Origin of the sequence: Sphingomonas sp. CCH21-G11 (assembly GCF_001555965.1) — a bacterium.
Taxonomy (GTDB): Bacteria; Pseudomonadota; Alphaproteobacteria; order Sphingomonadales; family Sphingomonadaceae; genus Sphingomonas.
In genome coordinates this window covers 57,374-102,531 of record NZ_LSHX01000019.1, presented here as the reverse complement: position 1 = coordinate 102,531, position 45,158 = coordinate 57,374, and the positions used below count along the sequence as shown (strand labels likewise).

Sequence of the window (45,158 nt, the reverse complement as noted above, 5' to 3'; positions counted from 1 at the left end):
GGCGGCTGCGCGCCGAGGCGCGGTCGCTGGAGGCGATGACGCGCGACGGCGATGAGGAGCTGCGCGCGATGGCGGCCGACGAGCTGCATGCCAACCGCGTCGCGCTGGAAACGGCGGAGCGGCACCTGGCACTCGCGCTGCTGCCGCGCGACGCCGCCGACGAACGCCCCGCGATGCTGGAAATCCGCGCCGGTACCGGCGGCGACGAGGCCGCGCTGTTCGCCGGCGACCTGTTCCGCATGTACCAGCGTTACGCCGACGCCCGCGCCTGGCGGGTCGAGCTGATCTCCGCCAGCGCGTCCGAGGCCGGCGGCTACAAGGAAATCGTCGCATCGGTCACCGGCCAGGGCGTGTTCGCCCGGCTGAAGTTCGAAAGCGGCGTTCACCGCGTCCAGCGCGTGCCGGTCACCGAAAGCGGCGGGCGCATCCACACCAGTGCCGCGACCGTCGCGGTGCTGCCCGAGGCGGAGGATGTCGACGTCCAGATCGACGACAAGGACCTGCGCATCGACGTCTACCGGTCGTCGGGGCCGGGCGGGCAGTCGGTCAACACGACCGATTCGGCGGTGCGCATCACCCATCTGCCGACCGGGCTGGTCGTGATCCAGCAGGACGAGAAGTCGCAGCACAAGAACAAGGCAAAGGCGCTCAAGGTCCTGCGCACCCGCCTGTACGAGGCGGAGCGCGAGCGGCTGGCGAGCGCGCGGGCGGGGGCGCGCAAGTCGATGGTCGGATCGGGCGACCGGTCGGAACGCATCCGCACCTATAATTTCCCCCAGGGCCGCGTGACCGATCACCGTATCAACCTGACGCTGCACCGCCTGCCCGAAATCCTGCAGGGCGAGATGGACGAGCTGCTCGACGCGCTGATCGCCGAGGACGAGGCCGAGCGGCTGGCGCAGCTCGACGCGGCGTGATCCGCGCGGCGCTGAACGCGGCGACGGCGCGGCTGGCATCGGTCAGCGACACGCCCCGGCTCGATGCCGAACTGCTGATGGCCCACGCGCTGGGCTGCGCGCGGCAGGATGTGCTGCTGCGCCATCTCGACGCGCCCGAACCCGCGGGCTTTGCCGGGTTGGTCGAGCGTCGACTGGCGCACGAGCCGGTCGCCTATCTGACCGGATCGCGCGATTTCTGGACGATCACGCTGGCCGTCGGGCCGGGCGTGCTGATCCCGCGCCCGGACAGCGAAACGCTGATCGATGCGGCGGTGGCGCATTTCGGCGCTGTGCCACCCGCACGCGTCCTCGATCTGGGCACCGGACCCGGGACGCTGCTGCTCGCCGCACTTGCCCAATGGCCCGATGCGGTCGGATTCGGTCGCGACACGTCGGACGTCGCATTGGACTATGCGCGCCGTAACGCGGCGATGCTGGGGATGTCTGGCCGCGCCCGCTTCGGCTGGGGCGACTGGGCGGAGGGCATTGACGACCGGTTCGACCTCGTGCTCGCCAACCCGCCCTATATCGGGGTGGACGAGCCGCTGCCCGATCAGGTCCGCGCGCACGAGCCGCCCGAGGCGCTGTTCGCCGGACCGGACGGGCTCGATGCCTATCGGCGGATCGTCCCCGAACTGCCGCGCCTGATCGCGCCCGGCGGGATGGCCGCGCTCGAGATCGGACATCGCCAGGCGGACGCGGTGACCGCGATGGTGCGCGCGACGGGACTGGCGGCCGCGCTGCGCCACGACCTGGCCGGGCGACCGCGCGCGGTGATCGTGCGTTGAAACGGTTGCGGCCAATACCATATTTCACTTGGCGATCGGTGCGCGCCCGGCTAGAGCAGGGGCGGGGCTAACGAGTTTCGACCACGCCGGCTGTCGGCGGTTGAACGAAATGATCGCCGCTCCACCCCACGTCATGACAGTCGCTGCAGTCCGGCGGCCATGGCTAGCGGATCGCGTCGGCTCGCCGCCGCGTCTCGTGACGAACCACGCAATCCTGGATCGAGTGGATCAGCGAACAGGCTTTAGGACAGGACCAGATTATCTTGATGAACAATCGTCAGGCCGGCCGCCGTCGCGGTCGTGGCGGGCAACGCTCGCAGGGTGGCGGGAACCCCAATCGTCCCGATAACGGCAACCGCATCGACAATCGTGCCCGGGGCAACGCCGCGCAGTTGCTGGAAAAATACAAGAATCTGGCGCGCGATGCACAGATGCAGGGCGACCGGGTCAACGCCGAATATTATCTCCAGTTCGCCGATCACTATTTCCGCGTGCTCAACGAATCGCGCTCGCGCTTCGAGGAAAATCGTCGTGGCCGCGAGGAGCGCGACGACAATTCGTCCTTCGACGATGAGGATGACGACATCGAATTCGACGGCGACGGCCAGGACGAGGAGCGCGAATCGTCGCGGCAGCCCGCGCGCGCGCAACGCGCCGAACGCCAGCCGCGTGAGGAGCGCCAGCCGCGCGAGGACCGTCCGGTGCGCGAGGATCGCCCCGCCCGCTTCAACGGCAATGGCGCAGGTCACGGCGTCGATGAGGGCGCACGGACCGAAGCTCCCGCCGCCGGTGATGCCGAAGCGCCACGCCGCGGCCGTCGCCCCCGCCGCGAAATGCCGGCGGTCGAGATGAGCGATGCGGCACCGGCGGGGATCGAAGCCGACCGGCTGCCGCCCTCGCTCGGCGCGGAGCCCGTCGATGCGCGCGCCGACGATGCGGACGAGGCCAAGCCGCGTCGCCGCCGCCGCACGCGCACTGCGGAGGAAGACGCGGTCGCCTGAACCCTGGTCCCGCGTGGATTCAATCGCGTGACGGCCGGTGCCCCTTGGGCATCGGCCGTCGTCGTTCCAGCCGCGCGCCAGTCATGTTGCCGCAATGATTTCCGTGGCATGTGGCAATCCGACCCGCCATCCTGGCGGCGGGCGCAAAAGGAGGATGGCGATGCGGCAGCGGGTTTCGACGGTGATCTGGACGGTTGCCGGATGCATCGCCGCGGCGGGCGCGGCGGCCGCGCAGCAGCTTCCCGGCAATGGCGCACCGATCGACAAGGGCGCGCAGGGTGACGTTGCGGTCACCATCTACAACAATGATCTCGCGCTGATTCAGGACCGGCGACAGCTCAACCTGCCGCGCGGCGTCTCTGCCCAGGAGTTCGCCGATGTCTCCGCCGCGATCCGCCCGGAAACCGTGACCTTCGCCGCCGACGGCGTCAGCATCGTCGAACAGAATTTCGATTACGACCTGCTCAGCCCGCAGCGCCTGCTGCAAAAGGCGGTCGGGCAGGACGTGACGCTGGTGCGCACCAATCCCGCGACGGGCGCGGAAACCAGCGAAACCGCGCGCGTGCTCGCCAATAATGGCGGCATCGTCGTTCAGATCGGCCGCCGGATCGAAGTGCTGAATCCCGGCCAGCAGCGCATCGTCTTCCCCGCGCTGCCCGCCGGCCTGCGTGCGCGCCCGACCCTGTCGGTGACGCTCGACGCCGACAGCGCGGGCACGCGGCCCGGCACGCTGACCTATCTCTCGCGCGGTTTTGGCTGGAAGGCCGATTATGTCGCACTGTTCGATGAACAGGCGGGCAAGATCGACGTCCAGGGCTGGGTGACGCTGACCAACAACAGCGGCACCAGCTTTGTCGATGCCAGGACACTGCTCGTCGCCGGCGCGGTCGGCGAGGCGCAACCGGTGCGGCGCTATTCGCGCCCGCCATCCCCGCCGCCGCCGCCGCCCGGCAACCGGCCGGGCACCGAAACCGCTGATCGCGAGCGGCTGGGCGACTTCTACGTCTATCCGATCGCCGGGCGCACGACGATCGCGCAGGCGCAGCAGAAACAGGTCAGCTTCCTCGACGTCGCCGGCGCGCCCGCGGCCAAGGCCTATTATTTCCGCAACGACTGGCTGGGCAGCAGCGACGACGCGCGCAGCGTCGACACGGTGCTGCGCTTTTCGACCTCGCGCCAGGGGGGACTGGGCGATGCGCTGCCCGCCGGCACGGTCCGCGTCTATATGCGCGACCAGCGCGGCGCGCCGCAGTTCATCGGCGAGAACGGCATCGGCCACACCCCGATGGGATCGGCGCTGGCGCTCAAGACCGGCGAGGCGTTCGACGTGAAGGTCAAGCCCACGGTCGAGACGCGCGAGCGGATCGGGCGCGACCGCTGGCGCACAACGATGCGCTACACGCTGACCAATGCGCGCGCGCAGGCGTCGGTGGTCGAGCTCGAACAGGCGGGGCTCGACAGCTATTGGGACGACAGCCGCATCCTGAGCGAAAGCCAGAAGAGCGAACGCGTCGATGCCGACCGCGTGCGCTGGCGCGTCGAGGTGCCCGCCAATGGCGAGGCGAGCGTGACCGCGACCTTCGACACGCGCTTCTGACCGGCCGGCGGTGATGCTGCGTATCCTGGCGATGGCGGCGCTGGTCGCCACCGTGCTGCCCGCGGCGGCGCAGCAGGTGATGACCTCGCCCGCGCCGGATGGCGTGCAGGTGACCGTCTATCGTGCGCCCGACCGTGGCGCTGACCAGCCGATCGACGCAAACTGGCTGGCCGGTTACGCGCTGATCACCGAACGCCGCACGATCGACCTGCCCGCCGGGCGCGCAGTGGTGCGTTTCGAAGGGGTGGCGGGCGGCATGTTCGCCGAAAGCGCGATCCTGACCGGGTTGCCTGGCGGGGTGCGCGAAAAGAATCTCGATGCCGACCTGTTGTCGCCGCGCAGCCTCTATGCCCGCGCGCTCGGCCGGCCGGTGACGATCCGGCGCACGCATCTGAAATCGGGCCGGGTGGTCGAGGAGCCGGCGATCATCCGGTCGGGGCCCGACGGCGCGGCGATCGTCCAGACGCGCGATGGCTTTTTCGCCGCGGACTGCGGGCCGACCGACGACGACATCGTCTATGACGGCGTGCCGCCGGGCCTGTCCGCGCGCCCGACACTGTCGGTGGAACTCGACTCGCCCGTGGCACAGCGCGTGACGATCGGCCTGTCCTATCTCGCCTGGGGGTTCGACTGGCAGGCGGATTATGTCGCGACCCTCGCCCCCGATGGCCGCAGCCTCGACCTCACCGCCTGGGTGACGCTGGCGAGCGGCGATCCGACCAGCTTCGTCGCCGCCGAGACCGGCGTGGTCGCGGGTCGGGTGAACCGCGAGGATCGTCGCCCCTATCGCGAAGCCGCCGCGCCCCTGCAGATCACCTGCGGCGTGGCGCCGCCGCCCCCGCCTCCACCGCCGTCGCCGCCTCTGCCGCTGCCAGTCGCGGCGCCGCCGATCGCCGATTATGCACAGGAAATCGTCGTCACGGCCAACCGGGTGAGCCGCAAGGTGGTTCAGGAGGAGCTGGGCGACCTCAAATTCTATCGGGTGCCCTTCGCCACGACCGTCGCCGCCAACGCGCAGAAGCAGGTCGCGCTGCTGGAAAAGTCGGCGGTGCCGGTCGAACGCTATGTCGCGATCGACGTGTTCGGCGGTGGCGCATCCGCACCGATGACGATGCTGCGCGTGCAGAATCGCACCGACCGGGGACTTGGCGTCGCGCTGCCCGCGGGCCAGGTCGCGGTGTTCGCGACCGACGGCACGCGCCGGCTGCTGCTGGGGGAGGGCAGCGTGGAGGACAAGGCGGTGGGCGAACCCGTCGAGATCGGCGTCGCCCCGGCGACGCAGGTGACACAGGAGGTCGAGGCGGTGAGGTCGGACGGCGACTGGACCGACCATCGCCTGACCCTGCGCAATGCGACGCCCGATCCGGTCCGGGTCGAAGCCCGTTTTCGGATTGGGGACAGCAATCTGTCCCGGACGTCGGCCCGGCTCGGGCGCAAGGATGGCGATGCCATCTGGATCGTCGAGGTACCCGGCAACGCGACTCGCGCGCTCAGCTATCGCGTCACCGCACGCTGACCATCAGACCGCACGTCGGCATTCGGGGGCACGCTTACCCCATTTCCCCGTCACCCCGGGCTTGACCCGGGGCCCCGCTGCTTCTCGCGTCAGAGCAGGCAGGGAGACCCCGGATCAAGTCCGGGGTGACGCGGAATGCGAGACGAGCAATGATGCGTCGCTTGTTGGATCAACTTCCCAGCATCGCCAGCCGCGCGGGCAGCTCGGCCAGGATCGCGCGCCGCGCCGCCGGGTCGGACCGTACCCAGCCCGCGATCTCGGTCAGCGTGCGGCCACAGCCGGCGCACCATCCGGTCGCGTCGTCGATGCGGCAGACGTTGATACAGGGACTTGCGATGAAATCCCGGGAGTCCGGCTGGGGGACCATGCCGACGTTCAGCGCGCGAGCGTCACGTCCAGGAACGCCGGCACCGGGCCGTTCCAGCCTTCGTCGGGTCCGTCGACCCGATTGGCCTCGCGGCGGATGTCGCGACGTGGCGACTTGTCGGCGGCGCGTTCGGCCTCGGGCGCGCTGAACGGTGCCGGGCGACGGGACGGCGCGGGCGGTGCCGGCGCGGCCACCACCGCTTCGGATGCGGTTTCGCGCGGCTCGACCGCCTTGTCCTTGCCCCGTCCCTTGCCGCCGCGCGTCCGGCGCTTGGCCGGCTTGTCTTCGGCATCTTCGACCGCGGGCGCTGGCGCATCGCCGGTATCGCGCCCGGTCAGCGCGCTGAACTTGACGCGCTCGATCTGCTGGCCGGTCAGCTTCTCTATATTGGCGATGTTCTCGGCATCGTCGCTGGTGACGAAAGTATAGGCGGTGCCGGTCGCGCCCGCGCGGCCGGTGCGGCCGATGCGATGGACATAATCGTCGGGATGCCACGGCGCGTCATAGTTGAAGACGTGACTCACGCCCTTGATGTCGAGCCCACGCGCGGCGACGTCGGAGGCGACCAGGATGTTGACGTCACCTTTCTTGAACCGGTCGAGCTCGGCGAGCCGTGCCGACTGGTCCATGTCGCCGTGGATTTCCGCCGATCGGAACCCCTGGCGCTGCAACGCCTTGTTGAGCTCGCGCACCATCGTCTTGCGGTTGCAGAAGATGATCGCGGTGCGGACGTCCTCCTCGCGGAGCAGGTGGCGCAGCACGTCCTTCTTCTGGTCGGCCTTCACCGGCACGACGCGCTGGGCGATGTTGAGGTTGGTCGATGCCGGGCGCGACACCTCGATCGTCTTGGGGTTGTCGAGGAATTTGTCGGCCAGCTTCTTGATCGGCGGCGGCATCGTCGCGGAAAACAGCAGCGTCTGGCGCTGCTTGGGCAGCTTGGTGCAGATTTCCTCGATATCGGGGATGAACCCCATGTCGAGCATCCGGTCGGCCTCGTCGATCACCAGCAGCGAACATCCGGTCAGCAGGATGTTGCCGCGCCCGAACAGGTCCATCAGCCGCCCCGGCGTGGCGATCAGCACGTCGACGCCCTTTTCCAGCGCCTTGACCTGATCGCCCATCGACACGCCGCCGATCAGCAGCGCCATCGAAAGCTTGTGATACTTGCCGTACTTCTCGAAATTCTCGGCGACCTGCGCGGCAAGTTCGCGCGTCGGCTCGAGGATCAGCGAGCGCGGCATCCGCGCGCGGCTGCGGCCATGCGCGAGGATGTCGATCATCGGCAGCACGAAGCTGGCGGTCTTGCCGGTGCCGGTCTGGGCGATGCCGATCAGGTCGCGCATCATCAGCACGGACGGGATCGCGCTCGCCTGAATCGGGGTCGGCTCGCTATAGCCGGATTCGGTTACAGCCCGCAGCAGTTCGTCGGAGAGGCCGAGATCGGCAAAGGTCATGGAGTTTCCGGGGAACGGGCGTCCGGTATTGGGCCTGCGTTCAGCCCCCGGCGCTCGCGGATTTGGCCGCATTTGTCAAGCGCGCGGCCTCCGACGAACCCGGTCGGCGGGCGCAGTTTCAGCGTCCCGGCACCAGCGCGCGCAGCGCGGTGATGCGACACTGGCCGCCCGAACGCGACCGGATCGTGTCGCGCTGGGCACAGATCTGTCCGTCGCTCGTGCCCTTCAGATAGACGCCCGAGTAGAAATCGAGCGCCGGGCATTCGCTTTCCAGCCGCGCGCGCAGCCGGCTGCCGCCGGTCAGCAACAGGTCGATGCTGCCGCTCTGTGAAATCGTTGCCGCCGCCAGCCGCGCGAGCGGCACGCATTTGGCCGACCGCTGCTCGACCCAGTTCATCGGCGGCAGCGCGGTCGATCCCGCCATTGCCGCCGGCGTCACCGGTGCGCGGGGCACGCGAATGATGATCCGCTGCTGCACGCGCATCGTGCGCGTCACCACCCGACCGGTGTCGTTACGGGGCGGATCGGCAGGGGGCGCGACCTGCGCGGGCACCGGGCTGGGACAGGCGGCGGCGGCGAGCAGCGTCAGATATGTCAAAGGCCGTGCCATCTTCACCCTATTGTGGTTGGCGAATTTAACCCGCGATGAACTGGCCGCAAGCGACGTTGCATGATAGCGCCGTCCCGCAATGGACGCGACCCTGCCCGATACGGCGGCGACGCCGGCCCAGCGCGCGCTGATCGCCGACGTGCGGGCCATGCTCGGCGCACGCGCGGTGACCACCGATCCCGGCGAGATCGCGCCGTGGACGACCGACTGGCGCGGCCGCTGGCACGGGCGCGCCGCGGCGCTGCTCAGTCCCGCCGACACGAACGAGGTCGCGGCGATCGTCCGGCTGGCTGCGCACCACCGGGTCGCGCTGGTGCCCCAGGGCGGCAATACGTCGATGGTCGGGGGGGCAACGCCGCCGTCCGACGGATCGGCCCTGATCGTGTCGCTGCGCCGGATGGACCGGATCCGCCAGATCTCCGGCGAGGCGGGGCTGGCGGTCGCGGAGGCCGGCGTCGTCCTGGCGACGCTGCACGACGCCGCCGGCGGGGTCGGTCGCCGCTTTCCGTTGACGCTGGGCGCGCGGGGCAGCGCGACGATCGGCGGGCTCGTCTCGACCAATGCCGGCGGCACCCAGGTGCTGCGCCACGGCACGATGCGCCAGCTGGTGGCGGGGGTGGAGGCCGTGCTGCCCGACGGCCAGGTGCATGACGGCCTCGCCGCGCTCAGAAAGGACAATCGCGGCTACGACCTCAACCAGTTGCTGATCGGTGCGGAGGGAACGCTGGGCATCGTGACCGCCGCCACGCTCCGCCTGGTGCCGGCGATCGGCGCGCGCGCGGTCGCCTGGGCGGGACTGGCATCGCCGGCTGCCGCGCTGCAACTGCTGCGCCGGATCGAGCGCGCGGGCGACGCGGTCGAGAGCTTCGAGATCATTCCCGGCGACTCGCTCGACCGGGTGCTCGCGCATCTGCCCGGCGCGCGCGCGCCGCTGGCGGGTCGCCACCCCTGGCACGTGCTGATCGAGGCGGTCGCCCCCGTCGGCGCGTCGCCCGACGGCCCGGCCGCGCTGCTCGAACCAATGCTCGCCGCCGCGATCGCCGAGGGCATGGTGGACGACGCCGTCATCGCGGCGAGCGAGGCGCAGGCGGACGCGTTCTGGCGGCTGCGCGATTCGCTGTCCGACGCCGAACGCCGCGCCGGCCCGGCCGTCCAGCACGACATCGCGGTCGCGGTCGATGCGATGCCCGGTTTCATGATCGACGCCGCGCGCGCGGCGGAGGCGCGCTTTCCCGGCACGCATGCGACCGCCTTTGGTCATCTGGGCGACGGCAATGTCCATTTCCACGTCCGCGCCCCGGCCGGCGTCGATGCCACCGCCTGGTATCGCGACGACGCGCCGGTCATCACCGCCTTCGTCCATGATCTGGTGACGGCGGCGGGCGGCACGATTTCCGCCGAGCACGGCATCGGCCAGATGAAGCGCGACGAACTCGCCCGGCTGGCCCCGCCCGGGCGCATCGCGGCGCTGACCGCGATCAAGCGGGCGCTCGACCCGCTCGGCCTGTTCAATCCGGGCAAGCTCGTCGCGCTTGCGCCCGGCGATGCGACGCCATAGACGCGCTGCAAATTTCCCCAAATCAGGAGACGATGATGGCCAGCGCGCCGCAGCAGCAGCTTCCCTTGTTCTACAACCAGCTCGAACCGCTTTCGAGCCAGTCGCACGCCGATTACCGCGTGCGCGCGGCGCGGCTGGCGCCGTTCCTGGTCAATGCGCACGCGGTGCCGGTCACGGTCGAGGAATTCCCGATGGTCCAGCGCCGGATGCCGATCGTGTTCTCGATCGGTGACGACGGCGTTCCGCTCGGCCTGATGGGCCTCAACGAGGGGGTCAACGTCTTTTTCGACGAGACCGGCAAGCTGCTCGACGACGGGCTGTACATCCCGGCCTATATCCGCCGTTATCCCTATCTCCTCGCCCGGCTGCGCCCCGACAGCGACGAATTGTCGCTGTGCTTCGATCCGACGTCGGACACGATCGGATCGTTCGACGACGGCGAGCCGCTGTTCGTCGATGGCGAGCCGAGCGAGCTGACCAAGGGCATCCTGCAGTTCAACGAGCAGTTCGAACAGGCCGGCCAGCGCACCGCGCTGTTCATGAAGGAGCTGCGCGACCTCAAGCTGCTGATCGACGGCGAAATCTCGATCCAGCCGGACGGCGCACCCCAGCCGTTCATCTATCGCGGCTTCCAGATGGTCGACGAAAAGAAGCTGGCCGAGCTGCGCGGCGACCAGCTGCGCAAGATCGTCCAGAACGGGATGCTGCCGCTCATCCATGCCCATCTGTTCTCGATGGGGCTGATGCGCGACCTGTTCGAGCGCCAGGCGCGGCAGGGCAAAGTGCCCGGAATTACCGTAAACGCCTGAGCCGGAATGTGATTTGCGGGAAGGCGCAGCCCGGCGGGTTGTTGCCTTCTTGCGATTTTCGACAGCCCGCCGCTTGAAAGCGCGGGACGTCTTCCTTATGTAGATCAGGCACGGCGCGCCCGCGTTCCCCCCTTTCGCGGGCCCGTGCGGCACATCCTCGGATGTGTCTCCTCCCTGAACCTTGGCCACCTCGTGCTTCGTGCACGAGGTGGTTTTTTATGTGCGTCGCGCCCGCTACTCGGCGGCGGCGGGCAGGACGGTGATCGCGTCGCCGATCGCGTCGATCAGCCGGCGGACCAGCCGCGCGCTGGCCGCGACACCCTCGGGGTCGGGGCGGTCGAGCGCGGGATCGAGATACAGCCGCCGGTCGAGCTCGATCTGGATCGCGTGGATGCCGCGTGCGGGATCGCCGTGCCGGTCCAGGATGTGCCCGCCGGCATAGGGCGCGTTGAGCGCCGCGCGCATGCCATGGCCGGCCGCCGCACCCTCCACCTGCGCGACGATGCGCGCGCCCGCGGACGTGCCGAACCGGTCGCCGATGACCAGCCGGGTCAGGTGATGCGGGGGCGCGAGCGGCGGCATGGAATGGAGGTCGATCAGCACCGCGACGCCGAACCGCGCCCGCGCCGTGGCCAGCAGCCGCGTCAGCATCGCGTGATAGGGCCGATGGTCGCGCGCGATCCGGTCGCGGACATCGTCGGCCTCGATCGGCCATTTCCAGATGTCGCCGACCGGGCTCACCCGGCGCGGGATCAGCCCCAGCCCGCTCTTCGCCTTGGCGGACAGCATTGCGAGCGCGCTCGCGCCGCCGGCCTCGACGCGGGGATCACGGTCGCGCTCGGCACGGTTCAGGTCGATCCACGCGCGCGGCCTGCGCTGGATCAGCATCGTTTCCGTACCGCGCGCGGCGCGCGCGACGGCGTCGACATGCCGGTCCTCCAGCGCGCGGATGGCGTCGACGGGCACGCGCAGCGCCGCGGTCAGCGCCGGGGGGTAATCGCGCCCGGCATGGGGCACCGACACGATGACCGGGGTCGCCGGCTCCGCCGGACCGATGATATCGAACGAGGGAATCGCCGCTGGACTGGCCACTGGTCCGGAATAGGGACTGGTCCGTCGACCGACAATCGGGCGCGTCTGGAAAATCTTTACCGGTTGCCGCATAGACGGTGCGGTCGCGGAGGTTGACGATGATCCGAATCTTGCTGGCGGAAGACGATACCGCCATGCGCGAATATCTGACGCGGGCGCTCGAACGCTCGGGCTATGCGGTGACCGCGGTCGACCGCGGCACCGCCGCGCTGCCGCTGATCGAAAGCGAGCCGTTCGACCTGCTGCTCACCGACATCGTCATGCCCGAAATGGACGGGATCGAACTCGCCCAGCGCGCGTCGGAAATCGTGCCGGCGATGCGCGTCATGTTCATCACCGGCTTTGCCGCGGTAACGCTGCGCGCGAGCCAGACGCTGCCGCAGGCGCGCGTCCTGTCCAAGCCGTTCCACCTGCGCGACCTGGTGATGGAGGTCGACCGGATGTTCGAACGCGAGAGCATTCCGTCGCGCAACTAGGGGCTGTTTCAGCCAGGCTGAGCCAGGCGCTTTACCGGCACCGATTTCGCAAAGCTGAAAACGAGTCTGGCGCACGACCGCGGCGTGGCGGCGCCGTCGCACCGAATCGCGCCAAGCGTCTTGCCAGCGCGCACGCGGCCCGTTATGGGCCTCACTCCCCGGCGGGCGTGTAGCTCAGTGGTAGAGCACTGTGTTGACATCGCAGGGGTCGCAAGTTCAATCCTTGCCACGCCCACCATCGAAAACCCCGCTTTCTCGGCAAGAGACGGCGGGGTTTTTGATATCCGGCGCTGATGTGCGTGATTTCCGGGGCGGCCGGGCGGCCGGGCGTCAGGGCGCGGCACGGCCGGTCGCGTCGGCGCTGTCCGCGATCTGGTCGAGCACCCAGCCCTGAGCGACATAATCCCCCCGCATCGGCCCTTCCCAGCCGATGTTCATCCAATAAGCGCCGCTCCGCACCGTCGCCGCGGTGCCGGCATCCGCGCCGAGCCGGCTGAGCCGGTAGAGCCGGTCCGGTACGAGGCCAGCAGCGCGCACGTTCGCCAGCGGCTCCAGCCTGGAACTGCGATGGAGATAGGCGAGCACGACCATCTGTTTGCCGTCCGCGCTGCGATAGGCGACGGCGGACCGCGTGCTTTCGGGGGCGGGGCGCTCCAGGCGGAACAGGTCGCCGTGCTGGATGGTGACGCGCACGCCCTTATAGGCGGCGACCCACTTCGCCGCCTCGGCCGCTTCGGCTTCCGTCCATTTGCGCAGGTCGACGCCGATGCCGAGCGCGCCCTGCATCGCGGACAGGAACCGGAACGCCAGGCTGGTGCGGCGGTCGTTGGCCCAGTGCGGACTTTCGGTCACCCAGGCGGTCATGATCTGGGGGGCATAGGCCTGGGTAAAGCCGTCCTGGATGAACAGGCGGTCGAACGGGTCGGTATTGTCTGACGGCCACACCCCGTCGGCAAAGCGCAGGATGCCCAGGTCGACCCGCCCGCCGCCGCCCGCACAGCTTTCGATCTCGAGCTTGGGGTGCCGCCGCTTCAGCTCGGCCAGGATCCAGTAGAGGCCGTGAACATAGTCGACATACAGCCGCTGCTGGTCTTCGGGCGGGGCGCCGATCCAGCCCGGCTCGGACCAGTGGCGATTATGGTCCCATTTGAGGAACGCGATGTCGTGCCGACTGACCAGCGCGTCGATCGCATCGAGCAGGTGCTGGCGCACATCCGCGCGCGCCAGGTTGAGGATCAGCTGGTTGCGCGATTCGGTGCGCGGCCGTCCGGGCATGGCGATGACCCAGTCGGGATGCGCGCGATACAGGTCGCTGTCGGGGTTGACCATTTCAGGTTCGACCCACAGGCCGAAATCCATCCCCAGCGCCCGGACCCGCGCGATCAGCGGGTCGAGGCCGGCCGGAAACTTGGCCGGGTTGACGACCCAGTCGCCCAGCCCCGCCTTGTCGCTGTTGCGCGCGCCGAACCAGCCATCGTCCATCACGAACCGCTCGACGCCCAGCCGGGCGGCGCGCTCGGCGAGCGCAACCTGCTGGTCGGCGGACACTGCGAACTGGGTGGCTTCCCAGCTGTTGTAGAGGACCGGGCGGGGCCGCGCGTCCGGCCCGCCGGGCAGGACATGGCGGCGCTGGAACCGGTGCAGCAGCCGCGAGGCGCCGCCCATGCCGTCCGCCGAATAGCCGCCATGAAAGTCGGGCGAGGCCAGGGTCTCGCCGGGCTGGAGCCGGTACCCGAAATCGAACGGGTTGAATCCGCCGACGACGCGCACATCGCCCATCGCGTTGCGGTCCACGCTGATGCGCCACGACCCGCTCCACGCCAGCGCGCCGAACCATACGGGCCCGCCGCTCTCGCTCGCCGACCCCGCGCGGTCGATCGCGAACCAGGGATTGGCCTGGTTGCTCGTCACCCCCCGGCGGCTTTCCAGCACGGTCGTGCCGCCGCTCACCGCGCGCAGCTGACGCTGCCATTCGGCACCCCAGCGGCCCGACAGCGAATGGAGCCGGTAATCGTCGCCCTGCGGCAGCGTCCAGGCGGCGGCGGCGAACTGGTCGACACGCAGCGGCGTCCGCCCCGCGTTGCGCAGGCTGGCGGATCGGGTCACGATGCCCGTGTCCTCATCGATCCGGTAGGACAGGCTGACACTGACCGGGCGATCGATGTCGCGCAGTTCGACGATCAGCCGGCCGCCCTCCACCCGGTGCGCGTGATAGCGCAGGACCAGATCGCGCACCCCGTCGGGCCAGGCGATCTTCACCGCCGGTTCGGTGTACAGACGCCCGCCCCAGGCGGGAAACTCGAGCGGCGCGATCGAGCTGACCGGATCGAGCCCGGACAGGTTGGTCAGCGCCCGGGGCGCGAGCCGGTCGTCGCGGCGCAGCGCCGGTCCCCAATAGATGTGCTGGACCGCGCCATCGCCCGTCACCCCGAAGGCATAGGTGACCCCGCCGCCATCGAGGCGAAAGCTGCGCCCGTCATCGCCGACGCTGATCCGGGCCGACGCCGTCGCCGGCCAAAAAGCCGATGCAAATGCCGCGACCAGCAGTACCGCCACATGGCCGCCAATCCGGCGCGCAACCCCTTGCACCCGCTCCCCCCAAATGCGTCGGACCATGCGTCGAACTACCCCCTGGCTGCCATGTTCAGAACGGCACGCCAGCATCGGGGACATTGTCTTCCTGGGTCAATGTCGCGCCGGGCGGGCGCACCTCAAAGCCGGCGCGCCCGTTGCTGATCGTGACCGACGCCGGGTCGATGGCGAGCACGCGGAAACCCGCGCCGATCGGATCGCCGCGCCCGGCGTCGCGCGTCGTGCCGCCGTTCAGGCGATAGCGGATGCGGCCGGGGTCGCCGGCCTGCGTGATGGCGACAAGCTCGAAGGCCAGGCGTTCGTCGCCCGGCAGCACGACGCGCGCATCGACGGCCAGCGGCGGCTCGGTCAGCGGCAGGGAAGGGGGCTCGACCGCGGCCGGCGGCTGCACCACGGCGTCCGGCACGACCCGCGGCGGGGGTGGCGGCACGGCCGGGCCGGTAATCACCCGGCCCGGCGCGTCGTCGCCCCAGTCGTTTCCTGTCCAGACCGCAGCGCCGACCAGCCCGGAGAAGACGACGCCGGCCAGGATCCAGCGCCACCGCGGTTGGCCGCGTCGTGGGCGACCGGCCATGGCGTCGTGGTGTCGGCTCAGGGGGTCTGCGGCCGGTCAGCCGCGGGCAGCGTGTTGTTCCGGCCCCAGTCGGCCACGCCCGGACCGAACAGCGGCCAAGGCTTGCTCCCCAGATAAGCCGGCTTGCCCGGCGCATAGAGCGATGCCGGGAAGGTGCCGTTGGGATCGATTTCGACATCGGGCGTCACGACGGTTTCGCCTAGCCGGTTGGCGCCAACCTTCTTCACGATATTGGCACCGTTGTACGGACCCTGCGATCCGGTGGAGGTGTAATCGATCTTGGTGTCGATCTGGTCGTTGCCGACAATGGTGATCCCGAAATGCGTGAAGTTGCCGGAGGATGCCGGCCCCTGGAGCGCGATGCCGTTTGCACCGTTGATCCCGGGCCGGCGCAGCTGGTTGCGGTACATGGTGTTGTAGAGGCCCTGCGTCTCCAGCATCCCGGTGTCCGACCGCCCGTCAAAGATCAGCACCGCGCCCTGGTTGCCCTCATACAGGTTGTTGTGCGCGGTATAGCCATGCATGTCGAGGTCGCCCGAGGTGCCGAAATAGCCCGGCTCCGCGCTGTTATATGCCACGACGCAGAAATTGGTGCCGATGTGCAGGATGATGTGGTGGCGCAGGTTCCACAGCTTGTTGTTCGACACCTCGCAGATCGACACGGCGCCGACGTTGATGCCATAGGCCTTGCCCCCGTCCCCATAGCCGGCGACCGGATCCACCGAATTGTGAACGTCGTTGTCGGTGACGAGCGCGTTGTAGACGGAGCCAAGCGAAATCCCGCCGGACACAAGGTTCTTGACCTCCGTGCCCCGGACATGCGCGTTCCAGGCGTAGCGGATGAACAGATTATGAGTTCCCGCGGCGGCATTGCGGGTCCGCGTGATCGTGAAATTCTCGAACGCCACATTCTGGATCATATTCACTTTGACGAAACGCGGCTGGCCGGGAACGGTCGCGGTGCCGTTGTAATTGAGCCCAAGCCGGCTGGCGAAGGTGACGCGGCGCGTCGCCGGGTCGATCGCGGTAACGCGCAGGAACTGTTGCCAGTTGTGGCCGCTAAAGCCGTTCGACCGCGAATTGTCATAGACGCGCAGGATGTCGTTCACCGCGATGCCCGACACGTCGGCGGCGATCATATAGTCGTCGCCGCGCATCGGCACGTTGGTGATGGTACCGATTTCGGTCGAAAAGCCGCCGCCCAACAGCGTGAACTGGGCATTGGCACTGCTGGGCGCGGAGATGACGAAGGTCGTCAGCCCCTTGCCCGCACCGCGGATGACGATGTTCGACCGGCTGATCGTCACCGACTTTTTCAGCTCATACTGGCCGGCGGGGAAATAGATCACCATCGGGTTGGGGCTGGAGGCGGCAATGGCCATGATCCGGTCGGCGACGTCGCTGCCGTCGTTGGGGACGATGACATTCGCCGCACCGACCAGCGATGCGTTGGTGACGTCACGCACTGTCCAATAGGTGCTGCTGAAGGTCGAACGCGGGTTCCAGCCGCCAAAGGTGGGCAGATAGTCGGTCGGCACCTCGCCATAGCTGATCTGGGCGTTCGCGCCGCCGGACCAGCTCATGCCCAGTCCGGCCAGCAACAGGCACAGCATTGCCGCGATCCGTTTCATCATCCTCGCCTCCTGTCGGCGGCGGAATGCCGCTCTATTTGAACGGATCGTTATGACAGTTCCGATTTGAGATCAATCTCAGAAGTTCATTCCGGGCATCGCATCACAAACTAAAGGCAAATCCCAGAAAGTAGCGGCGATCGTCGAGGATCGTCGTGACCCGCCGTGCCGCGATGCCGTCGTAACGGATTTCAGGCCGTTTCAGCAGGTTCTGGGCATCGAAGGTCAGCCGGAGGCCGCGGCGCAGGTCGAGCTGGAACGATCCATCGAGCTGGTTCTGGTCATCGATATAGCGGCTGCCGCCGGCGGCCATCGACTGGACGTTGAGGAGGTAGCCGCTGCGCTGGGTATAGGCGAGGCGCGCGGTGACCGGGCCCTTTTCATAATAGCCGATCAGGCTGAAGCTGTGCTTGGACAAGAGCGGCAGCGGCAGGGTGCGCTGGGTCAGCGGGTCGACGATCGGCGTCCGGCTGCTGGCATAGGTATAATTGGCCTGCACGCCCAGCCCGTCGAACGGCGCGGGCAGAAAGCTCAGCTGGTGCTGATAGTTGAACTCGACGCCGCGTACCCGCCCGTCCGAGCCGTTCTGGGGCCGGGTGATCAGGAACGTGTTGCCGGTGCCGTTGGCGTTGATGAACCCGTCGATCGTCTCGACCGTCGAAACCAGCGAGGTGAAGGACTTGACGCTCTTGGTAAAGGCGGTGACCGCGAGCAGGTTGGCGCGCCCGAAATACCATTCGAGCGACACGTCCGCCTGGTCGGCCTGATACGGGTTGAGCAGCGGATTGCCCCCCGTCCCGGTCAGGTTGACGATGTTGATGTTGACCCCGGGCGCCAGGTCGCTGAGCGGCGGCGTGGCGAGCACGCGCGCGCCCGCGACGCGGAGCAGGAGGTTATCGCGCAACTCGAAGATCAGCGTCGCGCTCGGCAGGAACTCGTCATAGCTGCGGTCGTACCGGATCGGCAGGAAGCCGCCCTGGTTGGCGGTGAAGCCCAGCGCCTCGCGGTTGGTGCTGATCCAGCGGACGCCTGCATTGCCGCGAATGTCGATGCCGAACAGCGTGCCGTCCAGGTCGACGCGGCCATACAGGGCATGGGTGCGCTGCTGGACATTGTTGCTCTGGCCCACCGAACGCTGCGGCGTATAGCCGAACCCGGCGCGCAGCGCCGCCAGGTCGACCGACCCGCCCAGGAAGTTGTTCGGGAACAGCCCGCTCAGCCCCTCGAGCAGGTTGGTGTCGCCGAGCCCGGTGTAGCGAAGTCCGGGAATCTCGTTGGCGGTGACGATGCCGTCGCGATTGGTGTCGGCGATGGCGACCGCGCCGGCGAGCGTCAGCGGCGCATCAAATCGCTCGGTGTTGAAGCCGCGATCCTCATAGCGATAGCCGACCGCCACCGCCTTGAGCAGCCCTGCGCCGATATCGCGCACCAGGTCCACGCGCGCCGCCTTGGCATCGTTGTCGATGGTGTTGAAGCCGTCGACCAGGCCCGACAGCTGGTAGTTGGTCGGATCGTTGACGTCGAAATTGCCGGTCAGCGCATAGGAAGGCACGTCGGTCGGCGACAGCAGGTCATAGGTCACGTCGACGGTCCGCCCGGCGCGCGGGACGACGATCGGCGTCGCGCTGTTGCCGGTGACCGGCGACGTGCCCGAGCTCAGCGAAACGTCCGCCGAGATGCGCCAGTTGTCGGGCGTCCAGGTGACGTTGCCGCCCAGTACGTAGAGTTCGGAGCGGTCCTGTTCGTAATAGATCAGCGGCCGCTGGGTGATGCCGGCGAACCGGCCGGAAGTGACCGTGTTGCCCGTCCCCACGCGGGCACCGACGTCGTTATCGTTCAGCAGCGTCTGGAACCGCTGCGCGCCAGCGAACGCGTCGAACTGGTTGTACGTGCCCTCGATGTTCACCTCGAGCGTTTCGACGGGGCGATACTGCACCGCGCCGCCGATCGTCAGGCGATCGGCACGGCGCGGCAGGCGGATCATCGCGAACCGGGCCGGGCGGTACAGCCCGGGATCGTTGACGCCGTCGCCATTGCCGTCGACGCCGCCGGTCAGCACATAGTTGGACAGCTCCTGCGTCTGCTGCTCGTTGTAGATCTTCTGGAACGCGACGTTGAACAGCACGCCGACCCGGTCGTCGAACAGCCGGGTCGACGCCAGCGCCGACCCGCGAAAGCCGTATTTCTCGGCGATGTCGGCATATTGCCCCTGGGCGCGCAGCGCGAAGGTGCCGGCGGGCAGGTCGAGCGGCCTTTTAGTGCGCAAATTGACGGTGCCGCCCAGGCCACCCTCGATCTGGTCGGCGGTCGGCGATTTGAACACGTCGATCGCGGCGATGATGTCGGGGCTCAGCACGTCGAGCGCGGCCGAGCTGTCCGGCGTCGGCCCGACAAAGGGCCGGTCGTTGACGAGGACGGTGTTGAGCGAGATGCCGCGAATGGTGAAATTCTGGCCCTCGCCGTTGCGGCGGGTGATCTGCACGCCGGGAATGCGGCTCAGCGTTTCGACGACATTCTGGTCGGGCAGCTTGCCGATATCCTGGGCGGAAATCGAATCGACGATCGCGACGGCATTGCGTTTGGTCTCGATCGCCTCGGCGATCGAGCGGCGCAGCCCGACCACGACGATCTCGTCCTGCGTTTCCGGCTGGGCCGCCGGCTCGGCCGGGGGCGCATCCTGCGCCAGCGCGGGCATCTGCCACAGCGCCGAGCTCGCCATCAGGCCCATGGCAACACGAACCGAACCTCTCATCATCAACCCTCTCCCCGACGATTATGCTTATAACCTATCTGATATGTTAAAGCCTGTCGTCGGTCAATGCTTGCCCTGTCGGATTCTTATCTCATATGTGAGATGGGCGACCGATGACGTGGGCGAGGCCAAAAATGCTTGAAATGGAACGGATCAATCCGGACAAAGCGCTTCTGTCCGACATTGTCGCCCAGCGCCTGACCCAGCAGATCATCGCGGGCGCGATGATGCCGGGCGACACCCTGCCTTCGGAAGGCGACATCTGTCGCGCGATGGGGGTCAGCAAGCCCGTGGTTCGCGAAGCGGTGCGCAAGCTCGCGGCGCTCGGCATCGTCGAGATCCGCCAGGGCAAGGCCAGCACGATCGGCGAGCTGGCACCCGAACCCGTGCGTCAGATGCTGCGCTTTGCGATGCACATTAATCCCGACGGGCTGAACGAGGCGGTCGACCTGCGCCGCGCGATCGAAACCCATGCCGCGGTGCGCGCAGCGGAGTACATCACCGATGAGGAGATCGACCGGCTCAAGCAGGTGCTGGCGCAGATGGAGGGTGCGCTGGCCGACCATGACCGGTGGGTGGCGCTCGACCTCGAATTTCATCAGCTGATCGCGCGCGCGTCGCACAATTCGCTGATCGCGTTCATGATCAACGCGCTGTCGGATTCGATGCGCGAGGTGATCTCGACGCTGCATGCCCAGATCAAGGTGCGCGACGACCGGACGATCGAACGTCACCGCGCCGTCGCAACCGCGATCGCCGCGCGCGACCCGGCGGCGGCCGAAGCGGCGATGCGCGATCATTTCGCCGCCACCCGCCCCGTGATCGAGGCGATCATGGCGGAACGATCGGGGCGCTAGAGGCGTCCGTATTTCTGGTATACCGCCTCGGTATCCGGATTTTCCGCGAATTCGGTCCGCGCCGAATTCTCCAGTCCCGCCAGACGTTCGGCAGCTTCCAGCACTGCGACCGTCAGGGCCTTCGGGATCGCAAGGACGCCGTCCTGATCGGCGAACATGAAATCGCCCGGATGCACGGTCACCGTCGCGCTCATCGCCCCGCGCAGCGTGATCGGCACCTGCCATCGATAATAGGACCACCGCTTCTTCGCCTCGACCGGCGAACGATAGCGCGCGAAGACGGGGAACCCCATTTCGCGGAGCAGGCGGACATCGCGGACGCCGCCGTCGACGATCGCGCCCACCGCGCCGTGCTTCACGCCAAGCGTCGCGTTCATCTCGCCATAATGGGCGACCCGGACGTCGAAGCCGCAGTCGCGCACGTCGACGCACGGGTAACGCATCTCGCTGAACAGCCGGATGCGGCGCTGGCTCAGCTCTTCGTCGCCCATCGGGTCGGACACGCCCTGGATGGTGAAGGCGGGGCCGACGACCACCGATCCGGGCTCGATCGGCACCAGGTCGGTCGCTAGCACCTGGTTGGGATACCCCATTTCGTCGAGCACATCATAGATCGCGCCACCGTAAAGCCGGGTATAGCGGACACGCAGGTCCTCGACCGCCGCTACATCCATCGATTGCCCGTCATCCCGCACGCCTGTCATTTTCACTCCCCTCGCGCATATTACCAATCACATATCGGATATGTTATTGGTATTCAAGCCGGAGCAGGCGGTGAAGGATGCAGGATGCCGAGCGGATGGGCTCAGCGTGCGCGACCGACCGTCGACCAGCGCCGAATGACGGCTTCCGCGGGTTTGCCCTGCACGGTGAAACCCGTGTCGCCGCCGGGTTGGGCGTAATGCGGGCGCTGCTGCTGCTCGTCCCATTTCCACAGCTGGCAACCCGCCCACCACGGCTCGTTCCAGAAGGTGCGGAACATGCCCTCCAGATAATTGGCCTGGACCATGCCGTCATAGGGGGCGGCGTTGCGATACTGGCCCGTCGACTTCATCCCGCCCTTGACCGACCGGATGCCGGCCTCCGACCAGAACAGCGGCTTGCCGATCGCGGTCGCGATTTCGCGATACTGCGCCCGCAGCGGGGACAGGACGCGGACCACGTCGTCCGGCGTCGGCGATTCGGGCTCGGGCAGGTCGGGGTAGAAGCTCAGGCCGACATAATCGACCTCGCGCATCCATGCCTGCACCGCCGGATCCTTCATCGAATCCTGATGCGCCGCGACGCACAGCGGCCCGCGATAGACGTCGCGCACCTTGGCCACGGTCTGCCGCCACAGGTCGGTCTGCGGATAGGTGCCGACCAGCTCGGCACCGACCGCGAACGCCTCGACATCCAGCATCGTCGCCATGCGCGCATAGTAGAGCATCGCCTCGTTCATGCTGGCGAACCAGGTCGGCCAGTAGTTGTTGGTCCGCCCCAGGATCTGCTGGTCGTCGAGGGGCGGGAAATTGATCCGCCCGCGCCAGCTGCTGTCCTGGATGTCGAGCAGCGGCTTGAGCAGCACCTTGATCCCGCGCTTGTGGAAACGGTCGATCACCGCGGCGAGCTCAAGGTCGTCGGCGGTGTAGGTGAAATCGCGGTACATCCGCAGGCTGCCGATCGTGTCCTGCATCAGCATGACGATCAGCGATACCCACTTGACCCCGATATCGGCCATCGCATCGACATCGGCCGCGCCCTTGGCGCGGAAATAGCCCTGCTTGGCGAGATAGCCATAGTTCATGCCGTGAAAGAACAGCCCATGGTCATCGCCGGGGGCGGCGCGCGCCGTCCCGGCGATGATCCCCGGAACGACCGGCAAGGCCACTGCACCCGTCAAAATGTCTCGCCGGTTCATTTCCGCTTACTCCTTCGTCGTTCAGTAACTGGGGTTGGCGTCACGCCGCGCCTTCTGGTCGAGATACAGCGACTGCGGCTCGAGCGTGGCGCCCTGGTTGATCAGCTCGGCAAAGTCCGCCGGGGCGAGGAACGCCGCGCCGTTCAGGTTGAGGCTGGCCGTATTGCCCCGCGTCCCGATGACATAGCCGAACCCGAACTGGTGAGAACGCACGAACACGTTCGTCCCCAAATCGTCCTTGATCAGGTTCCAGAAGACATTCTGGGTTCCCGTCACGCCCCCGCCGTTGCTGGTGGTGCCGCGGTTCTGGCTTTCCCAGCCCGGACCGACGATGCGCATGCCGTCGACCAGATTGGCGTGCGCCAGGCTGCCGTGATAGTCCGAAACCGAAACCGGGTTGATCGACGCGCCGCCCAGGAGCACGTTGCCCGATGCGGTCAAGTCAGACATCTGGAAATTGTGCCGCCCGCCCTCGGCATAGGCGTTGCGGATCAAATTCTCCTGCGCCGACACAAAGAACAGATAGCCGTTGCCGCTGCCCAGCCGGTTCTGCGGAAACGAAATCGAGCAGTCGAGCACCGAAATGCCGCGCGCCGACCGCGTGATCGCGATGCCCAGCGACTGGATGTGATAGGTTGCGTTCGCCTGCGGCTTGAACGTGCGGACATTGCGGATCCACCCGTCCATCACCCCGGTCACCCGGATCATCACCGCGTTGCTCGTTTCATAGGCGGCGGTGCCGCGGGTGTTGATGTCCGCATCGGTCAGGCCGGGCTGGGTGTTCTCGCGCATCGCGAGATACAGGTTCTCGATCCCGACATTGGTCGATACCGTGCCCGTCCGGTAGATGCGCGGGTTGTTGCCGGTCGTCGCATCGGGATTGAGGATGTAGCGCACCGGGATGTCGAGGCGCAGCTGGTTGCCGGGCAGGATCGCCTCGATCCGCCGCATCGCCACCTGGCCCTGCGCCCAGTTCGCCGATCCCCAGCAACCATTGGCGTTGCAGCCGTTCTGGTTTGGCCCCATGCCGTGCAGATCGCGGAACGCCGGGGTCAAATCGGTCCGCACGATGATCGACTGGCCGACCGCCAGCCCCGCGGTCGATGCGACGGTGATCGTGCGCGTCGGATCGTTGGTCGCGCTGGTGACCGCGACGGGCGTCGTCGCCTGGTCGGTGAACCAGATGTCGCGATTGTCGGTCGGCCCCATATCGATCATGCGCTTGGCGCGCATCACCGGATCGTCGTTGAAGACGTAGGCCTGGGGCGTGCCGGATGCGTTGGTCTGGCCGCGCAGGATCACGTTGCTGCACGGCAGCCGCAGCGCATAGGGCGCGGTGCCGACCGGGCGGATGCGATAGCCGCCGCCGGGCAGGAACACGACGCCCCCGCCCGCCGCGCAGACCGCATTGATCGCGTTCTGGATCGGGGTTGTGGCGTCGGCAGCATTGGGGTTGCTGTTCGCGCTATAGCTATTGTCGGCCCCGAACTGGGTGACGACGTTCACCTGATGGCCGTTGTTGAAGCTGGTCGGGATCGGCGCGTCGCCCATCGCATAGCCGGCGTATGAGAAGTCCTGAAGGAAACGGCCGGACGAATCCTTGTTCCCGCCCTCATAGAGCGGAAGCCAGTTGGCGGGATAGAGCACGCTGCGAACGGTGCTGGCCGACTGGGCGGCGACCGTCGACAGGGCCGAAAGCCCGTCTCCGGTCGCCGGCAGCCGCACGGCACCCGCGGAGGTTGTCGCTGTTCCGAGCCACCCACTGCTACTCGCCAGCGCCGCGCCGGCCAGCGCCAGCCCGCCTAACACCAACGCCACATATCGTCTTGCCATCTCGCCTCTCCCAGTGCCCGCACGTGCTTTGTGCACGCCGGTATCAGACTTAAGATATCCGATAGGTGACGGCTTGCCAATGGCAGGGGTTCAGTAGTTCGGATTGGCGTCACGCTTTGCCTTCTGGTCGAGGTAGAGCGAGGTGGGGGCCAGGTTGACGCCGTTGTTGAGCGCCTCCACCCAGTCCGAAGGTGCCGAGATCGTCGGCCCCCCCACATCGACCGACGCGGTGTTGCCCCGCGTGCCGATGATGTAGCCCCACGCGAACTGCTCCGACTGGATGAAGATACCGCTGGCGGTGTCGCCCTTGATCACGTTCCAGAACACATTCTGGGTGCCGGTGATGCCCGCGCCGTTGCTCGTCGAGCCGCGGTTGATCGTCTGCCAGCTGTTGCCGATCGTGGTCACGCCGTCGATCAGGTTGGCGTGCGACAAGGCGACGTGGAAGTCGTTGGTGCCCTCCGAATTGATCGTGCTGCCGCCCAGGATGACGTTGCCCGACGCGCTCATGTCGGTGATCTGGAAATTGTGCCGGCCGCCTTCGGTCACGCTGTCGCGGATCAGGTGATCCTGACCGGCAACGACCATCAGATAGCCGTTGCCGCCGCCCAGGCGGTTCTGCGGGAAAGACATCGAGCTGTTGAGCACCGAGATGCCCCGCGTCGATGCAGACAGCGCGATGCCGATCGAGGACAGGTGGAAATTCTGGGTGTTCACCGCGGGCCGGAAACTGTGGACGTTGCGGACCCAGCTGTCCTTGGCCCCGGCGAAGCGGATCGCCTGCGCGCCGCTCGTCTCGTACGCGGCGGTGCCGGGCGTGTTGATCACCGAATCGGTCAGGCCCGGATTGGGATTTTCCCGCATTCCGATCGCGATGTTCTCGATCCCGACATTATAGGTCGCCGGCGTCGTGCGATAGGCGCGCGGGTTGTTGCCCGTGCTGGGATCGGGATTGAGCAGGTAGCGGATCGGCGCGTCGAGGCGGATGCGGTTGCCCGACAGGATCGCCTGTACCGTGCGGTAATAGAGCAGGCCCTGGCCCGATCCGTCCCACCAGCAGCCATTGGCGGTGCAACCGTTGATGCCCGCGGTCATGCCATGCTGCGCCTTGAACGCCTCGGTCGTGTCGGTGCGGATGACGATCGGCGCGCCGACCTGAAAGGCGCTGGTGCTGCCGACGGTGATGATCCGCGTCGGATCGGTCACCGCCTGGGTCACCGGCGTCGGGGTGGACACCTGCGACGTGTACCAGATGAACCGGTCGTCGACCGTGCCGACGAAGATGACCCGCCGCGCGCGCATATTGGCCAGGTCGTTGAACAGGAACGTCGCCGGCCTGCCCTGGGCATCGACCGCGCCGCGCAGGATCAGGTTGTTGCAATTCAGGTTCAGCGCGGCGGTGTTCGTCCCCTGCGGCCGGATGCGATAGGTGCCCGCCGGCAGGAAGACGGTGCCGCCGCCCTGGGTGCAGATCGCGTTGATCGCGGCCTGGATCGCGTTGGTGGCGTCGGCCGAATTGGGGTTGGTCGTCGCGTTATATGTGTTGTCAGCGCCATATTGCGTGACCGCGTTGACCATGCGGTTGTTGCCGAAGCCCGTCGGGATCGGCTTGTCGCCATTGGCGTAGCCCGCATAGGAAAAGTCCTGGAGGAAGCGGCCGGCCGCGTCCTTGCTGCCGCCTTCGCCCACCGGCAGCCAGCTGTCGGGATAGAGCGCCGACCGGATGAGCGAAGTGACCTGGTTTGCGAAGGTCGGCAGGGCCAGCCGAGCGGCGGCCTGCGGCTGCGGACTGGTGAGCGTGCCCGACGGTGCGCTCGCCGTAAACGCGAGCGCACCGAGCGCCAGGAGGCAGGTCCCGCCGACAACGGCGCCGAGCGAATGCGCGTGCTTCATCGTGAACTCCTGTAAAAAAAGAGCCCGCCGAAGCGGGCTCCAAGTGGGAGAGAGGTCAGAAGTTGAAGGATGCGCCGAAATAGAAGCGCCGGTCGTCGCGCCATGCCGTCGCCAGCCTGTTCTCGGTGCCGATGAACAGGGTGCGGGTCGATCGGGTCAGGTTGATCGCGTCGACCGTCAGCGTGAAGTTGGGCGAGATCTTGTACGAGGCCGAGGCGTCGAGCTGGCCGTAATCGTTCTGGAACACGCTGCCCCCCTGCGATGCCGATTGCTGCACGGACAGGAACTTGCTGCGATAATTATAGGCGACCCGCAGGTTGACCCCGTCGCGTTCGTAATAGCCGACGAGATTGTAGCTGTGCTTCGACAGGTTGGGCAACGACAGCCGTTCGCCGCTGAACTCGTCGATATTGGGGGTCGAGCCGTTGGCGTAGGTGTAGCTGAGGTTGAGCCCGAGCCCGTCGAGCGGCGCGGGCAGGAAGGTGAAGGCGTGGAAATAGTTGAACTCCACGCCCTCGATCTTGCCGTCGCTGCCGTTGGCGGGCCGGCTGATGATGTAGAGCGAGTTGGTCGTGCCCGGCGCGATGATCTCCGGATGATCCTCCTCGACCTGGATGGTGCGGGTAAAGGCGGACACGTCCTTCTTGAACAGCGCGACCGACAACAGGCTGGCCTTGGCGAAATACCATTCCGCCGACAGGTCGTACTGCGTCGCGGCATAGGGATCGAGCAGCGGGTTGCCCGCGCTGCCGGTGTTCGATGTCGGGTTGAACGAAATGCCCACGCCGGTCAGCGACAGCGGCGGGCGGGCGATCACCTTCGCGGCGGCAAGGCGGACCTGGAAGTCAGGCGTGAACCGGGCCGACAGGTTGGCCGAGGGGAGCCAGTTGTTGAAGGTCGCGCCCTGCTCCACCGGCAGGGTGGTCGTCGCGTTGACCAGGCTGAACCCCCGCGACAACCGCTCGCTGCGGACATAGCGGACGCCGGCATTGCCGTTGAGCTCGATCCCCGCGATCTCGCCGCCGAACGTCGTCATCGCGAAGCCGGCATAGGTATCCTGCTCGACGTCGAACAGCGTCTGCTGCTCGAGCGCCAGGTCCTGGGCGGTGCGGTTGCGGCCGAAGCGCGCGACGAAGGCGTTGATGTCGAAGCTGCCGACCAGGATCGTGCGGGGAAAAGCGCCGTCATATCCCTCGAACAGCGTGTTGGACTGGCCGTTATAGGCGAGGCCCGCAATTTCGTTGCCGCGCAGCGTGTCGCCCGGCGTCGGGTCGCCCGCCGCCAGCTCCGCCGGGGTATGCGTCCGGCCGACGACGCGCTGCTCGAGCGTCTGGCGCTCGTAGCGTCCGCCGACCTTGAACGATTTGATGAAGCCCCAGTCGACTTCATAGGTGGCGTCGAAATCGACATCGCGCCCGCGGTTGGTCGTCAGGTAATTATTGTCGACGACGGTGAAGCCCTCGAAGTTGCGCGGGTTGGTAACGTCAAAGTTCGACGAGATGTTGTAGTTGGGCATCGGCGCGTCGGCGGTCGACCAGTCATAGGTGACGCTCGCGGTCTGGCCCGCGGCCTGGCGCAGCACGACGACGAAGTCGTTGCCGGCATAATAGTTGGCGCTGCCCGACGTGCCGTCGTTCGCGCCATCGGCGTCGCCGAGCGAGATGCTGCCGTTGACGTTCAGCGTCAGCGGACCAGATTCGAAATTGACGTTCAGCTGGTGCGCGTTGGTTTCGGTCAGGCTGGGGCCGCTGAAGATGATCGGGCGGATCGTCACGCCGTTCACCGTCGCCTGGTCGATCGTGCCGTCGGCGAGCGCGACGACATTGGTCAGGTTATTGGTGAACAGGATCTGGTTGGCGTTGCGCGTGCGGTCGGTTTCCGACCGCGAATAGAAGCCGTCATAGGTGAAGGTCAGCGAATCGATCGGCCGGAACTGGACGGTGCCGTTGAGGCCGAACCGCTCCATCTGGTAGCGCAGATCATAGGTCTCGATCCGGTTCGGGCGGAACAGCCGCGGTGCGCTCGCGCCCGGACCGGTGGCGGTCAGGCCGTTGACCTGGGAATAGCCGCGGGTGAACAGCCCATAGGTGCGGCCGTTGAACACCGACCCGGTGGTGCTGACCAGCACGCCCAGCCGCCCGTCGAGCAGCTGGCCACCGACCGCCAGCGCGCCCTTGGCACCGAACCGCTCCGACTGGTCGCCATAGGATCCGTTGATCCGCCCGGCGAACAGCATGTCCTTCAGGTCGAGCGGGCGGCGGGTCTTGAGATTGATCGCCGCACCCAGCCAGCCCTCGATGATATCCGCCGACGGTGATTTGATCACGTCGACCGACGCCAGGATTTCTGACGGAAAGTCGTTCAGATTGGGGTCGCCGTTCGACGACGCGCCGATGAAGTTGCGGCCGTTCAGGAGCGTGCGGTTCAGGTCGATGCCGCGCACGTTGATCCGCGATCCCTCGCCCTCCAGCCGGGTGATCTGGACGCCCGGAATGCGGCTCAGCGTTTCGGACACGTTCTGGTCGGGCAGCTTGCCGATATCCTGCGCCGAGATGCTGTCCAGGATGTTGGCGGCGTTGCGCTTGGTGTTCAGCGCATCGGCGATGCTGGCGCGGATGCCGGTGACGACGATGTCGTCGGATTCCGCGGGCGGTGCCTCATTGGTCTGGTCGGGTGTATCCTGCGCGGCTGCCGATGCCGACCAGAACAGGCTTGCCGTCGACATCGCCAGCATGCTGGGCGCGAGTCGAATCAGGCGCGTACGGACCGTTCGCATATTTTCCTCCCCTATCGCGGCGGTCCGGCTTACGCCGAATCTCACCGATCGTTCCAATATGGGTGGAAGTCATATGCGGTTCTGTTTTGGACCTCAAGCCCTTATTCATTCCTATTTGAACATGGCCGACAAAGTTCAGATTGCTCCGAGTGATTTCGACAGATTCTGGGACGCGGCGATCAGCAAGGGCATGATTCGCCGCTCCTGCGCCATGCTGTCGGGCTGCGCGAAATAGGTCACGCTGATTGCGGCGATCGCCGTGCCGTCGAACCCGAATACCGGGGCTGCCAGCGCGTGGACGGCCACATTCCATTCGCCGCGATCGCGGCTGATGCCCTCCGCCCGGATGTCCGCGAGCGCCGCGCGGATGACCGCGGGATCGGCCATGGTCGCTGCGGTGAAGCGCTCCAGCTCGCCCGAAAGGACACGCTCGACCAGTGCCGGCGGCGCAAAGGCGAGCAGCAGCTTCGAGGCCGCACCTGCATGCATGGCAAAGGTGCTGCCGACCCGCGACGTCGGCGCCATATCGCGGCTGCTTTGCACGACGTCGACGACCTCGGCGCGATCATCGCTCACGACGCTGAGCTTGCACGTCTCGCCCGTCTGCGCGGCGAGTTCGGCAAGCACCGGATGCGCCGCCTTCAGCAAGTCCGCCCGGCTCATGTCGCGCCGGACGCCCTGGGCCAGCGTGATCAGCCGAAAACCGAGGCGAAACCGCCCGTCCGCGAGCTTGCCGACGATGCCGCGGGCGGCAAGCGTGTTGAGAATGCGGTATACGGTCGATCGCGGGACGCCCGTCGCGTCACAGATCGCGCCGATGCTTTCCCCCTCTTCGGACCCGTGCAACAGGTCCAGAATATCCAGCATCTTGTCGATGACCGGAATGCGGTGGACGGACTTTCCCCGGTCTTGATCGCTTCCATCCGCGTTCATGGTCTCGTTCAGCATGCTCAGGCCCTTCGCTGATCGCGGCATATTCAGCATCTGAACCCGACAAGCAAGCCGCTGCCCCGTCACCATTATAACTCGATTGACATCAGTTCATTACTGGAACATCAAGCGCACAAATCCATTGGTGAACATTTCTCTGCGGAGGGGATATGAGTGAGCAGTTGCGCCGCGAAGCGGCGATGATGGACATCGACGCGCTGATCGAACAGCGCGAAGGGGTGTCCGCCGATCCGCTCTCGGTCGACCAGACCGAACTGCTGGCTCGGTATGAGAAACTTTACACCGGCCTGGTCAGCGACGTGCTGCGCGAAATGCTCATGCTCGACCAGGCGTTGCCCGGCGCGCTCATTCCCTTGCGGCCCGAAAAGACCGTCGCCGGCATCGCGTTCACCGTCAAGAGCGCGCCCAACGTCAAGATTACCGGCGAGATGGAAACCCGCACCGAAATGCTGTCGGCGCTGACCCCGGACGCGTTCATCCTGTGGGATTCGTCGGGCGACGAGCGCGCGACGCTGTGGGGCGGGGTGATGACTGCGACCGCCAGCGGCCTGGGCGTCCGGGCCGCCTGCGTCGACGGGGGCATCCGGGACACGCACCAGGTGCTGCAAAAGGATTTTCCGGTCTTCTACCGCTATCGCAGCCCCAACGGGTCGCTCGGCCGGTGCCAGATCACCCATTATCAGATCCCGATCAAGATCGGCGACGTGCTGATCAAGCCGGGCGATGTCGTGCTGGGCGATATCGATGGCGTCGTCGTGGTGCCCCGTGCCCAGGCGGTGGCCGTGCTGGAACGCTCGGAGGCACTGCGCCGGTCGGAGGAGCAGATTTTCGACTGGGTCGAGAACGGCGATAGCGTCGAACAGATTACCGCACGCGGCGGCTATTTCTGATGCGGCGGCCCCGGGGCTCCCCCCGGGGCGTCGTCCGGCGGCATTGCTCCCCCCGCCGGTGGAGGCGGGGTCATGGCAGCGATACGAGCCAGTTGGCGTCTTCTCCGGGCGCGAGTGCGCGCGCATCGACCCATCCGCCGGCGTTCGTCTCCACCTCGATCCGGTAGTCGCCGTGGAACAGCCGCATGTCGGCCTGACCGGCGGCATCGGTCGTGGCGCGCACGTCGCTTTTCCATTCGGTGTTGATCAGCCGGTCGAGCGCCAGATAGGCGGGCTTCGGCCGCAGGCTGTCCTTTTCGAGCAGCCCGCCGTTCCAGCGGTCCTCGCCGGCATAGGCGGTGCCGTCTGCCAGGTTCCACCACGTGATCGCCTCGACCTTCGGATGCGAGAACCACAGGCGATACAGATTGCGCGTCCACGCCGCCTGCATTTCGGCCCCGCCGAACTGCGGCAGGGTGGGAATGGTGATCTCCGTGACATGCAGCGGCCGCTCGAGCCGCGCATAGAGGTCGAGCGCGGCAAAGAGCTGGCGCGGCGTGCGCAGCTTCCCCGCCAGGCTGTCGGCAACCTCGGCTTCGGCGAAGTAATGCATCTGCAGCCCGACCGCGTCGACCCGCTTGCCGCGCGCAATCAGGCTGCGCAGCAACAGATAATAGGGCGTGCCATCGCCACCGATCTCGTCCCATGCCTCGGGCGTCGCTTCGTTGACCAGCAGCGTCGTATCGTCGGGAAATGCCGTGTCGGCCGCATCGAGCGCGATCGCCGGATAGTCGGGCGGCATCGCATCGGCCGGAAAGCGCCGGCTGCTGTGCAGCACCTCGTTGACGACGTCCCACACGCCGATCCGGCTGCCGAAGCGATCGGCGAGCATCCGTGCGCGCCGTTCGATCAGCGCAATCCGCTCGGCGTCGTCGCGCGGCCAATAGGCCGGGATCGACAGGTCGGGCTGGTTCCACACCAGGACGTGCCCCTTGGTGCGCAGGCCCCAGCGTTCGGCGAACGCCAGCACCCGCTCGGCCGGCGGGCGGCGATACAGGGGGGCGCTTGTCTCGTCGATGCGGTACGCTCCCGGCGTCGGTTCGAAATCGCGCCAGTAAAAGGGCACCGTGACGATGTTGAACAGCCGGGCAAAGGCCGCTTCCCACGCTGCATTGCGCGCAGGGTCGGCAAAGCCGCCGACCATGAAGCCGTTCGCCCCGAAGTTGAAGTGGTGGCGCGTCTGCCTGACCCGGACCCGCCCCTGGACAGGTCTCCCGGCACGATCGCGCAACTGCAGCCGGATGTTGCCCATCCGGTTGGCCCGGATGCCGTCGGCGATCCGTCGCTCGACCTCAGGGTCGCTCCACAGGCGCGTCCAGGCTTCGGGTGATGTGCTTTCCGGCGCGGCCGCGATGCCGGGCGCGACCAGCCCCCCGCCGGCCAGTCCCCCGCCCATCAGCGCCATCATCGCGCGCCTGTCCATCGCGATCGCCTCGATTGTCATCCTGCCCAACTCCAGTGCTTGTTCCGCACCAACATATCGGATATGTGATACTAGCGCCATGCTTTCGTATATGAATAGTTGACGCTCAAATTCTCTTTTGACAAGCTAAGAGCATAATTCATGAGGAGAGGGTATTGAGCGGGGGTGCAGAATGCCGGGCCGCCCTGGTTACCGGGGGGACCCAGGGCATTGGCCTGGCAATCGCCGCGGCGCTGGTTGGCGCGGGGTGGCGGGTCGCGATTCACGGCCTTGACGATCCCGCCGCGTGCGACGCCGCCGCAGCGCGCTTGCCCGGCGTCCCGATCCTCGCCGCCGATCTCGCCGATCCGGGCGCGGCCATCGGGCTGCTCAACCAGACGCGTGCGGTGCTGGGCGATCCCGACTTGCTGGTACATTGCGCCTCGGCCGAAATGCGCCGGCCGCTGGTCGCGTTCGACCGTGTCGAGGCGGAGCGCCAGATGGCGATCAACCTCTGGGCGGGCGTCGAGCTGATGACCGGAGTGTTGCCGGCCATGGCTGCGCGCGGCTGGGGCCGGATCATCGCGATCGGCAGCGTCCAGCAGGTGAAGCCGCATCCCGACATGCTGGCCTATGCCGCCAGCAAGGCCGCGCTCGCCAATGCCGTCCGCAACATCGCGCGGCAGGTCGCGGGCGACGGGATCACCGCCAACATCATCGCGCCGGGTGCGACGCTGACGCCGCGAACCGCGTCGGTGCTCGCCGATCGCCCATATGCCGACCGTGTCCTTGCCGCCATTCCGGCGGGGCGGTTCGGCACGCCCGACGACATGACCGGCGCCGCGTTGATGCTCGCCGGCGACGCCGGGGCCTATATCAACGGCCAGACGATCTTCGTCGACGGCCTGATGAGCTTCTGACCGACAGGAACCTTGTATGAAGATCACCGACATCCGCGTCCGTTGCGTGGCGATTCCGATGAATTGCATGCTCCGCCACAACACCGGCGTCCACCCCGGTTACCTGATGCGGACCATCCTCGAAATCTTCACCGACGAGGGCGTGGTGGGCCTGGGCGAGGTCGGCGGCGGCGACCAGCGCGGCGCGCTGACCAAGCTTGCGCCGCGCATCATCGGCATGGATCCGTTCCAGCTGGAAACGATCAAGCTCAAGGTGCTGCGCAACATCTATTACATGTCGAACGCCCGGCTTTATGCGGCGATCGAGATGGCCTGCCTCGACATTCAGGGCAAGGTGCTGGGGCGGCCGCTGTCCGACCTGCTCGGCGGATCGGTCCGCGACGCCGTTCCCTTCATCGCCTATCTGTTCTGGCGCTATGACCGGCCGGGCGGCGGCGACGACACGCGTGCCGAGGACCTTGCCGATCACTGCGAGGAACTGGCCGAGACGCTGGGCGTGCGCGCGATGAAGCTCAAGGCCGGCGTGATGGACCCGGGCGAGGAAGCGCGCGTGCTCGAGCTGTGCCGCGAACGGCTCGGCCCCGATTTTGGCCTGCGGATCGACCCGAACGGCGTCTGGTCGGTGGCGACCGCGACGCGCATCGGCCAACGGCTCGAACCCCTTGGCATCGAGTATTTCGAGGACCCCGCCTGGGGGCTGGAGGGCAATGCCGCGGTGCGAAAGGCAGTGCGCATGCCGATCGCGACCAACATGTATCCCGCGAAGTTCGACGATCTCGGTCCCGCAATCCGCCTCGGCGCGGTCGATATCGTGCTGACCGACATTCATTATTGGGAGGGACCGCGCGGCGTGAAGGAGCTGGCGGCGGTGTGCCGGACCTTCAACCTCGGCGTCGCGATGCATTCGGGCGCGGAGTTCGGCATCGAGCTGGCGGCGATGATCCATACCGCGTCGACCATCCCCGAAATGCGCTTCGCCGGCGATGCGCATTATCATTACCTGACCGACGACATCATCGAGGGCGGGCCGATGCGGTATGCGGACGGCGCGATCCGCGTGCCCACCGGTCCAGGCCTGGGCGTCACGCTCGATGAGGACAAGATGGCGCATTACGAGCGCTATTACGAACAGGTCGGCGACTATTACGCCCGCTTCCACGTCGATCCGAAGCGGCCGGACTGGATGCCGATGGTCGGCGCGCTCTGATCATGATGCCGCGGGGGCAGGGCATGGTCGCCTTGGCGTTTGCGCTGGTGGCCACGCTGTTCTTCATCTGGGGCTTCGCGACGTCGACGGTCGACACGCTCATCCCGTCGGTCCGGTCGATCTTCGATCTGACCTATCTCGAGGCGGTCACCACCCAGTTCGCCTTCTTCATCGCCTATGCGCTGATCTCGCTGCCGGCGGCGGCGCTGCTGGCGCGCATCGGCTACGCCGCGGCGATCGCGGTGGCGCTGTCGGCGATGCTCGCGGGCTGCGTCGGCATGGCCCTGGCCAGCCGTGGCGACAGCTATCCCGCGGTGCTGGCGGCGCTGTTCGTGATCGCCAGCGGCGTCACCCTGCTCCAGGTCGCGGCCAATCCCCTGGTCGCCGGGCTCGGTGCGCCCGAACGGTCGCATTTCCGGCTGACGCTGGTTCAGGCGTTCAACTCGATGGGCTCGATCGCCGGGCCCTATATCGGCGCGCTCATCCTGCTCGAAGGCGGCATGTTCGCGGCGGGCGGCGACACCGGGGGCGGCCGCGCCGCGTCGCTGGCCAAGATCGAGACGCTGTTCGGCGCGCTCGGGATCGTCGTCGCCGGCCTGATCCTCGGCGCCTGGCTGAGCCGGCGGATCATCGACGGTGCCGCCGCATCGCCCCGGGGGTCGGCCCCCCCGACCGCGGCGATCGGCGACCGCTGGTCGCTGGCGGGCTCGGCCGCGATCTTCCTCTATGTCGGCGCGGAAATCTCGATCCTCAGCCTGCTCATCAATTTCCTGTCCGAACCCGTGATCCTGGGCATCAGCCATGAAGCGGCGGGCAAGCTGCTCGCGCTCTACGGGATCGGGCGGATGACGGGCCGCTTCGTCGGCAGCGCGGTGATGACGCGCGTGCCGGTCGGCGCGCTGTTGACGGCAACCGCCGGGACCGCCGCGGCGCTGTGCCTCATCCCGTTGACGCTCGAGGGGGCATGGGTCGGCTATCTGACGCTGACCATCGGCCTGTTCACCTCGATCACCTTTCCCGCCGTGTTCACCCTGGCGCTGGAACGCGCGACGGCACCGCGCGCGGCGGTGTCGGGCCTGCTGGTCATGGGGATCACCGGCGGCGCGTTCCTGCCGCTGATTGCCGGCATGCTCGCCGATCGCGGCGGCATCGCGAGCGCGTTCGTGGTGCCTGTGATCGGTTTTGCCGGCGTCGCCTTCTTTGCCTGGCGCGCGCACCGCTGGCGGGGGCTGTCCCGATGATCGAGGTCGTCTCGGGCGAGGTGCGCAGCCTGCTGGGCGAGGGCGCCTGGTGGTCCGCGCGTGACGACGCCTTCTACTGGGTCGACATCCTCGGGCGGCGGCTCAACCGCTGGCGCGCCGCGTCGTCGCCCCCGCTCGCGTCCTGGGATGTGCCCGAAATGATCGGCTGGGTGATCGAACGCGAGGGCGCGCCCGGTTTCGTCGCGGGACTGCAGTCGGGGGTCCATGTGATCGATCTCGACCCGTTCCGGTGCACGCCGCTCGCCGCGTTCGGCCTCGATGAACCGGAGATGCGGCTGAACGACGCCTGCGCCGATGCGCACGGCAACATCTGGGCGGGGACGATGCGCATCGCCGCGGACCGTCCCGTCGGCGCGCTCTACCGCTTCGATCCGGCGGGTGATGCGGTCCGGGTCGACACGGGGTATACCGTCCCCAACGGCCCGGCGATCAGTCGCGACGGCCAGCTATTGTACCATGCCGATTCGCCGCTGGGCCTCGTCTATCGGCTGCGGCTGGACGATCCACAGCGAACCGCGTCCTGCGCCGTCCACATCGCTTTCGACCCGAGCTGGGGAAAACCGGACGGCATGACCGTCGATGCCGACGACTGTCTGTGGGTGTGCCACTGGGATGGCGGCCGGGTCAGCCGCTTCGATCCGTCGGGCGCGCTGATGCGATCGATCGAGGTGCCGGCGTCGCGGGTGACCAACTGCGCGTTCGGCGGGGCCGACCTCGACCAGCTCTACATCACGACCGCGGCCAAGGACCGCCCCGACGAGCCGCTGGCGGGCGCGATCTTCCGCGCTGACCCAGGCGTTCGCGGCGTCCCGGCGAACCGCTATGCCGGCTAGCGCCGCCCGGGCCCGCCACACCGCGACTTTCGACCAGGGATCAGGACAATGTTGATGGGTGCACGGCTGACGGTGATGCTCTTGGCGCTGGCATTGGACGGCACCGCGATTCCCGCTTCCGGCGCGCCGGACGGGGTTGTCGCCGGACCGTTCAACCTCCGCTTTCCGCCGGCGTCGGACGGGATCGAGACGCAGCCCGCGCCCGCGATCGCCCCGCTGGCGGCGTGGACGCTCACAATGCAGCTTCGCGCCGAAGCGCCGGGCGCGAATGACGCCACCGTCGTGCGCCTGCCGGGCGCGTCGCCATCGCCGGCGGCCGCGATCGTGATCGACGGTACGGTATTCGGCGTGCGCATCGGCGACACGCTGCACCGGTCCAGCGCCAGGGTGCGGCCGGGGCACTGGCACGCGCTGGCGCTCGCGTCGGATGGCCGTTCGGTCCGGCTCCACGTCGACGGGCGTGAGGCGGCCGTGATCGGCGCGTCGGTGCCGATCAGCGGCGTGATCCAGGCGGCCCCGCGCGCGCGCGACGGTTCGGGCTTTGCCGGGCGGCTGGCGCAGCTCAGCCTGCACGGTGGTGTCCGCGAACCCGCCACGGCGCCGGCGCAAGCCGCAACGCCCGACGAGGACTGGCAATATGAATCGGGCAGCCCCGCCTGGCCGCTCCAGACCCGGCAGCAAATGGGTCAGACCGTGCCCCAGCCGCCCGCGACCCGACCGGCCGGCGCGCCGCCGGCGCCCGCCGTAACGCGTGTTGCGGCCACCGCCACGGATGCGCGCGGGGCGATCCGCGCGCTCGGCGACGACCGGTGGGAGCTGGACGGCTGGAGGCTGCGTCCTGCACCCGATGTCGCCGCCGGCGGGGCGTCGATCGCACGCGTCGGGTTCGACGCCGGGGGCTGGATTCCCGCACAGGTGCCCGGCACCGTCCTGACCGCGATGGTCGCGGCGGGCATCTATCCCGACCCGACGATCGGCCTCAACAACCTCGCCATTCCCGAGCATCTCGCGCGGCAGGACTATTGGTATCGCACCGAATTCGACGCGTCGGCGCTGACCGGCGGGGCGTTCAGGACGCTCACCTTCAACGGAATCAACTACGCCGCCGAAATCTGGCTCAACGGGGTGCGGCTCGGCACCGTGAAGGGCGCGTTCCGGCGCGGGCAGTTCGATGTCTCGGATGTGCTACGCGCGGGGCGCAACGCGCTCGCGGTCCGGATCTCGCCGCCACCGCATCCCGGTTTGCCGCACGAGGAGTCGGTCCTGGCCGGCCCAGGCGAGAATGGCGGGGCGATGACGATCGACGGGCCGACTTTCGTCGCCAGCGAAGGGTGGGACTGGATTCCCACGGTTCGCGACCGCAATACCGGCATCTGGCAGAATGTGGTGATCGCGGCGCAGGGCCCCGTCGCGATCGGCGATCCAAGCGTCAGCACCGTCCTGCCGCTCCCCGACAACAGCGTCGCCGAGCTGACGGTCGAGGTCCCGCTTGAGAACCGCACCGCCTCGCCGGTGCCGGCGCGGCTTCAGGTGCAGGCGGGCACCGCGCGGATCGAGGCCGACGTCACGGTCGCGCCGGGACACCAGGTCGTGACGCTGACGCCGGCATCGCATCCGGCGCTGCGCATCCGCAACCCCGCGCTGTGGTGGCCGAACGGCTTCGGCGCGCCGACCCTGCACGACCTGACAATCGCGGTGACGCCCGCCGGCTCGACGCGCAGCGATCGCAGGCAGCTCCGCTTCGGGATCCGCGAGGTAGGATACGAACTGTCGCTGGTCGCGCCGGACGGCGCGCTGCAGCGCGTGCTCTTCCACCCGACGCGCGCCGATCATCGCGCCGTCGTCGATGTCAGTCATGGCGGCATCCGAAAGGTCGCGGGCGGCTGGGCGGCGTCGTTGCGCCCCGATGCGGCGATGTCGCCCGCGGTGCGCGCGTTGCCCGCGGACGGCATCGCGCCGCATCTCATCCTGCGGGTCAACGGCGTGCGAATCCCGGTACGGGGCGGGAACTGGGGCATGGACGACCTGATGAAGCGGGTCGATCGCGCGCGGCTCGAGCCCTATGTCCGGCTGCACCGCGACGCCAACCTCAACACGATCCGCAACTGGGTGGGACAGAATACGGAAGAGGCGCTGTTCGCGCTCGCCGACGAATATGGCCTCATGGTCGTCAACGATTTCTGGATCTCCACCCAGGATTATAACGGCGAACCCGGCGACGCCGCGCTGTTCCTGGCCAATGCGGAGGATACGATCCGCCGCTTTCGCCATCATCCGTCGATCGTCCTGTGGCTAGGCCGCAACGAAGGCGTGCCGCCGCCGGTCCTGAACGAGGGGCTCGAGGCGCTGGTCCGCACGATCGACGGCACGCGATATTACACCGGCAACTCGCGTTCGGTGAACATGGCGGACAGCGGCCCGTGGGACTATCAGCGCCCGGAACGCTATTTCACCGATCTCGCACAGGGCTTCTCGACCGAGGTCGGCACCCCCTCCTTCCCGACGCTGGAGGCGTTCCGGGCGATGGTGCCCGCGGCCGACCAGTGGCCGCCGAACGACAGCTGGGCCTATCACGACTGGCATAGTGCGCGGGGCGGCAGCGTCGCGGGCTTCATGGCCGCGATGACCGAGCGGCTGGGCGCGCCCGCCGATCTCGAGGACTTCGAGCGCAAGGCCCAGCTGCTCAACTTCGAATCGCATCGCGCGATTTTCGAGGGGATGAACGCGCGCCTGTTCACCCGCAATTCCGGGCGGCTCCTGTGGATGACCCAGCCGGCGTGGCCGAGCACCGAATGGCAGATGCTGAGCCATGACTATGATACGCACGCCAGCTTCTACGCGATCAAGTCGGCGGCGGAGCCCGTCCATGTCCAGCTGAACCAGCCCGAGGATGCGGTGGCGGTCGTCAACAGCCTGCCGACTGCGCTTGCGGGGGCACAGGTGACCGTCCGGCGCTTGGGTCTCGACGGGCGGCCGTTGTCGGAGCGCCAGTTCGCGACCGACGTCCCCGCGTCGGCGACCCGGCCGCTCGCCGACGCCACGCTGCCGAAGCTCGCGGCGGGCGAGGTGGAGCTGGTTCGCCTCGAACTGCGACGGGCGGGGGATCCGCGGATCGTGTCGCGCAACGATTACTGGCGCACCGGCTCCGATGCGGCGCTTCGATCGCTCAACGACATGCCGCGCGCGCACCTGTCGTTCGATGCGCCGCCGCCCGCGCCCGGCGCGGCGCGGGCCGTCGTGGCGATCCGCAACGAGTCGACCGTTCCCGCGCTCCAGGTAAAGCTGACGCTCGTCGATGCCGATGGCGGGCGGATCCTGCCCGCCTATTATGACGACAATTACCTGACCCTGTTTCCGGGCGAGACGCGGACGGTCGGCATCGCCTGGCCCGAAAGCGGCGCGCCGCCCGCCGCGGTTCGCGTCCGGGGCTGGAACGTGGCCGATGCGGCCGTCGACCTGTCGCTTCCCGCGCGAACCGACGGCACGACCCGTCCGGGCGAGCAATGACCGGCGGGCGGGGGCCTGATCGCGCGCTCGGCAGGGCCGCCCTGTCGCTGGCTGCCGTCGCCTTGCTTCTCGGCGGTGCCGATGCGCCTGGCCGCGCGGTCCCCGCATATGCGATCGGGGGCGAGCGGGCCGACGCGGCCGGCTGGCGCGCCTTTGGCTGGCCGGGGGCGTGGTTCGAGGGGCGCTTTCGCGGCACGGCGATCGACCTCCGCGTCGACGCGCCGACGCAGTGGCTGCGCCTGCGCGTCGACGGGGCCGAGGTCCGGCTGCTGAAGGCCCCCGGGCGGCATGTCGCGCGGCTGCGCGGCTTGCCGGCGGGCGATCACGTCATCCGGCTGGAACAGGTTACCGAAGCGCGCGGCGCGGGCTCGCGGTTCGGCGGGTTCTTCGCAAGCGGCGCGACGGTGCCGCTGGCGCCGCGCGCCGCCCGCCCGGTCGTGGAATTCATCGGCGATTCGTTCACCGTCGGCTACGGCAACCGGCTGGAACAGGCGCGCTGCAACGATGCCGAGGTGTTCGCCGCCACCGACACCGGCTCGGCCTTCGGTCCGCTCGCCGCCGCCCGGCTCGACATGGATTATCGCATCGTCGCGGTCTCCGGTCGCGGCATGGTGCGCAATTACGACGGCGGGCATCCGTTTCAGGCGATGCCCGACCTGTACGACCGGGCTGTGCCCGGCGTGGCCGGCGACCGTGGTGCGCCGCGACCCTCCCCCGCGCTCATCGTCGTCAATCTGGGCACCAACGATTTCTCGACCCCGCTGCGCGCGGGGGAGGCGTGGGCCGACGAGGCCGCCCTGCGCCGCGCCTATCGCGCGCGTTATGTCGCGTTCGTCGGACGGCTGCACGCCGCCCATCCCCGCGCGCGCTTCATCCTGATGGCCGGTCCCCGCTTCGCGGCCGATGTCGACCAGATCGCCGAGGCGCTTCGCCCGTTGCGGCGGGCCGTCGTGCGCTTTCCGGACCTCACGCTCGCCGGCTGCAACCGCCATCCGTCCGCTCGCGACCATCAGGCGCTTGCCGAAACGGTCGTCACCACCGCCCTCGCGCTGAAAGGCGATTCATGATTGTCGATCCCGTCCACCCAGCTGCCCCGACCGATGCGGGGCCGGCCGGGCCAATATCGCTGCGCGTGAAGCTCGGCATCGCCGCCGCCGCGATTTCGGGACTGCTGTTCGGCTTCGACACCGCGGTCATCGCCGGGGTGACCAAGGACCTTGTGCGCGTGTTCGAGCTGACGCCCGCGGCGCTGGGGTTCGCGGTGTCGATCGCGCTGTGGGGTACGCTGGTCGGCGCGTTCGTCGCCGGCCCGCTGGGCGATCGCTTCGGCAGCCGGGCGATGCTCGCGGTCACCGCGCTGCTCTATCTCGGTTCCGCGCTTGCGTCCGCCCTGGCGGGGGACGAGCGCACCTTTGCCGCCGCCCGCCTGATCGGCGGGCTCGCCATCGGCGCGTCCTCGGTGCTGGCACCGGTCTATATCAGCGAACTGGCGCCCGCTCGGCTGCGCGGCCGGCTGGTCGGGACATTTCAGCTCTGCATCGTCATCGGCATCCTTGCCGCCTACGCGTCGAACGCGCTGCTGGCGCAGACGGGGGCCGAGACGGTCTGGCGGTGGAAGCTCGGGGTCGCGGTCGCCCCCGCGGCATTGCTGCTGGCGATGACCCTGGTGATGCCGACCAGCCCGCGCTGGCTGATCGGCCGCGGCCGGGTCGAGGAGGGGCATGCCCATGCCGCACGCCTCGGTATCGAGATTGCCACCCGGCAGGACGCGCCGGCGAGCCCGGCGCGCGAGCCGTTGAGCTTCCGGCGGCATCGCCGCCCGATCCTGCTCGCGATCGGGCTCGCCAGCTTCAACCAGCTCTCGGGGATCAATGCGATCCTCTATTATCTGAACGACGTCTTCACCGCGGCGGGATTTAGCAGCCTGTCGGCCGATCGTCAGGCGGTGGCGATCGGGCTGTGCAACCTGGTCGCCACGCTGCTCGGCATGGCGCTGATCGACCGGGCGGGGCGCAAGGCGCTGCTCGTCGCAGGCGGGCTGGGCTGCGCGGTGGCGCTGCTGCTGACCGGCCTCGTCCAGGCCGGGTGGCTCGGCCCGGCGCTGCTGCTGCCGTCGCTGGTCCTGTTCATCCTGTCGTTCGGGCTCAGCCAGGGCGCGGTGATCTGGGTCTATCTGTCCGAAATCTTCCCGCAACCGGTGCGCGCCCAGGGGGCGGCGCTGGGTGCGGGGACGCACTGGCTGCTCAACGCGCTGATCGCCTGGGTCTATCCGCCGATCGCCGCCGCCTCGGCCGCCGCGCCCTTCTTCGCCTTTGCCGGCTTCATGCTGCTCCAGTCGCTGCTCGTCGCGCGCCTGTTTCCGGAAACCAAGGGCCGGACGATCGATCAGGGGGCGTGATCGCGGCCGGGGGCTGCTGCCCGGCCCGGCACCGCAATCCGCCGGGCATCCGCGCGCCGACTGGCACGCGGGTGCCTGTGCACAGGCGAGCCCCCGGCGGGGAAGAATTTCCGGCAAGTCATGAAAAATCCTGGAGCGGGCGAAGGGATTCGAACCCTCGACCCCAACCTTGGCAAGGTTGTGCTCTACCCCTGAGCTACGCCCGCTCTGGCGCTTGGGTGTCCGGTGGCGTGGCCGACCGGCTCCGTCAAGGCGGCGGCCTCTAGCATCGGTCGCCGGGGTCCGCAACCCCCCGGTGCGATTCGGCAAAAGGGCTTGGCTTGGCGCGGCGATGCGCCCACATGGGGCGTTGCCGCAATTCACCGCAATCATCCGCAAGGGAGTGTCTCTTGGCTACGCTGGGCATGTCCGCCGCCGAACGCGAGGCGGTCGAGAATTTCCGCCGCGACGTCGTCGAACCGTCGATGACGCAACTCGTCATCATCGATTTCTGGGCGGAATGGTGCGGGCCGTGCAAGGCGCTGGCCCCCGTGCTGGAGAAGGTCGCCGCCGACTATGCCGGCAAGGGCGTCGTGCTCGCCAAGATCGATACCGACAAGAACCAGTTCATCGCCGCGCAATTCCAGATCCGCTCGATTCCGACCGTCTATGCGATGTTCCAGGGCCAGCTCGTCGCCGACCTGACGCCCGCGCGCACCGAATCGCAGCTGAAGGCGATGCTCGACCAGCTGCTGCGCCAGCTGCCCGTGCAAAGCGAGGCCGCGTCGGTCGAAGCCGAGATCGAGCCGCTGATCGCGATGGGGGAGGATGTGCTGGCCGGCGGCGACGGCGAACGTGCGCTCGCGATCTTCGACCAGATCGCCGACATGGCACCCGCCGACCCCGCGGTCGCATCGGGCCGGGCGCGCGCGCTCGTGCTGCTCGGCCGGTTCGATGAGGCGGAGGCCGCGCTCGCCGAGCTTCCCGACGAAGCCGCCAGGGCACCCGAGGTCGATCGCGCGCGTGCCGCATTGTCGCTGGCGCGTGAGGCGCAGCCGGTCGACGACCTTGCCGCGCTCGCCCGGCGTTCGGCGGCCGCGCCCGACGATCTCGCGCTGCGTTATGAACTGGCCGGCGGTTACATGGCGGCGGGCGACCGCGAAGCCGCGGCCGACACTTTGCTCGCGATCATCGCCGCCGAGCGCGAATGGAATGATGGCGCCGCCCGCCAGCGGCTGCTCAAGCTGTTCGAAGTCGTCGGGCTCGAGGATCCGTGGGTTTCCGCCCAGCGCCGTCGCCTGTCGGCGATCCTGTTCGGATGAGCCAGCGCATCTCGGTCTTTCCGCTGGGCGGCGCGCTCCTGTTCCCGCGCATGCACCTGCCGCTACATATCTTCGAACCGCGCTATCGCGCGCTGGTCAGCGACGCGCTTGCCCGCGACCGGCGCATCGGGATGGTCCAGCCGCGCGGACCGGGCGAGCCGCCGCCGCTGTTCGAGGTCGGCTGCCTCGGCCAGATCATCGATGTCGAGGCGCTGGCCGACGGCCGCTACGACATCGTGCTCCAGGGCACCGCGCGCTTCCGCATCCTGCGCGAGCTCGACGTTGCGACCCCCTTTCGCCAGGTCGAGGCCGAGCTGGAGCCGGTCGGTGCCGATGAATCGCTGGCGCTGGGCGAGCGGTCGTCGCTCGAGCTCGAATCGCGCCGATTCGCGGAGGCCCAGGGCTATGCGGTCGACTGGGAAGCGGTCGGGCGGCTCGACGACGAGGCACTGGTCAACGGCATTGCCCAGATCGCACCATTCGACATCGCGTCGAAACAGGCACTGCTGGAGGCCCACTCGCTGTCGGCGCGCGCCGAGCTGATCGTCCAGCTCATGCAGTTCTTCGGTCGTTACGGCGACGACGGCGCCGCGACGCTGCAATGAACGGGGGCGCCGCGCCGGGGACGGATGCGCCGCTTGATCCCTGGCTGCTGTCGATCCTGGTCTGCCCGGTGACCCGCACCCCGCTGCGCCACGATTCCGCGCGCGACGAACTGGTGTCCGACGCCGCGGGCCTCGCCTTCCCGATCCGCAACGGCGTGCCGGTGATGCTGGTCGAGGAAGCGCGGCGCTGGGGGATCAGGGTACGGTGAAACGTCATTGACCCGCTCATCCTGAGACGCTGACCGGGAAGGGGGAACCCCCCTTTCTCCTCGTCACCCCGGCCTCGTGCCGGGGTCCACCGTGCAACCCGCACGGTCCATGATCGGCGCGCTTCCCTTGCCCCATGCACATTGGCCCGCCTCCAACCGGCGCGCGACGGCGCTTCGCGGCGCGGTGGACCCCGGCATAGGGCCGGGGTGACGGGAAATTCCGGGCTTTCGGCAACCAAATGGGTGCGGCCAAACAGACTCTCTGGAGCGCGCCTTAATCAGCCGTCATCCTGCCCGTGAAAGGCTGTCCTACTCGCCCGTCGTCAGCCAGACCCGTCGCGATGCCCCGGCCCAGCGATCTTTCGGCGTCAATGGATCCACGTTCGCTCCGACCGAAGTCGAAGCGCGCCCACGCTTTGCGCGCACCCCGAACGAACATCGCACAGCCCGCAACTTCCGCAACTTCGCCCGCGACGACGTGTGGCGTTCAGACGGTCATGCCCTGCAACAGCCGCGGCAGCGCGCCCGATTCGCCGCGGGCTTCGGCCATCAGCCGCTGCTTGACCGGCGGCATGCGCTGGATCGCGGACATGCCGAACCGGCGGATCGCCGACGCCGCG

At 68.0% G+C, this 45,158-nt stretch carries 36 protein-coding genes and 2 tRNA genes (1 of these 38 cut by a window edge); 21 read left to right on the top strand and 17 right to left on the bottom strand.

What is annotated here, in order from left to right; translation table 11 throughout:
- The 5 genes from prfA to AX676_RS04575 all read left to right on the top strand — a co-directional run.
- The coding region (gene prfA, locus AX676_RS04595) for a peptide chain release factor 1 (RefSeq protein ID WP_066544133.1) at window positions 1-917 on the top strand (917 nt) is incomplete at its 5' end.
- Window positions 917-1,726, top strand: coding sequence for a peptide chain release factor N(5)-glutamine methyltransferase (gene prmC / locus AX676_RS04590; RefSeq protein WP_066477335.1), 810 nt, complete (start codon window positions 917-919; stop codon window positions 1,724-1,726). The genes prfA and prmC, both read left to right, overlap by 1 nt.
- 266 nt (window positions 1,727-1,992) lie before the next feature.
- Window positions 1,993-2,727: a DUF4167 domain-containing protein gene (locus tag AX676_RS04585; protein ID WP_331709242.1), complete on the top strand. Its 735-nt coding sequence runs from the start codon at window positions 1,993-1,995 to the stop codon at window positions 2,725-2,727.
- Window positions 2,728-2,887: 160 nt separating this feature from the next.
- Entirely contained in the window at window positions 2,888-4,324 is a 1,437-nt protein-coding gene (locus AX676_RS04580) for a DUF4139 domain-containing protein (RefSeq protein ID WP_066477336.1), read from the top strand.
- Window positions 4,325-4,337: 13 nt separating this feature from the next.
- A complete protein-coding gene (locus AX676_RS04575) occupies window positions 4,338-5,840 on the top strand; it encodes a DUF4139 domain-containing protein (RefSeq protein WP_066477132.1) in 1,503 nt (500 codons plus the stop codon).
- A gap of 169 nt (window positions 5,841-6,009) precedes the next feature.
- On the opposite strand, the gene AX676_RS04570 is transcribed toward AX676_RS04575, so the two are convergent.
- The 3 genes from AX676_RS04570 to AX676_RS04560 form a co-directional block, all read right to left on the bottom strand.
- On the bottom strand, window positions 6,010-6,207 hold the full coding sequence (locus AX676_RS04570; protein ID WP_066477138.1) for a DUF1289 domain-containing protein: 198 nt from the start codon (window positions 6,205-6,207) through the stop codon (window positions 6,010-6,012).
- An 8-nt stretch (window positions 6,208-6,215) separates the two neighbouring features.
- Window positions 6,216-7,661 carry a DEAD/DEAH box helicase gene (locus tag AX676_RS04565; protein WP_066477140.1) on the bottom strand — a complete coding sequence of 482 codons (1,446 nt, stop codon included), beginning with the start codon at window positions 7,659-7,661 and terminating at the stop codon, window positions 6,216-6,218.
- A gap of 118 nt (window positions 7,662-7,779) precedes the next feature.
- Entirely contained in the window at window positions 7,780-8,271 is a 492-nt protein-coding gene (locus tag AX676_RS04560; protein WP_066477141.1) for a hypothetical protein, read from the bottom strand.
- 79 nt (window positions 8,272-8,350) lie between these two features.
- Here AX676_RS04560 and AX676_RS04555 point away from each other — a divergent pair, with 79 nt between their 5' ends.
- Complete coding sequence (locus AX676_RS04555) at window positions 8,351-9,829, top strand: FAD-binding oxidoreductase (protein WP_066477144.1); 1,479 nt, start codon at window positions 8,351-8,353, stop codon at window positions 9,827-9,829.
- A gap of 35 nt (window positions 9,830-9,864) precedes the next feature.
- Window positions 9,865-10,638, top strand: coding sequence for a SapC family protein (locus AX676_RS04550; RefSeq protein ID WP_066477337.1), 774 nt, complete (start codon window positions 9,865-9,867; stop codon window positions 10,636-10,638).
- Window positions 10,639-10,872: 234 nt separating this feature from the next.
- Here the strand turns inward: AX676_RS04550 and AX676_RS04545 are convergent, their stop codons facing one another.
- Window positions 10,873-11,730 carry an N-formylglutamate amidohydrolase gene (locus tag AX676_RS04545; protein WP_066477146.1) on the bottom strand — a complete coding sequence of 286 codons (858 nt, stop codon included), beginning with the start codon at window positions 11,728-11,730 and terminating at the stop codon, window positions 10,873-10,875.
- A 98-nt stretch (window positions 11,731-11,828) separates the two neighbouring features.
- Between AX676_RS04545 and cpdR the strand changes: the two genes are divergently transcribed.
- Together cpdR and AX676_RS04535 are read left to right on the top strand one after the other, a co-directional pair.
- The gene (gene cpdR, locus AX676_RS04540; RefSeq protein WP_066477148.1) at window positions 11,829-12,206 is read left to right on the top strand and encodes a cell cycle two-component system response regulator CpdR; all 378 of its coding nucleotides are present in this window, start codon (window positions 11,829-11,831) and stop codon (window positions 12,204-12,206) included.
- 163 nt (window positions 12,207-12,369) lie between these two features.
- A tRNA-Val gene (locus AX676_RS04535) sits at window positions 12,370-12,444 on the top strand.
- Between the two features lie 92 nt (window positions 12,445-12,536).
- Here the strand turns inward: AX676_RS04535 and AX676_RS04530 are convergent.
- The 4 genes from AX676_RS04530 to AX676_RS04515 all read right to left on the bottom strand — a co-directional run bounded on the left by AX676_RS04530 (window position 12,537) and on the right by AX676_RS04515 (window position 19,758).
- A complete protein-coding gene (locus AX676_RS04530) occupies window positions 12,537-14,762 on the bottom strand; it encodes an alpha-galactosidase (RefSeq protein ID WP_231726061.1) in 2,226 nt (741 codons plus the stop codon).
- Between the two features lie 88 nt (window positions 14,763-14,850).
- Complete coding sequence (locus AX676_RS04525) at window positions 14,851-15,372, bottom strand: hypothetical protein (RefSeq protein WP_066544129.1); 522 nt, start codon at window positions 15,370-15,372, stop codon at window positions 14,851-14,853.
- A gap of 17 nt (window positions 15,373-15,389) precedes the next feature.
- The gene (locus tag AX676_RS04520) at window positions 15,390-17,006 is read right to left on the bottom strand and encodes a hypothetical protein (protein WP_066477156.1); all 1,617 of its coding nucleotides are present in this window, start codon (window positions 17,004-17,006) and stop codon (window positions 15,390-15,392) included.
- Window positions 17,007-17,106: 100 nt separating this feature from the next.
- Window positions 17,107-19,758 carry a TonB-dependent receptor gene (locus tag AX676_RS04515; protein ID WP_082730946.1) on the bottom strand — a complete coding sequence of 884 codons (2,652 nt, stop codon included), beginning with the start codon at window positions 19,756-19,758 and terminating at the stop codon, window positions 17,107-17,109.
- 140 nt (window positions 19,759-19,898) lie between these two features.
- Here AX676_RS04515 and AX676_RS04510 point away from each other — a divergent pair, with 140 nt between their 5' ends.
- Window positions 19,899-20,612, top strand: a complete 714-nt coding sequence (locus AX676_RS04510) for a FadR/GntR family transcriptional regulator (protein ID WP_066477162.1) — start codon at window positions 19,899-19,901, stop codon at window positions 20,610-20,612.
- Here AX676_RS04510 and AX676_RS04505 read toward each other — a convergent pair.
- The 6 genes from AX676_RS04505 to AX676_RS04480 all read right to left on the bottom strand — a co-directional run bounded on the left by AX676_RS04505 (window position 20,609) and on the right by AX676_RS04480 (window position 29,962).
- Window positions 20,609-21,316, bottom strand: a complete 708-nt coding sequence (locus AX676_RS04505; RefSeq protein WP_066477164.1) for an RraA family protein — start codon at window positions 21,314-21,316, stop codon at window positions 20,609-20,611. The genes AX676_RS04510 and AX676_RS04505 overlap by 4 nt on opposite strands.
- 101 nt (window positions 21,317-21,417) lie before the next feature.
- The gene (locus AX676_RS04500) at window positions 21,418-22,512 is read right to left on the bottom strand and encodes a glycoside hydrolase family 113 (protein WP_156437639.1); all 1,095 of its coding nucleotides are present in this window, start codon (window positions 22,510-22,512) and stop codon (window positions 21,418-21,420) included.
- A gap of 21 nt (window positions 22,513-22,533) precedes the next feature.
- Entirely contained in the window at window positions 22,534-24,345 is a 1,812-nt protein-coding gene (locus AX676_RS04495) for a hypothetical protein (protein WP_156437640.1), read from the bottom strand.
- Between the two features lie 90 nt (window positions 24,346-24,435).
- Window positions 24,436-26,238, bottom strand: a complete 1,803-nt coding sequence (locus AX676_RS04490) for a glycosyl hydrolase family 28-related protein (protein ID WP_066477173.1) — start codon at window positions 26,236-26,238, stop codon at window positions 24,436-24,438.
- Between the two features lie 55 nt (window positions 26,239-26,293).
- Window positions 26,294-28,963, bottom strand: a complete 2,670-nt coding sequence (locus AX676_RS04485) for a TonB-dependent receptor (RefSeq protein ID WP_197417090.1) — start codon at window positions 28,961-28,963, stop codon at window positions 26,294-26,296.
- A gap of 186 nt (window positions 28,964-29,149) precedes the next feature.
- Window positions 29,150-29,962: an IclR family transcriptional regulator gene (locus tag AX676_RS04480; RefSeq protein ID WP_197417091.1), complete on the bottom strand. Its 813-nt coding sequence runs from the start codon at window positions 29,960-29,962 to the stop codon at window positions 29,150-29,152.
- A 152-nt stretch (window positions 29,963-30,114) separates the two neighbouring features.
- Between AX676_RS04480 and AX676_RS04475 the strand changes: the two genes are divergently transcribed.
- Entirely contained in the window at window positions 30,115-30,855 is a 741-nt protein-coding gene (locus AX676_RS04475; RefSeq protein WP_066477180.1) for an RraA family protein, read from the top strand.
- A 70-nt stretch (window positions 30,856-30,925) separates the two neighbouring features.
- On the opposite strand, the gene AX676_RS04470 is transcribed toward AX676_RS04475, so the two are convergent.
- Complete coding sequence (locus AX676_RS04470; RefSeq protein WP_066477187.1) at window positions 30,926-32,338, bottom strand: endo-1,4-beta-xylanase; 1,413 nt, start codon at window positions 32,336-32,338, stop codon at window positions 30,926-30,928.
- Between the two features lie 134 nt (window positions 32,339-32,472).
- Between AX676_RS04470 and AX676_RS04465 the strand changes: the two genes are divergently transcribed.
- From AX676_RS04465 to AX676_RS04435, 7 genes are read left to right on the top strand one after another with little or no spacing between them, the layout of a single operon-like run.
- A complete protein-coding gene (locus AX676_RS04465; RefSeq protein WP_066477188.1) occupies window positions 32,473-33,216 on the top strand; it encodes an SDR family NAD(P)-dependent oxidoreductase in 744 nt (247 codons plus the stop codon).
- A gap of 16 nt (window positions 33,217-33,232) precedes the next feature.
- Window positions 33,233-34,423, top strand: a complete 1,191-nt coding sequence (locus AX676_RS04460) for an enolase C-terminal domain-like protein (RefSeq protein ID WP_066477189.1) — start codon at window positions 33,233-33,235, stop codon at window positions 34,421-34,423.
- Between the two features lie 23 nt (window positions 34,424-34,446).
- Window positions 34,447-35,664, top strand: coding sequence for an MFS transporter (locus AX676_RS04455; RefSeq protein ID WP_197417151.1), 1,218 nt, complete (start codon window positions 34,447-34,449; stop codon window positions 35,662-35,664).
- Window positions 35,661-36,518, top strand: a complete 858-nt coding sequence (locus AX676_RS04450; RefSeq protein WP_066477193.1) for an SMP-30/gluconolactonase/LRE family protein — start codon at window positions 35,661-35,663, stop codon at window positions 36,516-36,518. Before AX676_RS04455 ends, AX676_RS04450 begins: the two co-directional genes overlap by 4 nt.
- A 48-nt stretch (window positions 36,519-36,566) precedes the next feature.
- Window positions 36,567-40,025, top strand: a complete 3,459-nt coding sequence (locus tag AX676_RS04445; protein WP_066477196.1) for a glycoside hydrolase family 2 protein — start codon at window positions 36,567-36,569, stop codon at window positions 40,023-40,025.
- On the top strand, window positions 40,022-41,092 hold the full coding sequence (locus AX676_RS04440) for an SGNH/GDSL hydrolase family protein (RefSeq protein WP_066477199.1): 1,071 nt from the start codon (window positions 40,022-40,024) through the stop codon (window positions 41,090-41,092). Before AX676_RS04445 ends, AX676_RS04440 begins: the two co-directional genes overlap by 4 nt.
- Window positions 41,089-42,423, top strand: coding sequence for a sugar porter family MFS transporter (locus AX676_RS04435; protein ID WP_082731007.1), 1,335 nt, complete (start codon window positions 41,089-41,091; stop codon window positions 42,421-42,423). Before AX676_RS04440 ends, AX676_RS04435 begins: the two co-directional genes overlap by 4 nt.
- 131 nt (window positions 42,424-42,554) lie before the next feature.
- Here AX676_RS04435 and AX676_RS04430 read toward each other — a convergent pair.
- Window positions 42,555-42,629, bottom strand: a tRNA-Gly gene (locus tag AX676_RS04430).
- 198 nt (window positions 42,630-42,827) lie between these two features.
- Between AX676_RS04430 and AX676_RS04425 the strand changes: the two genes are divergently transcribed.
- Genes AX676_RS04425 through AX676_RS04415 form a run of 3 tightly spaced genes read left to right on the top strand, consistent with a single transcriptional unit; the run spans window position 42,828 to window position 44,538 of the window.
- Window positions 42,828-43,724 carry a tetratricopeptide repeat protein gene (locus AX676_RS04425; protein WP_066477207.1) on the top strand — a complete coding sequence of 299 codons (897 nt, stop codon included), beginning with the start codon at window positions 42,828-42,830 and terminating at the stop codon, window positions 43,722-43,724.
- Window positions 43,721-44,329 (top strand): LON peptidase substrate-binding domain-containing protein, encoded by a 609-nt coding sequence (locus tag AX676_RS04420; RefSeq protein WP_066477209.1) that lies wholly within the window; start codon window positions 43,721-43,723, stop codon window positions 44,327-44,329. The genes AX676_RS04425 and AX676_RS04420 overlap by 4 nt, the downstream gene beginning before the upstream one ends.
- Window positions 44,326-44,538 carry a Trm112 family protein gene (locus AX676_RS04415; RefSeq protein ID WP_066477211.1) on the top strand — a complete coding sequence of 71 codons (213 nt, stop codon included), beginning with the start codon at window positions 44,326-44,328 and terminating at the stop codon, window positions 44,536-44,538. Before AX676_RS04420 ends, AX676_RS04415 begins: the two co-directional genes overlap by 4 nt.
- Window positions 44,539-45,025: 487 nt before the next feature.
- On the opposite strand, the gene AX676_RS04410 is transcribed toward AX676_RS04415, so the two are convergent.
- Window positions 45,026-45,158: the end of an FAD-dependent monooxygenase gene (locus AX676_RS04410; protein WP_066477215.1), read on the bottom strand. 1,085 nt of this gene lie beyond the right edge of the window; only the last 133 of its 1,218 coding nucleotides appear in the window; the start codon falls outside the window, past its right edge — the gene reads right to left on this strand; its stop codon occupies window positions 45,026-45,028.

Excerpts from the sequence above, each read along its gene's own strand:
- AX676_RS04585 (WP_331709242.1), top strand. The coding sequence starts at position 1,993 with ATGAACAATCGTCAGGCCGGCCGCCGTCGCGGTCGTGGCGGGCAACGC.
- AX676_RS04580 (WP_066477336.1), top strand. The coding sequence starts at position 2,888 with ATGCGGCAGCGGGTTTCGACGGTGATCTGGACGGTTGCCGGATGCATC.
- AX676_RS04575 (WP_066477132.1), top strand. The coding sequence starts at position 4,338 with ATGCTGCGTATCCTGGCGATGGCGGCGCTGGTCGCCACCGTGCTGCCC.
- AX676_RS04570 (WP_066477138.1), bottom strand. The coding sequence starts at position 6,207 with ATGGTCCCCCAGCCGGACTCCCGGGATTTCATCGCAAGTCCCTGTATC.
- AX676_RS04565 (WP_066477140.1), bottom strand. The coding sequence starts at position 7,661 with ATGACCTTTGCCGATCTCGGCCTCTCCGACGAACTGCTGCGGGCTGTA.
- AX676_RS04560 (WP_066477141.1), bottom strand. The coding sequence starts at position 8,271 with ATGGCACGGCCTTTGACATATCTGACGCTGCTCGCCGCCGCCGCCTGT.
- AX676_RS04555 (WP_066477144.1), top strand. The coding sequence starts at position 8,351 with ATGGACGCGACCCTGCCCGATACGGCGGCGACGCCGGCCCAGCGCGCG.
- AX676_RS04550 (WP_066477337.1), top strand. The coding sequence starts at position 9,865 with ATGGCCAGCGCGCCGCAGCAGCAGCTTCCCTTGTTCTACAACCAGCTC.
- cpdR (WP_066477148.1), top strand. The coding sequence starts at position 11,829 with ATGATCCGAATCTTGCTGGCGGAAGACGATACCGCCATGCGCGAATAT.
- AX676_RS04525 (WP_066544129.1), bottom strand. The coding sequence starts at position 15,372 with ATGGCCGGTCGCCCACGACGCGGCCAACCGCGGTGGCGCTGGATCCTG.
- AX676_RS04520 (WP_066477156.1), bottom strand. The coding sequence starts at position 17,006 with ATGATGAAACGGATCGCGGCAATGCTGTGCCTGTTGCTGGCCGGACTG.
- AX676_RS04515 (WP_082730946.1), bottom strand. The coding sequence starts at position 19,758 with ATGATGAGAGGTTCGGTTCGTGTTGCCATGGGCCTGATGGCGAGCTCG.
- AX676_RS04510 (WP_066477162.1), top strand. The coding sequence starts at position 19,899 with ATGGAACGGATCAATCCGGACAAAGCGCTTCTGTCCGACATTGTCGCC.
- AX676_RS04505 (WP_066477164.1), bottom strand. The coding sequence starts at position 21,316 with ATGACAGGCGTGCGGGATGACGGGCAATCGATGGATGTAGCGGCGGTC.
- AX676_RS04500 (WP_156437639.1), bottom strand. The coding sequence starts at position 22,512 with ATGAACCGGCGAGACATTTTGACGGGTGCAGTGGCCTTGCCGGTCGTT.
- AX676_RS04495 (WP_156437640.1), bottom strand. The coding sequence starts at position 24,345 with ATGGCAAGACGATATGTGGCGTTGGTGTTAGGCGGGCTGGCGCTGGCC.
- AX676_RS04490 (WP_066477173.1), bottom strand. The coding sequence starts at position 26,238 with ATGAAGCACGCGCATTCGCTCGGCGCCGTTGTCGGCGGGACCTGCCTC.
- AX676_RS04485 (WP_197417090.1), bottom strand. The coding sequence starts at position 28,963 with ATGTCGACGGCAAGCCTGTTCTGGTCGGCATCGGCAGCCGCGCAGGAT.
- AX676_RS04480 (WP_197417091.1), bottom strand. The coding sequence starts at position 29,962 with ATGCTGAACGAGACCATGAACGCGGATGGAAGCGATCAAGACCGGGGA.
- AX676_RS04475 (WP_066477180.1), top strand. The coding sequence starts at position 30,115 with ATGAGTGAGCAGTTGCGCCGCGAAGCGGCGATGATGGACATCGACGCG.
- AX676_RS04470 (WP_066477187.1), bottom strand. The coding sequence starts at position 32,338 with ATGACAATCGAGGCGATCGCGATGGACAGGCGCGCGATGATGGCGCTG.
- AX676_RS04460 (WP_066477189.1), top strand. The coding sequence starts at position 33,233 with ATGAAGATCACCGACATCCGCGTCCGTTGCGTGGCGATTCCGATGAAT.
- AX676_RS04455 (WP_197417151.1), top strand. The coding sequence starts at position 34,447 with ATGGTCGCCTTGGCGTTTGCGCTGGTGGCCACGCTGTTCTTCATCTGG.
- AX676_RS04450 (WP_066477193.1), top strand. The coding sequence starts at position 35,661 with ATGATCGAGGTCGTCTCGGGCGAGGTGCGCAGCCTGCTGGGCGAGGGC.
- AX676_RS04445 (WP_066477196.1), top strand. The coding sequence starts at position 36,567 with ATGTTGATGGGTGCACGGCTGACGGTGATGCTCTTGGCGCTGGCATTG.
- AX676_RS04440 (WP_066477199.1), top strand. The coding sequence starts at position 40,022 with ATGACCGGCGGGCGGGGGCCTGATCGCGCGCTCGGCAGGGCCGCCCTG.
- AX676_RS04435 (WP_082731007.1), top strand. The coding sequence starts at position 41,089 with ATGATTGTCGATCCCGTCCACCCAGCTGCCCCGACCGATGCGGGGCCG.
- AX676_RS04425 (WP_066477207.1), top strand. The coding sequence starts at position 42,828 with ATGTCCGCCGCCGAACGCGAGGCGGTCGAGAATTTCCGCCGCGACGTC.
- AX676_RS04420 (WP_066477209.1), top strand. The coding sequence starts at position 43,721 with ATGAGCCAGCGCATCTCGGTCTTTCCGCTGGGCGGCGCGCTCCTGTTC.
- AX676_RS04415 (WP_066477211.1), top strand. The coding sequence starts at position 44,326 with ATGAACGGGGGCGCCGCGCCGGGGACGGATGCGCCGCTTGATCCCTGG.